70 protein-coding genes and 2 other annotated features are annotated in these 55434 nt (G+C 39.2%); all 70 genes read left to right on the plus strand.

The window, feature by feature from the left end; translation table 11 throughout:
- The first annotated feature begins 229 nt into the window (after nucleotides 1-229).
- On the plus strand, nucleotides 230-691 hold the full coding sequence (gene ctsR / locus AB3X49_RS00005) for a transcriptional regulator CtsR (RefSeq protein WP_098778571.1): 462 nt from the start codon (nucleotides 230-232) through the stop codon (nucleotides 689-691).
- Between the two features lie 168 nt (nucleotides 692-859).
- Nucleotides 860-1408, plus strand: a complete 549-nt coding sequence (mcsA, locus tag AB3X49_RS00010; RefSeq protein WP_367960089.1) for a protein-arginine kinase activator protein McsA — start codon at nucleotides 860-862, stop codon at nucleotides 1406-1408.
- A 4-nt stretch (nucleotides 1409-1412) separates the two neighbouring features.
- Nucleotides 1413-2477 (plus strand): protein-arginine kinase McsB, encoded by a 1065-nt coding sequence (gene mcsB / locus AB3X49_RS00015; protein WP_002169332.1) that lies wholly within the window; start codon nucleotides 1413-1415, stop codon nucleotides 2475-2477.
- A gap of 22 nt (nucleotides 2478-2499) precedes the next feature.
- Nucleotides 2500-4935, plus strand: coding sequence for an ATP-dependent protease ATP-binding subunit ClpC (gene clpC, locus AB3X49_RS00020; protein WP_002063405.1), 2436 nt, complete (start codon nucleotides 2500-2502; stop codon nucleotides 4933-4935).
- Between the two features lie 94 nt (nucleotides 4936-5029).
- Nucleotides 5030-6406, plus strand: coding sequence for a DNA repair protein RadA (gene radA / locus AB3X49_RS00025; protein ID WP_002169331.1), 1377 nt, complete (start codon nucleotides 5030-5032; stop codon nucleotides 6404-6406).
- A 3-nt stretch (nucleotides 6407-6409) separates the two neighbouring features.
- A complete protein-coding gene (disA, locus tag AB3X49_RS00030) occupies nucleotides 6410-7483 on the plus strand; it encodes a DNA integrity scanning diadenylate cyclase DisA (protein WP_000392162.1) in 1074 nt (357 codons plus the stop codon).
- A 160-nt stretch (nucleotides 7484-7643) separates the two neighbouring features.
- Nucleotides 7644-8747, plus strand: coding sequence for a PIN/TRAM domain-containing protein (locus AB3X49_RS00035; RefSeq protein ID WP_002063406.1), 1104 nt, complete (start codon nucleotides 7644-7646; stop codon nucleotides 8745-8747).
- Nucleotides 8748-8763: 16 nt separating this feature from the next.
- Nucleotides 8764-9444, plus strand: a complete 681-nt coding sequence (gene ispD, locus AB3X49_RS00040) for a 2-C-methyl-D-erythritol 4-phosphate cytidylyltransferase (RefSeq protein ID WP_002009811.1) — start codon at nucleotides 8764-8766, stop codon at nucleotides 9442-9444.
- A gap of 113 nt (nucleotides 9445-9557) precedes the next feature.
- The gene (ispF, locus tag AB3X49_RS00045) at nucleotides 9558-10034 is read left to right on the plus strand and encodes a 2-C-methyl-D-erythritol 2,4-cyclodiphosphate synthase (protein ID WP_000488386.1); all 477 of its coding nucleotides are present in this window, start codon (nucleotides 9558-9560) and stop codon (nucleotides 10032-10034) included.
- 89 nt (nucleotides 10035-10123) lie between these two features.
- A complete protein-coding gene (gene gltX, locus AB3X49_RS00050) occupies nucleotides 10124-11581 on the plus strand; it encodes a glutamate--tRNA ligase (protein ID WP_262449843.1) in 1458 nt (485 codons plus the stop codon).
- 47 nt (nucleotides 11582-11628) lie between these two features.
- Nucleotides 11629-11874, plus strand: a binding site (T-box leader).
- Nucleotides 11875-12011: 137 nt separating this feature from the next.
- Nucleotides 12012-12677 (plus strand): serine O-acetyltransferase, encoded by a 666-nt coding sequence (gene cysE, locus AB3X49_RS00055; protein WP_002169329.1) that lies wholly within the window; start codon nucleotides 12012-12014, stop codon nucleotides 12675-12677.
- On the plus strand, nucleotides 12658-14055 hold the full coding sequence (gene cysS, locus AB3X49_RS00060) for a cysteine--tRNA ligase (RefSeq protein ID WP_002091500.1): 1398 nt from the start codon (nucleotides 12658-12660) through the stop codon (nucleotides 14053-14055). Before cysE ends, cysS begins: the two co-directional genes overlap by 20 nt.
- A gap of 2 nt (nucleotides 14056-14057) precedes the next feature.
- Entirely contained in the window at nucleotides 14058-14465 is a 408-nt protein-coding gene (locus AB3X49_RS00065; RefSeq protein ID WP_002063411.1) for a Mini-ribonuclease 3, read from the plus strand.
- Nucleotides 14462-15205: a 23S rRNA (guanosine(2251)-2'-O)-methyltransferase RlmB gene (rlmB, locus tag AB3X49_RS00070; protein WP_002091503.1), complete on the plus strand. Its 744-nt coding sequence runs from the start codon at nucleotides 14462-14464 to the stop codon at nucleotides 15203-15205. Before AB3X49_RS00065 ends, rlmB begins: the two co-directional genes overlap by 4 nt.
- Nucleotides 15206-15208: 3 nt before the next feature.
- Nucleotides 15209-15721 (plus strand): NYN domain-containing protein, encoded by a 513-nt coding sequence (locus AB3X49_RS00075; protein WP_002009801.1) that lies wholly within the window; start codon nucleotides 15209-15211, stop codon nucleotides 15719-15721.
- Between the two features lie 67 nt (nucleotides 15722-15788).
- A complete protein-coding gene (locus AB3X49_RS00080) occupies nucleotides 15789-16448 on the plus strand; it encodes an RNA polymerase factor sigma-70 (protein WP_002009799.1) in 660 nt (219 codons plus the stop codon).
- 128 nt (nucleotides 16449-16576) lie between these two features.
- A complete protein-coding gene (rpmG, locus tag AB3X49_RS00085) occupies nucleotides 16577-16723 on the plus strand; it encodes a 50S ribosomal protein L33 (protein WP_012260172.1) in 147 nt (48 codons plus the stop codon).
- Nucleotides 16724-16755: 32 nt separating this feature from the next.
- A complete protein-coding gene (gene secE / locus AB3X49_RS00090) occupies nucleotides 16756-16935 on the plus strand; it encodes a preprotein translocase subunit SecE (RefSeq protein WP_002009797.1) in 180 nt (59 codons plus the stop codon).
- 131 nt (nucleotides 16936-17066) lie between these two features.
- Nucleotides 17067-17600: a transcription termination/antitermination protein NusG gene (gene nusG, locus AB3X49_RS00095; protein ID WP_002009795.1), complete on the plus strand. Its 534-nt coding sequence runs from the start codon at nucleotides 17067-17069 to the stop codon at nucleotides 17598-17600.
- 168 nt (nucleotides 17601-17768) lie between these two features.
- On the plus strand, nucleotides 17769-18194 hold the full coding sequence (gene rplK / locus AB3X49_RS00100) for a 50S ribosomal protein L11 (protein WP_001085872.1): 426 nt from the start codon (nucleotides 17769-17771) through the stop codon (nucleotides 18192-18194).
- Nucleotides 18195-18374: 180 nt separating this feature from the next.
- Complete coding sequence (rplA, locus tag AB3X49_RS00105) at nucleotides 18375-19067, plus strand: 50S ribosomal protein L1 (protein WP_002009792.1); 693 nt, start codon at nucleotides 18375-18377, stop codon at nucleotides 19065-19067.
- A 49-nt stretch (nucleotides 19068-19116) separates the two neighbouring features.
- Nucleotides 19117-19262: a sequence feature (ribosomal protein L10 leader region), on the plus strand.
- A gap of 39 nt (nucleotides 19263-19301) precedes the next feature.
- Complete coding sequence (gene rplJ / locus AB3X49_RS00110) at nucleotides 19302-19802, plus strand: 50S ribosomal protein L10 (protein ID WP_002009790.1); 501 nt, start codon at nucleotides 19302-19304, stop codon at nucleotides 19800-19802.
- A gap of 67 nt (nucleotides 19803-19869) precedes the next feature.
- Nucleotides 19870-20229 (plus strand): 50S ribosomal protein L7/L12, encoded by a 360-nt coding sequence (gene rplL, locus AB3X49_RS00115; protein ID WP_002009788.1) that lies wholly within the window; start codon nucleotides 19870-19872, stop codon nucleotides 20227-20229.
- A 76-nt stretch (nucleotides 20230-20305) separates the two neighbouring features.
- Nucleotides 20306-20905: a class I SAM-dependent methyltransferase gene (locus AB3X49_RS00120; protein ID WP_367960092.1), complete on the plus strand. Its 600-nt coding sequence runs from the start codon at nucleotides 20306-20308 to the stop codon at nucleotides 20903-20905.
- A gap of 291 nt (nucleotides 20906-21196) precedes the next feature.
- Entirely contained in the window at nucleotides 21197-24730 is a 3534-nt protein-coding gene (rpoB, locus tag AB3X49_RS00125; protein ID WP_002113316.1) for a DNA-directed RNA polymerase subunit beta, read from the plus strand.
- Nucleotides 24731-24767: 37 nt separating this feature from the next.
- On the plus strand, nucleotides 24768-28379 hold the full coding sequence (gene rpoC, locus AB3X49_RS00130; protein WP_002009783.1) for a DNA-directed RNA polymerase subunit beta': 3612 nt from the start codon (nucleotides 24768-24770) through the stop codon (nucleotides 28377-28379).
- Between the two features lie 113 nt (nucleotides 28380-28492).
- Nucleotides 28493-28741: a 50S ribosomal protein L7ae-like protein gene (locus tag AB3X49_RS00135; protein ID WP_000121833.1), complete on the plus strand. Its 249-nt coding sequence runs from the start codon at nucleotides 28493-28495 to the stop codon at nucleotides 28739-28741.
- A 114-nt stretch (nucleotides 28742-28855) separates the two neighbouring features.
- Nucleotides 28856-29278 carry a 30S ribosomal protein S12 gene (gene rpsL, locus AB3X49_RS00140; RefSeq protein WP_001142341.1) on the plus strand — a complete coding sequence of 141 codons (423 nt, stop codon included), beginning with the start codon at nucleotides 28856-28858 and terminating at the stop codon, nucleotides 29276-29278.
- A gap of 29 nt (nucleotides 29279-29307) precedes the next feature.
- Nucleotides 29308-29778 carry a 30S ribosomal protein S7 gene (rpsG, locus tag AB3X49_RS00145; RefSeq protein WP_001137492.1) on the plus strand — a complete coding sequence of 157 codons (471 nt, stop codon included), beginning with the start codon at nucleotides 29308-29310 and terminating at the stop codon, nucleotides 29776-29778.
- Nucleotides 29779-29984: 206 nt separating this feature from the next.
- A complete protein-coding gene (gene fusA / locus AB3X49_RS00150; RefSeq protein WP_002113318.1) occupies nucleotides 29985-32063 on the plus strand; it encodes an elongation factor G in 2079 nt (692 codons plus the stop codon).
- A gap of 117 nt (nucleotides 32064-32180) precedes the next feature.
- Nucleotides 32181-33371, plus strand: coding sequence for an elongation factor Tu (tuf, locus tag AB3X49_RS00155; RefSeq protein ID WP_002009778.1), 1191 nt, complete (start codon nucleotides 32181-32183; stop codon nucleotides 33369-33371).
- A gap of 400 nt (nucleotides 33372-33771) precedes the next feature.
- On the plus strand, nucleotides 33772-34080 hold the full coding sequence (gene rpsJ / locus AB3X49_RS00160) for a 30S ribosomal protein S10 (RefSeq protein WP_001040595.1): 309 nt from the start codon (nucleotides 33772-33774) through the stop codon (nucleotides 34078-34080).
- Between the two features lie 34 nt (nucleotides 34081-34114).
- Nucleotides 34115-34747 carry a 50S ribosomal protein L3 gene (gene rplC, locus AB3X49_RS00165; protein ID WP_000160209.1) on the plus strand — a complete coding sequence of 211 codons (633 nt, stop codon included), beginning with the start codon at nucleotides 34115-34117 and terminating at the stop codon, nucleotides 34745-34747.
- Between the two features lie 25 nt (nucleotides 34748-34772).
- On the plus strand, nucleotides 34773-35396 hold the full coding sequence (gene rplD, locus AB3X49_RS00170) for a 50S ribosomal protein L4 (protein ID WP_001127261.1): 624 nt from the start codon (nucleotides 34773-34775) through the stop codon (nucleotides 35394-35396).
- On the plus strand, nucleotides 35396-35686 hold the full coding sequence (gene rplW / locus AB3X49_RS00175; protein WP_001205557.1) for a 50S ribosomal protein L23: 291 nt from the start codon (nucleotides 35396-35398) through the stop codon (nucleotides 35684-35686). The genes rplD and rplW overlap by 1 nt, the downstream gene beginning before the upstream one ends.
- 28 nt (nucleotides 35687-35714) lie before the next feature.
- Nucleotides 35715-36545: a 50S ribosomal protein L2 gene (gene rplB, locus AB3X49_RS00180; protein WP_000511584.1), complete on the plus strand. Its 831-nt coding sequence runs from the start codon at nucleotides 35715-35717 to the stop codon at nucleotides 36543-36545.
- A 60-nt stretch (nucleotides 36546-36605) separates the two neighbouring features.
- On the plus strand, nucleotides 36606-36884 hold the full coding sequence (gene rpsS / locus AB3X49_RS00185) for a 30S ribosomal protein S19 (protein WP_000124452.1): 279 nt from the start codon (nucleotides 36606-36608) through the stop codon (nucleotides 36882-36884).
- 17 nt (nucleotides 36885-36901) lie between these two features.
- A complete protein-coding gene (rplV, locus tag AB3X49_RS00190; protein ID WP_002009773.1) occupies nucleotides 36902-37243 on the plus strand; it encodes a 50S ribosomal protein L22 in 342 nt (113 codons plus the stop codon).
- Between the two features lie 3 nt (nucleotides 37244-37246).
- A complete protein-coding gene (gene rpsC / locus AB3X49_RS00195) occupies nucleotides 37247-37906 on the plus strand; it encodes a 30S ribosomal protein S3 (RefSeq protein ID WP_002009771.1) in 660 nt (219 codons plus the stop codon).
- A gap of 1 nt (nucleotide 37907) precedes the next feature.
- A complete protein-coding gene (gene rplP, locus AB3X49_RS00200) occupies nucleotides 37908-38342 on the plus strand; it encodes a 50S ribosomal protein L16 (protein WP_000928969.1) in 435 nt (144 codons plus the stop codon).
- Complete coding sequence (gene rpmC, locus AB3X49_RS00205; RefSeq protein WP_002091523.1) at nucleotides 38332-38532, plus strand: 50S ribosomal protein L29; 201 nt, start codon at nucleotides 38332-38334, stop codon at nucleotides 38530-38532. Before rplP ends, rpmC begins: the two co-directional genes overlap by 11 nt.
- Before the next feature lie 20 nt (nucleotides 38533-38552).
- Nucleotides 38553-38816, plus strand: a complete 264-nt coding sequence (gene rpsQ, locus AB3X49_RS00210) for a 30S ribosomal protein S17 (RefSeq protein ID WP_002091526.1) — start codon at nucleotides 38553-38555, stop codon at nucleotides 38814-38816.
- Nucleotides 38817-38859: 43 nt separating this feature from the next.
- Nucleotides 38860-39228 (plus strand): 50S ribosomal protein L14, encoded by a 369-nt coding sequence (rplN, locus tag AB3X49_RS00215; RefSeq protein ID WP_000615912.1) that lies wholly within the window; start codon nucleotides 38860-38862, stop codon nucleotides 39226-39228.
- A 38-nt stretch (nucleotides 39229-39266) separates the two neighbouring features.
- Nucleotides 39267-39578, plus strand: a complete 312-nt coding sequence (rplX, locus tag AB3X49_RS00220; RefSeq protein WP_000558201.1) for a 50S ribosomal protein L24 — start codon at nucleotides 39267-39269, stop codon at nucleotides 39576-39578.
- A 26-nt stretch (nucleotides 39579-39604) separates the two neighbouring features.
- Nucleotides 39605-40144: a 50S ribosomal protein L5 gene (gene rplE / locus AB3X49_RS00225; protein WP_002091528.1), complete on the plus strand. Its 540-nt coding sequence runs from the start codon at nucleotides 39605-39607 to the stop codon at nucleotides 40142-40144.
- Between the two features lie 33 nt (nucleotides 40145-40177).
- On the plus strand, nucleotides 40178-40363 hold the full coding sequence (gene rpsN / locus AB3X49_RS00230; RefSeq protein WP_001085700.1) for a 30S ribosomal protein S14: 186 nt from the start codon (nucleotides 40178-40180) through the stop codon (nucleotides 40361-40363).
- A gap of 29 nt (nucleotides 40364-40392) precedes the next feature.
- A complete protein-coding gene (rpsH, locus tag AB3X49_RS00235) occupies nucleotides 40393-40791 on the plus strand; it encodes a 30S ribosomal protein S8 (protein ID WP_002009764.1) in 399 nt (132 codons plus the stop codon).
- A gap of 32 nt (nucleotides 40792-40823) precedes the next feature.
- Entirely contained in the window at nucleotides 40824-41363 is a 540-nt protein-coding gene (gene rplF / locus AB3X49_RS00240) for a 50S ribosomal protein L6 (RefSeq protein WP_002009762.1), read from the plus strand.
- A gap of 31 nt (nucleotides 41364-41394) precedes the next feature.
- The gene (rplR, locus tag AB3X49_RS00245) at nucleotides 41395-41757 is read left to right on the plus strand and encodes a 50S ribosomal protein L18 (protein ID WP_002009761.1); all 363 of its coding nucleotides are present in this window, start codon (nucleotides 41395-41397) and stop codon (nucleotides 41755-41757) included.
- Nucleotides 41758-41778: 21 nt separating this feature from the next.
- The gene (rpsE, locus tag AB3X49_RS00250; protein ID WP_002009759.1) at nucleotides 41779-42279 is read left to right on the plus strand and encodes a 30S ribosomal protein S5; all 501 of its coding nucleotides are present in this window, start codon (nucleotides 41779-41781) and stop codon (nucleotides 42277-42279) included.
- Between the two features lie 13 nt (nucleotides 42280-42292).
- Nucleotides 42293-42475: a 50S ribosomal protein L30 gene (rpmD, locus tag AB3X49_RS00255; RefSeq protein WP_001085231.1), complete on the plus strand. Its 183-nt coding sequence runs from the start codon at nucleotides 42293-42295 to the stop codon at nucleotides 42473-42475.
- A 33-nt stretch (nucleotides 42476-42508) separates the two neighbouring features.
- On the plus strand, nucleotides 42509-42949 hold the full coding sequence (gene rplO / locus AB3X49_RS00260) for a 50S ribosomal protein L15 (RefSeq protein WP_002009754.1): 441 nt from the start codon (nucleotides 42509-42511) through the stop codon (nucleotides 42947-42949).
- Entirely contained in the window at nucleotides 42949-44250 is a 1302-nt protein-coding gene (secY, locus tag AB3X49_RS00265; RefSeq protein ID WP_002124688.1) for a preprotein translocase subunit SecY, read from the plus strand. The genes rplO and secY overlap by 1 nt, the downstream gene beginning before the upstream one ends.
- A gap of 54 nt (nucleotides 44251-44304) precedes the next feature.
- Nucleotides 44305-44955: an adenylate kinase gene (locus tag AB3X49_RS00270; protein ID WP_002124689.1), complete on the plus strand. Its 651-nt coding sequence runs from the start codon at nucleotides 44305-44307 to the stop codon at nucleotides 44953-44955.
- Complete coding sequence (map, locus tag AB3X49_RS00275; protein ID WP_000582542.1) at nucleotides 44955-45701, plus strand: type I methionyl aminopeptidase; 747 nt, start codon at nucleotides 44955-44957, stop codon at nucleotides 45699-45701. Before AB3X49_RS00270 ends, map begins: the two co-directional genes overlap by 1 nt.
- Nucleotides 45702-45769: 68 nt before the next feature.
- Complete coding sequence (gene infA, locus AB3X49_RS00280; protein ID WP_001029884.1) at nucleotides 45770-45988, plus strand: translation initiation factor IF-1; 219 nt, start codon at nucleotides 45770-45772, stop codon at nucleotides 45986-45988.
- Nucleotides 45989-46023: 35 nt separating this feature from the next.
- Nucleotides 46024-46137, plus strand: a complete 114-nt coding sequence (rpmJ, locus tag AB3X49_RS00285) for a 50S ribosomal protein L36 (RefSeq protein WP_000868344.1) — start codon at nucleotides 46024-46026, stop codon at nucleotides 46135-46137.
- A gap of 21 nt (nucleotides 46138-46158) precedes the next feature.
- Nucleotides 46159-46524: a 30S ribosomal protein S13 gene (gene rpsM / locus AB3X49_RS00290; protein ID WP_002009746.1), complete on the plus strand. Its 366-nt coding sequence runs from the start codon at nucleotides 46159-46161 to the stop codon at nucleotides 46522-46524.
- Between the two features lie 24 nt (nucleotides 46525-46548).
- Nucleotides 46549-46938 (plus strand): 30S ribosomal protein S11, encoded by a 390-nt coding sequence (gene rpsK / locus AB3X49_RS00295; protein ID WP_002009745.1) that lies wholly within the window; start codon nucleotides 46549-46551, stop codon nucleotides 46936-46938.
- A gap of 180 nt (nucleotides 46939-47118) precedes the next feature.
- Nucleotides 47119-48063: a DNA-directed RNA polymerase subunit alpha gene (locus AB3X49_RS00300; protein ID WP_002009743.1), complete on the plus strand. Its 945-nt coding sequence runs from the start codon at nucleotides 47119-47121 to the stop codon at nucleotides 48061-48063.
- Between the two features lie 35 nt (nucleotides 48064-48098).
- Nucleotides 48099-48461, plus strand: coding sequence for a 50S ribosomal protein L17 (rplQ, locus tag AB3X49_RS00305; RefSeq protein ID WP_000331490.1), 363 nt, complete (start codon nucleotides 48099-48101; stop codon nucleotides 48459-48461).
- A gap of 104 nt (nucleotides 48462-48565) precedes the next feature.
- On the plus strand, nucleotides 48566-49408 hold the full coding sequence (locus AB3X49_RS00310) for an energy-coupling factor ABC transporter ATP-binding protein (protein WP_002009740.1): 843 nt from the start codon (nucleotides 48566-48568) through the stop codon (nucleotides 49406-49408).
- A complete protein-coding gene (locus tag AB3X49_RS00315) occupies nucleotides 49384-50265 on the plus strand; it encodes an energy-coupling factor ABC transporter ATP-binding protein (RefSeq protein WP_367960099.1) in 882 nt (293 codons plus the stop codon). Before AB3X49_RS00310 ends, AB3X49_RS00315 begins: the two co-directional genes overlap by 25 nt.
- Nucleotides 50253-51047, plus strand: a complete 795-nt coding sequence (locus AB3X49_RS00320; protein WP_002124692.1) for an energy-coupling factor transporter transmembrane component T family protein — start codon at nucleotides 50253-50255, stop codon at nucleotides 51045-51047. Before AB3X49_RS00315 ends, AB3X49_RS00320 begins: the two co-directional genes overlap by 13 nt.
- A gap of 14 nt (nucleotides 51048-51061) precedes the next feature.
- Nucleotides 51062-51805: a tRNA pseudouridine(38-40) synthase TruA gene (truA, locus tag AB3X49_RS00325; protein WP_367960100.1), complete on the plus strand. Its 744-nt coding sequence runs from the start codon at nucleotides 51062-51064 to the stop codon at nucleotides 51803-51805.
- Nucleotides 51806-51957: 152 nt separating this feature from the next.
- Nucleotides 51958-52395 carry a 50S ribosomal protein L13 gene (rplM, locus tag AB3X49_RS00330; protein WP_002029337.1) on the plus strand — a complete coding sequence of 146 codons (438 nt, stop codon included), beginning with the start codon at nucleotides 51958-51960 and terminating at the stop codon, nucleotides 52393-52395.
- A 21-nt stretch (nucleotides 52396-52416) separates the two neighbouring features.
- Nucleotides 52417-52809 carry a 30S ribosomal protein S9 gene (gene rpsI / locus AB3X49_RS00335; RefSeq protein ID WP_002009728.1) on the plus strand — a complete coding sequence of 131 codons (393 nt, stop codon included), beginning with the start codon at nucleotides 52417-52419 and terminating at the stop codon, nucleotides 52807-52809.
- A 162-nt stretch (nucleotides 52810-52971) separates the two neighbouring features.
- Nucleotides 52972-53400 carry a DUF2521 family protein gene (locus AB3X49_RS00340; protein WP_002029335.1) on the plus strand — a complete coding sequence of 143 codons (429 nt, stop codon included), beginning with the start codon at nucleotides 52972-52974 and terminating at the stop codon, nucleotides 53398-53400.
- Nucleotides 53401-53466: 66 nt separating this feature from the next.
- On the plus strand, nucleotides 53467-54180 hold the full coding sequence (gene cwlD / locus AB3X49_RS00345) for an N-acetylmuramoyl-L-alanine amidase CwlD (RefSeq protein WP_002009721.1): 714 nt from the start codon (nucleotides 53467-53469) through the stop codon (nucleotides 54178-54180).
- Between the two features lie 144 nt (nucleotides 54181-54324).
- Nucleotides 54325-55392, plus strand: coding sequence for an iron-sulfur carrier protein/transcriptional regulator SalA (gene salA, locus AB3X49_RS00350; protein WP_002204569.1), 1068 nt, complete (start codon nucleotides 54325-54327; stop codon nucleotides 55390-55392).
- Nucleotides 55393-55434: the final 42 nt, after the last annotated feature.

Raw genomic sequence — 55434 nt, forward strand, 5'->3', positions numbered from 1 at the left:
TAGGACGTCGCCAAGCAAGATAAAAACACAAGTCTTTTGACTTGTGTTTTTTTGTGTTTCTTTTTACAATTCATAGTAATTTAAAAAATCTTTACTTAAAGAATCGTCCTTTTGATTAAAGACAGGGAAATGTGGCTAGGATAGTGAATAAGCAAAAGAGTTGCAAATTTTTTTAATACGTATATAATTATAGTCAAAGATAGTCAAAGTCAATAAAGGTGGCGGATAAATGAGAAATATATCTGATATCATTGAGAAATATCTAAAGCAAGTTATTGACTTAAGCAATAATAATGTGATTGAAATCAAGAGGAATGAGGTCGCTGATCGATTCGATTGTGTGCCGTCTCAAATCAACTATGTAATCAATACCCGTTTTACGTTAGAAAGAGGATTTGTAGTAGAAAGTAAACGAGGTGGAGGAGGTTACATTCGCATTATAAAAGTCAAACTGCATGATGATATAGACATTATTGATCAAATGCTTCATATGATTGATCATAGCGTTGCACAAGGAAATGCTGAAAGTATGATTATACGTTTAATAGAAGAGGGGATTATAACAAATCGTGAAGCTAAACTTATGTTAAGCGTACTAGATCGTTCTGTATTATTAATGGATGTTCCTTCTCGAGATGAACTTAGGGCTCGAATATTATGCGCAATGTTAAGAACACTGAAATATAAATAAATATAACTTTTGTTAAGAATGATAGCTAAGATAATGCAGTTTAATATTGTAGGGATTTTGAAAGATGACATGTGCTTTACTAAATGGATTAAGGAAAGAGAACAATCTAGTAATGTATGAAAAGTATCATGAGATAGATCGTTCCTGTTGTAAAGGTGGGGGATAGCGATGACTTGTCAAAACTGTAATATAAGACCGGCAGCTTTACATTATACAAAAGTAATCAACGGAAAAAAGGCGGAAGTTCATCTTTGCGAGCAATGTGCAGAACAAAGTGGCTATACGTCTTTCTTTCAATCACCGCAGTCTAATTTTTCATTCCATGACCTATTAACCGGATTATTGCATAGTGAACCAGCAATGTTTGAAGAAGGGCAAGATGCATTTTCAAATACAAATATATCAAGATGTCCGAATTGTAAGATGACATATGAACAATTTACAAAAGTGGGACGCTTTGGATGTGCTTCTTGTTACGATACATTTAAGGGGCATTTAAAACCATTGTTAAAACGTCTTCACGGTGGGCATACGGATCATTGTGGAAAAATTCCTGAACGTATAGAAGGAAATATCTACTTAAAGAAAGAATTAGATGAACTAAAACTCAATCTGAAACAATATGTACAGAAAGAGGAATTTGAGAAAGCGGCTGAAGTACGAGATAAAATTCGAGGTCTTGTAAATCAGCTTAGTGAGCATAGAGAGGGGGAATAGTTCTATGTCACTGGACAGAATCATGAATGAAGCGATTAGTCCATGGATGAAGGGAGATGGCCCTGATTCTGATATTGTTTTAAGTAGTCGAATTCGTTTGGCTCGTAATTTTAAAAAATATCAATTCTCTACTATGCAAAACGAGGAAGAAGCTAAGCAGATTCATGAGTTATTTAAGAAGAAGTTTATAAAAAAACCTGTTGAACCTTTTGGGGAGTTTGAACTATTAAAAATGAATGAATTAAATCCTCTTCAAAGGAGAGTTTTAGTTGAGAAGCATTTAATTAGTCCAAATCTTGCAGGAACAGAATACGGAGCATGCCTACTATCAGAAAGTGAACATATAAGTATCATGCTTAATGAAGAGGATCATGTTAGGATTCAGTGCCTATTTTCAGGTTTACAGTTATCAGAGGCGCTTCAAAGTGCCAATCAAATAGATAATTGGATCGAGGAGCAGGTTGAATATGCTTTTGATGAATCGCTTGGATATATTACGAGTTGCCCCACTAACGTCGGTACAGGATTAAGGGCTTCGGTAATGATTCATTTGCCGGGACTGGTTTTAACGAAAAGAATTAACCGTATTATACAAGTAATTCAAAAATTAGGGTTAGTAGTAAGAGGAATATACGGTGAAGGTAGCGAAGCGTTAGGTAATATATTTCAAGTGTCAAATCAAATGACACTAGGGAAATCAGAAGAAGATATTATTGCAGATTTAAAGAGTGTCATTCAACAAATCATTCATCAAGAAAAAACGGCTAGAGAATTAATTGTACAAAATTCAAGCATTGAGCTTGAAGATAAAGTATATCGTTCTTACGGAATACTAGCTAACAGTCGTTTAATTCAATCTGCAGAAGCAGCCACTTGCTTATCAGATGTACGGCTTGGTATTGACTTAGGATATATACAAGGTATATCGAGAAATATTTTAACTGAGTTAATGGTTCTTACTCAGCCAGGCATTTTGCAACAATATGCAGGAGGACCTTTAGGACCAGAAGAAAGAGATTATCGAAGAGCAACTTTAATCCGTGAGCGATTACGAATTGAACAAAATTAAGCGCAAGTAGGAGGCGATTTCTATGATGTTTGGAAGATTTACAGAACGAGCACAGAAAGTATTAGCTTTATCTCAAGAGGAAGCAATTCGCATTGGGCATAATAATATTGGAACAGAACATATTTTACTTGGGCTTGTACGCGAAGGTGAAGGAATTGCAGCAAAAGCGTTAATTGCTCTTGGATTAAGTCCAGAGAAAGTTCAAAAAGAGGTAGAAGCATTAATTGGACGTGGAACGGAAGCTTCTCAAACAGTACATTACACACCTCGTGCTAAAAAAGTTATTGAGTTGTCTATGGACGAAGCTCGTAAGCTAGGCCATTCCTACGTTGGAACAGAACATATTTTACTTGGTTTAATCCGTGAAGGTGAAGGTGTAGCAGCACGCGTTTTAAATAATTTAGGTGTAAGCCTAAATAAAGCAAGACAACAAGTGTTACAACTCCTTGGAAGTAATGAAGCTAGTTCAGGTCACCAGGGTGGTTCATCAACAAATGCGAATACACCTACACTTGACAGTCTAGCACGTGATTTAACAGTTGTTGCACGTGAAAATCGTTTAGATCCTGTTATTGGACGTAGTAAAGAAATTCAACGTGTAATTGAAGTGTTAAGCCGTAGAACAAAAAACAATCCAGTATTAATTGGAGAACCTGGTGTAGGTAAGACAGCAATTGCGGAAGGATTAGCACAGCAAATTGTAAATAATGAAGTTCCTGAAACTTTAAGAGATAAGCGTGTTATGACATTAGATATGGGTACAGTTGTTGCTGGAACAAAATATCGTGGTGAATTTGAGGATCGTTTAAAGAAAGTGATGGATGAGATTCGCCAAGCTGGTAACATCATTCTATTTATTGATGAGCTTCATACGTTAATTGGTGCAGGAGGGGCGGAAGGTGCAATTGATGCATCGAATATTTTAAAACCATCTTTAGCACGTGGTGAATTACAATGTATTGGTGCAACAACTTTAGACGAATATCGTAAATATATTGAAAAGGATGCGGCATTAGAAAGACGTTTCCAACCAATTCATGTTGATGAACCAAACTTAGAAGAATCAGTTCAGATTTTAAAAGGTTTACGTGACCGTTATGAGGCGCATCACCGCGTATCAATTACAGATGATGCAATCGATGCGGCTGTAAAACTTTCAGATCGTTACATTACAGACCGTTTTTTACCTGATAAAGCAATCGATTTAATTGATGAGGCTGCATCAAAAGTGCGCTTACGTTCTTATACAACACCGCCAAACTTAAAAGAGCTTGAAGTGAAGCTTGAGGAAATTAGAAAAGAAAAAGATGCAGCTGTACAAAGCCAAGAATTTGAAAAAGCTGCTTCCTTACGTGATATGGAACAACGTTTGCGTGAAAAGTTAGAAGATACAAAGCGTCAGTGGAAAGAGAAACAAGGACAAGAAAACTCAGAAGTAACAGTAGAAGATATTGCAAATGTCGTTTCCACATGGACGCGTATTCCAGTTTCTAAACTTGCACAAACAGAGACAGATAAATTATTAAACTTGGAATCAATTTTACATGATCGTTTAATTGGGCAGGATGAAGCAGTTGTAGCTGTGGCAAAAGCTGTTCGTCGTGCGAGAGCGGGATTAAAAGATCCGAAACGTCCAATTGGCTCATTTATTTTCCTAGGACCTACTGGTGTAGGTAAAACAGAACTAGCAAGGGCATTAGCGGAATCTATGTTCGGTGATGAGGATGCAATGATCCGCATCGATATGTCTGAGTACATGGAAAAGCATTCTACTTCTCGTTTAGTTGGATCTCCTCCAGGATATGTTGGATATGAAGAAGGTGGACAATTAACAGAGAAAGTTCGTCGTAAGCCATATTCAGTTGTCTTATTAGATGAAGTAGAGAAAGCTCATCCTGATGTGTTTAATATTTTACTACAAGTATTAGAAGATGGCCGTTTAACAGATTCTAAAGGACGTACAGTTGATTTCCGTAATACAATTGTTATTATGACGTCTAATGTTGGTGCAGACGCATTAAAACGTAATAAACATCTTGGATTTAACGTACAAGATGAGAGCCGCGATTATTCAGATATGAAAGGTAAAGTAATGGATGAATTGAAAAAAGCATTTCGTCCAGAATTCTTAAACCGTATTGATGAAATTATCGTGTTCCATATGCTTGAGAAAAAACATATTCAAGAAATTGTAACTCTTATGGTGAATCAGTTAGTGAATCGCTTAAAAGAACAAGAGATTGAATTGCATTTAACAGAAGGAGCAATTTCAGCAATTGCTGATAAAGGATTTGATCGAGAGTACGGTGCTCGTCCGCTTCGTAGAGCGATTCAAAAACATGTAGAAGATAGACTATCAGAAGAACTGTTAAAAGGTGCTATTGAGAAAGGACAAAAAGTTATCTTTGATATAGAAGGAGAATCATTTGTCATTCATAGTGCGGAAAAGGTAAAATAAGTATAGACAAACAAAGAGGGCTACGCGATAGCCCTCTTTCTTGTACGAGAAGGATAAACGTTTGTAGATGAAAGTGAAGTGAACTATAAAAAATATGGCTAAAAAGAAAACAAAATTTACATGTCAAGAATGTGGTTATCAGTCGCCAAAATATATGGGGAAATGTCCTGGATGTGGTCAATGGAATACGCTTGTTGAAGAGATGGAACCAGTTGTATCATCAAGACGCCTTAATTATGCCAATGCAATTCAATCAGAAGTAACAAAACCAAGACGCTTAACAGAGGTAGAAACAAAGTCTGAGGCGCGTATTGAAACGAAATTTCAAGAGTTTAACCGTGTACTTGGTGGCGGGATTGTAGATGGATCTTTAGTACTTATTGGTGGAGACCCTGGGATTGGGAAATCAACATTGTTATTACAAATTTCATCGCAATTAGCAGATTCTTTATATGATGTACTATACATATCAGGTGAGGAGTCAGCAAAGCAGATCAAACTTCGTGCAGATCGTTTGCATGTAAAGGGTAGTAATCTATTTGTTGTAGCAGAGACTGATTTACAGAGAATTGCAGCGCACATTGAAGAGATGAATCCAGCTTTTGTTGTTATTGACTCCATCCAGACGATACATTTACCTGAAGTGACGTCAGCCCCAGGGAGTGTAACGCAAGTACGTGAATGTACAGCGGAATTAATGAAACTTGCAAAGACGAAAGGGATTCCTATTTTTATCGTCGGACATGTGACAAAAGAAGGGGCAATTGCAGGACCACGTATGCTAGAACATATGGTTGATGCAGTTCTTTACTTTGAAGGAGATCGTCACCATACATATCGTATTTTGCGAGCTGTGAAGAACCGTTTTGGTTCCACAAATGAAATGGGGATCTTTGAAATGAAGGAACTAGGTCTTGCAGAAGTACTAAATCCTTCTGAAATTTTCCTTGAGGAACGTCCAGTTGGAGTTGCAGGATCCACAGTGGTTGCTTCAATGGAAGGAACAAGACCGGTTTTAGTAGAAATACAAGCATTAATCTCCCCTACTAGTTTTGGAAATCCTCGAAGAATGGCGACGGGAATTGATCATAACCGCGTTTCACTTATTATGGCAGTGCTAGAAAAAAGAACAGGTTTATTGTTGCAAAATCAAGACGCATATTTAAAAGTTGCGGGTGGCTTGAAATTAGATGAACCAGCAATCGATTTAGCTGTCGCCTTAAGTATTGCTTCAAGTTTCAGAGATAAAGCTACTGCACCAGCCGATGCGGTAATAGGAGAAGTAGGCCTAACTGGAGAAATAAGAAGAGTATCAAGAATTGAACAACGTGTACAAGAAGCAGCGAAATTAGGATTTCAACGTGCTATTATTCCTAGAAAAAATTTGGGAGGATGGACAATTCCAGATGGGATTGAGGTAGTAGGTGTTTCTAATTTAGGAGAAGCGCTTCGTTTGACATTAGGAGGCTAGGCTATGGAGGAAAACAAGCAACGTGTCAAAAGTATGATTAATATTCTACAGCTTGTTGCCCCAGGAACACCACTACGCGAAGGGATAGATAACGTACTTCGTGCGCAAACTGGAGGGCTAATTGTTCTTGGGTATAATGAGCAGATTAAAAGTATTGTTGATGGAGGATTTCACATTAATTGTGCATTCTCGCCGGCTAGTTTATATGAATTAGCAAAAATGGATGGGGCACTTATTTTAAATGAAACTGGGAGCAAAATTTTAATTGCAAATGCACAATTAGTTCCAGATCCATCCATTGATTCTATTGAAACAGGTATGCGTCACCGAACGGCAGAGCGTGTAGCAAAGCAGACGGCTAGCCTTGTTGTGGCTATTTCACAAAGACGTAACGTAATTACACTATATCAAGGGAACTTACGTTATACACTAAAAGATATAGGTGTAATTTTAACAAAGGCAAACCAAGCTATTCAAACGTTAGAAAAATATAAAGCTGTATGGAATGATGGGATTACGAATTTGGGCATTCTAGAATTTGAAGAGGTCGTTACAATGTCCGAGGTAGTTCACGTTTTACATAGTGTTGAAATGGTACTGCGTATTAAAAATGAAATAGTGAGCTACATTCATGAGTTAGGAACGGAAGGAAGGTTAATTCGTTTACAACTTACAGAATTACTAGCCGACTTAGAAGCAGAGGCAGCGTTATTAATTAAGGATTATTATCAAGAAAAAACGCAGGATCACCATCAAATTTTGAAAAAGTTACAAGATCTTGCAAATACACAGCTTTTAGAGGATAGCGATTTAGTTAAATTGCTCGGCTATCCAGGGCAAATGAGCTTAGAAGAAAGCGTGACACCGAGGGGATACCGAATCGCAAGCAAAATTTCTCGTGTTCCACCACTTATCATTGAAAATTTAATTAATCGATTTAAAACATTGCAAGGTGTTTGTCGTGCAACTATTAATGAATTGGATGATGTGGAAGGAATTGGGGAAGTTAGGGCGAAGAAAATACGAGAGGGCCTAAAAAGAATTCAAGAGCATCTCTATATGAGTAGACACAATTAAGAATATTACATTGATTCCATAATATAACGACACTAGAACATTTTTGTTATATGATATGGTATATTGGTAAATAAAACTATTTACAAAAAAACACGTCCGCTTTTGCATTCGGCGTTTTGATTAGCAAAACAATGGTTAATAATGAGTAGGAGGTGGTTGGATGTTAAAAAGGATCGTACAGCTCTTCTTTTTAGTGATCGGGGGAGCGTTAGGGATTTTTCTAATCCCAAAAGTTATTAATGTATTGGACGTTGGTGCTGTTCCTTTGCTTGAGGGATCGTACGTTCGTGCAATTATTGGTGCAATTATTTTATTTTTAACAACATTTTGGCTTGTGGATTATATTGTTCAACTTATTAAACATATCGAAGAAGCCCTTGTAAAGGCACCGGTAGCGGATGTTTTATTTGGTACATTAGGGTTGATCTCTGGTCTTATTGTTGCATATTTAATTTTGATACCAATTCGTGAATTCACGATTCCAGTCATTAGTACAGTATTACAAGTGTTCTTTACTCTTTTACTTGGTTATTTAGGATTCCAAGTAGGATTTAAAAAGAGAAATGAATTGCTAGGATTATTTACATTACCCCAGCGTGGAGGTAAGAAGAAAAACAATAGCGAGAACGAAGAGGTAGAGGTAGAAAAATCTACAACTCATTGGAAAATTCTCGATACAAGCGTAATTATTGATGGACGTATTGCGGATATTTGCCAAACGAAGTTTTTAGAAGGAACAATTGTGATTCCACAATTCGTATTAGAAGAGCTTCAGCATATTGCCGATTCTTCTGATGCTTTAAAGCGTAATCGTGGTCGCAGAGGATTAGACATTTTAAATCGTATTCAAAAAGAGCTACCAATTCCGGTGGAAATTTATGAAGGCGATTTTGAGGATATCCAAGAGGTGGATAGCAAGCTTGTAAAGTTAGCTAAAATCACTGGTGGAACTGTTGTAACAAATGATTTCAACTTAAACAAAGTTTCTGAATTACAAGGAGTAACAGTATTAAACATTAACGATTTAGCAAATGCAATTAAACCAGTCGTACTCCCTGGCGAAGAATTAAGTGTTTATGTTGTGAAAGATGGTAAAGAACAAAATCAAGGTGTGGCATATTTAGATGATGGCACGATGATTGTAGTAGAAGACGGTAGAGAATATGTCGGTTCGCAACTTAATGTACTAGTTACAAGTGTGTTGCAAACATCGGCTGGTCGTATGATTTTCGCAAAACGTAAATTATTAGAAAAAGCATTATAAGTAGAGGATTATTAATATGTATACGTTAATTATTCCAGCAGCGGGTCAAGGGAAACGGATGGGTGCTGGCAAAAACAAGTTGTTCTTACTTATAAATGGAGTACCTATCATTGTGCATACATTACGTGCTTTTGAAAAAGATAAAGCATGTAAACGTATTATCATGGCAATTAACGAAGAGGAACGCCCTTATTTTGAGGAGTTAATGCAGAAGTACCCGGTTGAAAAGCAGGTGCAATTTATTCAAGGCGGGGCCGAAAGACAAGATAGTGTGTATAATGCGCTTCAGTATGTGAGTGGTGTTGAATATGTTCTCGTACACGATGGTGCGCGCCCGTTCGTAACGAATAAGATGATGCAAGATGTATTAACTGCAGCAGAGAAATATGGTGCTTCCATTTGTGCGGTGCCAGTGAAGGATACCATTAAGAAAGTAGAACAGGGTGTTGTTGTTGAAACGGTAGAACGTTCTCAGCTTAAAGCGGTTCAAACACCGCAAGGATTTTCTGTTCCTCTTTTATTAGAAGCTCATAGAAGTGCAAAGCAAAGTTGTTTTCTTGGTACAGATGACGCAAGTCTCGTAGAACGTGTAGGGAAGAAAGTAGGCGTAGTAGAGGGGAGTTACTATAATATTAAAGTGACGACTCCAGAGGATTTACTAATTGCTGAAAGTTTCCTTCATGTTCAGAAGAAATAGAAGTGATGTTATTATAGTAAAGAAAAGCTCGGCAGTTGCCGGGCTTTTCTTTATAGAGATAGCAATATAATATAGAATTCATAAAGTAGTTTAGATTGAGGAGGATGTAAAGAATGTTTCGAATTGGACAAGGTTTTGATGTACATGAATTTGCGGAAGGTAGACCGTTAATTATCGGTGGAATTACAATTCCTCATGAAAAAGGATTAATCGGTCACTCGGATGCAGATGTATTGTTACATACGATTGCTGACGCATGTCTAGGAGCAATTGCAGCAGGAGATATTGGAAAACATTTTCCCGATACAGATCCTGCCTTTAAAGATGCGGATTCAGCTGTATTGTTACAAAAGGTTTGGGAATTTGTGCGTGAACAAGGTTATGAGCTAGGGAACCTAGATTGTACAATTATTGCCCAAAAGCCAAAAATGGCACCGCATATTGAAAGCATGCGTAAACGCATTAGTGAACTATTAGAAACGTCTATTGATAATATTAATGTAAAGGCAACAACAACAGAAAAATTAGGATTTACAGGTAGAGAAGAAGGGATTGCTTCTCAAGCGGTTGTTTTATTACAGAAAAAATAGTGGTTTTTAATTCGTAAGATGGATAATCACGTTTTTTTGGTGTACAATTATAGAATGTGTTGACATTAAGATTGGAAGGTGTACCAACTATGGAAAAGCAAGTGAGAGTGCGCTATGCGCCAAGTCCAACAGGACACTTACATATCGGAAATGCGCGTACGGCATTATTTAATTATTTATTTGCTCGTCATCAAGATGGTAAGTTTATTATTCGTATTGAAGATACTGATGTGAAACGTAATGTTGCTGGTGGAGAAGAAAGCCAATTAAAATACTTGAAATGGCTCGGTATGGACTGGGATGAAGGTGTTGATGTTGGTGGTGAATTTGGACCATATCGTCAAACAGAGCGTTTAGATATTTATAAAAAATTATATAAAGATTTATTAGAGCGTGATTTAGCTTACAAATGTTATATGACAGAAGAAGAGCTAGAAGCAGAGCGTGAAGGTCAAATCGCTCGTGGTGAAACACCGCGTTATGCAGGAAACCACCGTGATTTAACTGAGGAGCAAATTAAAGGATTTGAGGCTGAAGGCCGTATTCCAAGTATTCGCTTCCGTGTGCCGGCTGATAGCGACTACACGTTTAAAGATCTCGTAAAAGATGAAGTTGCATTCCATTCAAATGATTTTGGTGATTTCGTTATCGTGAAAAAAGATGGAATTCCAACTTATAACTTTGCGGTAGCGGTAGATGATCACTTAATGGAGATTACACACGTACTTCGTGGTGATGATCATATTTCAAACACGCCAAAACAAATGATGATTTATGAAGCTTTCGGTTGGGATATCCCGAAGTTCGGTCATATGACTTTAATTGTAAACGAAAGCCGTAAAAAGCTAAGTAAGCGTGACGAATCTATTATTCAATTTATTGAGCAATATAAAGAGCTTGGATATCTTCCAGAAGCAATCTTTAACTTTATTGCATTACTAGGTTGGTCACCAGTAGGTGAAGAAGAAGTCTTCTCTCAAGATGAGTTTATCAAAATGTTTGATGCAGCTCGTTTATCAAAATCACCTGCATTATTTGATTCCCAAAAACTAAAATGGATGAACAACCAATATATGAAAAAACAAGATTTAGATACGGTTGTTGAACTAAGCTTACCGCATTTAGTGAAAGCGGGTCGCGTAGGTGAAAACTTAAGCGAACAAGAACAAGCGTGGGTTCGTGATGTAATTGCTTTATATCATGACCAAATGAGCTTTGGAGCTGAAATTGTAGAGCTTTCTGAAATGTTCTTTAAAGATCATGTTGATCATGAAGAAGAGGGACAAGAAGTATTGAAAGGTGAACAAGTACCTGAAGTACTTCGTGCATTTGCCGATCAATTAGAAGCTTTAGAAGCAATGGAGCCAGCGGCAGTTAAGGCGGCAGTTAAAGCAGTTCAAAAAGAAACAGGACATAAAGGTAAAAACCTATTTATGCCAATCCGTGTTGCTACTACTGGACAAACACATGGTCCAGAGCTTCCTAACGCTATTGCTCTTCTTGGAAAAGAAAAAGTTTTAAATCGTATTCAAAAAGTAATTGGTTAACATTTTCTAGGTTTAGCAATATAATAAGTATATCTAAAATCTAATAAGGAAAAGCGACGAGAAGGAGAAGTAGAAAATCAGGCTTTTTACAGAGAGAACCACCCTTAGGCTGGAAGTGGTTTATAAGCGGATTTTTGAAATGCCCCTTCGAGTCTTCTGTTGAACAGCGAAGTATTTCGCGGAACGTCTTAGGGCGCAAAGTAAACAGAAGCGGTGTAAACCGTTATCATGGATGAGTTTGAGGCTTCTTTAGCCTAAACAGAGTGGAACCGCGCTTAAAAGGCGTCTCTGTCTATATGACAGAGGCGTCTTTTTTTTATACCATGTAAATGGTGTGAGTATAAGTTTTATCCCCTTGTATAAAGATTTAGGGGGAAGTGGGGAGTTAGTTCACTCGAAAAAAGCAGCCCATAAAGGGGAGGGAACATCGATGTTTAAGAGGCTTCGGGAAGATATTGAAGTCGTTTTTGAACAGGATCCAGCGGCAAGAAGTTATTTCGAAGTCATTTTAACTTACTCTGGATTACATGCAGTTTGGGCCCATCGAATTGCACATGCTTTTTATAAAAGGGATTTTTTCTTTATGGCACGTTGGATTTCGCAAGTTAGTCGTTTTTTTACTGGCATTGAGATTCATCCAGGAGCAACTATTGGTCGTCGTTTTTTCATTGATCATGGAATGGGGGTTGTAATTGGAGAAACGTGTGAAATTGGCGAAAACGTAACAATTTATCAAGGTGTCACATTAGGTGGTACAGGTAAAGAAAAAGGAAAGAGGCACCCTACAATTCAGGATAATGTATTAATTGCAACAGGTGCTAAAGTACTAGGTTCTATTACTATTGGAGAGAATTCTAAAATTGGAGCAGGATCTGTCGTGTTAAAGGAAGTTCCTGCGCATTCTACAGTTGTAGGTATACCTGGCCGAGTCGTTATTCAAAATGGAGTAAAGATTGGTCAAGAATTAAATCATTCTGATCTTCCGGATCCGATTTTTGATAAATTAAAGGTTATGGAAGTAGAACTTGATAAATTGAGAAAGCAACTCGAAGTAAAGGTAGGAAGGAAGGATAAAAATGACTATTCACATTTATAATACGTTAACGCGTCAAAAAGAAGAGTTTATGCCATTAGAAGAAAATAAGGTAAAGATGTATGTGTGCGGACCTACAGTGTATAACTACATTCACATTGGGAATGCAAGACCACCTATGGTGTTTGATACAGTACGCCGTTACTTAGAATATAAAGGATATGATGTGCAGTATGTATCTAACTTTACTGACGTGGATGATAAATTAATTAAGGCGGCAAACGAATTAGGTGAAGATGTGCCAACAATTGCAGATCGTTTTGTTGAAGCTTACTTTGAAGATGTAACGGCACTAGGTTGCAAACATGCAACGGTTCATCCACGTGTAACGGAAAATATGGATATCATTATTGAATTTATTCAAGAACTTGTGAATAAAGGGTATGCATATGAATCAGAAGGTGATGTGTACTTTAAAACGAAAGAATTCGAAGGTTACGGTAAATTATCACATCAACCGATTGCAGACTTACGTCACGGTGCACGTATTGAAGTAGGAGAAAAGAAACAAGACCCTCTTGATTTTGCTTTATGGAAAGCTGCGAAAGAAGGAGAAATCTTCTGGGAAAGCCCTTGGGGGAAAGGACGCCCAGGGTGGCATATTGAATGCTCAGCAATGGCGCGTAAATATTTAGGGGATACAATTGATATTCATGCTGGTGGTCAAGATTTAGCGTTTCCTCATCATGAAAATGAAATTGCGCAGTCTGAGGCGTTGACAGGAAAAACATTTGCACGTTATTGGATGCATAACGGATATATTAATATTAATAACGAGAAGATGTCTAAGTCGCTTGGAAACTTCATTTTAGTTCACGATATCATTAAACAATATGATCCACAGTTAATCAGGTTCTTTATGCTATCGGTACATTACCGTCACCCAATTAACTTTAGCGAGGATTTATTGCAAAGTACTAATAATGGACTAGAAAGAATTAAAACAGCTTACGGTAACTTAAAGCATCGTATGGAAAGTAGTACGGATTTAACGGACCATAATGAAAAATGGTTAGCTGAAATGGAAAAGTTCCAGGTTGCATTCGAAGAAGCGATGGATGATGATTTCAATACGGCTAATGCGATTACTGAATTATATAACGTAGCAAATCACGCAAATCAATATTTGTTAGAAGAACATACTTCTAAAGTTGTAATTGAAGCGTATGTAAAACAACTTGAAACATTATTTAGTATTTTAGGATTAGAATTAGCGCAAGAAGAGTTGCTTGATGAAGAAATTGAAGCACTAATCCAAAAGCGTATTGAAGCTCGTCAAAATCGTGACTTCGCACTATCTGATCAAATTCGCGATGATTTAAAAGGACGTAATATTATTTTAGAAGATACCGCTCAAGGTACAAGATGGAAAAGAGGATAAGAATGATTGATGCAAAGCAATTAAACAGCTTAGCTTTAGCATATATGGGTGATGCGGTATATGAGCAATATATCCGCTATCACCTCCTTCAAAAGGGGAAAGTTCGCCCTAATCAATTACATCGCTTAGGGACGAGCTTTGTTTCGGCAAAAGCACAGGCGAAAGTTGTTTATCATTTATTAGAAACGGCATTTTTGACAGAAGAGGAAGAGGCGGTATTAAGAAGAGGGCGTAATGCGAATTCGGGTACTGTTCCAAAAAATACAGATGTACAAACATATCGACACAGTACAGCCTTTGAAGCGCTAATCGGTTATCATCACTTGTTGAATAATCGTGAAAGATTGGACGAGATTGTATATAAGGCGATTGACGTTTTGGAAGAAAAGGAAGGGAGCACATCATCATGAGTAGTGAATATATTATCGGACGTAACCCTGTAATTGAAGCTTTAAGAGCGGGGCGAGATATTAATAAAATTTTGGTAGCGGAAGGTGCTGCCAAAGGACAAGTGCAAATTGTACTAGCATTAGCAAAAGAGAATAAGGTTATCTTGCAACACGCACCAAAGAAGAAATTAGATCAATTGGTTGAGGGTAATCATCAAGGTGTAATTGCTCAAGTAGCTGCATATCAATATGCTGAGTTAGAGGATTTGTTTAAATTAGCAGAAAAACGCAATGAAGATCCGTTCTTCTTAATTTTAGATGAAATTGAAGACCCACATAACTTAGGCTCTATTATGCGTACTGCGGATGCAACAGGGGCTCATGGGGTTATTATTCCAAAAAGAAGAGCGGTGGGGCTTACAGCGTCAGTTGCGAAAGCGTCGACTGGGGCAATTGAATATATTCCTGTTGCACGTGTAACAAACTTATCGCGTACAATTGATGAATTAAAAGAACGTGGACTTTGGATTGCTGGTACAGATGCCAAAGGGAAAACAGATTACCGTAATTTAGATGGTAATATGCCAATCGGACTAGTAATTGGTAGTGAAGGAAAAGGTATGAGTCGTATTATTGGTGAAAAGTGTGATTTCCTAATTACTTTACCGATGGTCGGTAAAGTTACATCCTTAAATGCTTCAGTAGCCGCAAGTTTGTTAATGTATGAGGTATATCGTAAACGTCACGAAATTGGTAAATAAAAAATGAACGATATTTTAATCGTTGACGGTTACAACATTATCGGGGCTTGGGGAGACTTGAAGAAACTACGGGATGTAGATTTACAGTCATCAAGAGACGCACTTATTGATAAGATGGCGGATTATCAAGGCTATACAGGCACAAAGGTAATGATTGTCTTTGATGCCTATACAGTCTATGGTATTGAAAAAAAGATGAAACAATCACGGGTGGAAGTAATATTCACGAGAAAAAATCAAACTGCAGATGAAAAGATAGAACAACTTGCGATTGAGCTTAGAAATATAAATACACAAATATACGTTGCAACTTCGGATTATACGGAGCAATGGATTATATTTGCGCAAGGTGCACTTCGAAAATCTGCGCGTGAATTAGAGTTAGAAGTGCAAGCGATGGAACAACAAGTAAGAAGGTGTACAAAAGACACGAAAGAAAAGCAACCCGCCATGCGAAAGATATTTAGTGAAGATATTACAGAAAAATTAGAAAAATTAAGAAGAGGAGAGCGTTGAAGCATTGACGCTCTTTATCTTTTTACTGTATAATATTGCTAAATATATAGCGGTCGGAGGGATCAGGGTGGAAGCAGGCTTCGTAAGTGTAGGCGACGTTACATTTCGTGATTTAGAGGATGAGGCAATCGTTGAGTTAGTTCGAAAAGGTAATACTGACGCTCTAGAATATTTAATTCACAAATATAAGAACTTTGTTCGCGCGAAATCAAGATCTTATTTCTTAGTGGGTGCCGATCGAGAAGATATTGTTCAAGAAGGCATGATTGGATTGTTTAAAGCTATTCGTGATTATAAAGGGGACAAGCTGTCTTCGTTCAAAGCATTTGCTGAACTGTGTATCACTCGACAAATTATTACCGCTATTAAAACAGCAACAAGGCAAAAACATATTCCGTTAAATTCGTATGTGTCTTTAGACAAGCCAATTTACGATGAGGAATCTGATCGAACATTATTAGATGTTATTTCGGAATCGAAAGTAACTGATCCAGAAGAGATGATTATAAGTCAGGAAGAATATACAGACATAGAATCTAAAATATCTGAATTATTAAGCGATTTAGAAAGAAAAGTGCTCTCTTTATACTTAGATGGTCGTTCCTATCAAGAAATTTCAGAACAGTTAAACAGGCACGTGAAATCTATTGATAACGCATTGCAGCGTGTAAAAAGGAAATTAGAAAGATATATGGAGATGAGAGAGAGCACAACTTTAAATTCATAGCAAGTGCCGCAGGTGTAAAATAATTCACCTGTTTTCTTTTTGTTAAGAGAGTGAAAGTCATGACATTGACATTGTCTTTTGTTGTATGATACATTTTTAGGGACAATGTTACAAGGTTGGTGTAACTAATGAGGAAAAAAGTTGTACTCTCATGTGAAGAGTGTAAAAATCGAAACTACTCTACGATGAAAGATACGAGCTCAGTAGAGCGACTTGAGATAAAGAAGTTTTGTAAAACATGCAATAAGCATACAGTTCACAAAGAAACAAAATAAATAATTGAAATAATAAACTGGAGGTCCCGTAGATGCGTTTAACGAACTTTTTCGGCGATGTAGGTCGCGAAATGAAAAAAGTAAGTTGGCCTAAAAAAGATGAATTACTCCGATCAACAACGACTGTTATCGCGACAGTTGTGTTCTTTGCGATTTTCTTCGCAGTGGTTGATATGGGCATTTCTTCTTTAATTCGGTTAATTCTTGGTTAATTCTTGAATAAGAAGCACTTATCCATGATATAATGTTATTTATAAGAACTGTGTAAAAGCCCGGTGAACGGGTTTTTTCATTTGCGCAAAAAAATGTACGTCAGGGAGGGAAGGACGCTCGTCCTAAATGAATGGAAAAAAGTTGGTATGTTGTCCATACTTATTCTGGATATGAAAATAAAGTAAAAGCAAACCTAGAGAAACGTGTAGAATCAATGGGTATGCAAGATAAAATTTTCCGTGTTGTTGTCCCGGAAGAAGTAGAAGTAGAAATGAAAAATGGTAAAGAAAAAATAACGAAAAGAAAAGTGTTCCCAGGTTACGTATTAGTAGAACTAATCATGACTGACGATTCTTGGTATGTTGTTCGTAATACGCCAGGTGTAACAGGCTTTGTCGGTTCTTCTGGTTCAGGATCTAAACCATCGCCTCTATTAGAAGAGGAAGTTGTTACCATCATGAAGCATATGGGAATGGACAATGAAGTGGTTGATTTCGAATTTGAACTTCATGAAACAGTGCGTGTAAATGAGGGGCCATTCGCGGATTATACAGGTGCGATTGAAGAAATTGATGTGGAAAAGAAAAAAGTTAGCGTGCTTGTAGACATGTTCGGTCGCGAGACTCCGGTTGAACTTGATTTCCATCAAATTGAAAAATTATAAAATGAAACTTGAAATGAATTGTAAAAAGTGATAATATCTTTTAAGTCAGTACGTCTTCGGTAACGGAGACGTTTTTTGAAAAAGATTTTATCATTATGATAAAATATGAAGTGGGAGGGCAAATCACTGCCCAATTGACCACATCACGGACTTAAGGAGGTGTGTCTCGTGGCTAAAAAGGTAATTAAAATGGTAAAACTTCAGATTCCTGCAGGTAAAGCTAATCCAGCTCCGCCGGTTGGTCCAGCATTAGGACAAGCAGGTGTTAACATCATGGGCTTCTGTAAAGAGTTTAACGCTCGTACAGCTGATCAAGCTGGTCTTATCATCCCTGTTGAAATTACGGTATTTGAAGACCGTTCATTCACTTTCATTACTAAAACTCCTCCTGCTGCTGTTCTTCTTAAGAAAGTAGCTGGTATTGAGTCTGGTTCTGGTGAACCAAACCGTAATAAAGTGGCAACTGTTAAGCGTGATAAAGTACGCGAAATCGCTGAAACTAAAATGCCTGACCTAAACGCTGCTAGCGTAGAAGCTGCAATGCGTATGGTTGAAGGTACTGCGCGCAGTATGGGCATCGTTATCGAAGACTAATTCGATTTGTTTTTTGTAAAAAAGGTTGCGGGTCTGGAATTCCAATTCGCAACCTTTATTATCGTAAATGATCATCATTTTTAAATAAATGGATGGGCGCACATCCTCGGGGGTTCCCGGAATGAAGGCGTAAACGTGGGAGGTTATTCCGCTAAAACCACATTCAAGGAGGAAACAAACATGGCTAAAAGAGGTAAAAAGTACGTTGAAGCTGCGAAGCTTGTTGATCGTGCATCTGCTTACTCTGCAACAGAAGCAGTAGAATTAGTAAAGAAAACAAATACAGCTAAATTTGATGCAACTGTAGAAGCTGCATTCCGTTTAGGTGTTGACCCTAAGAAAGCTGACCAACAAATTCGTGGTGCAGTTGTTCTTCCACACGGTACTGGTAAAGTACAACGTGTATTAGTATTCGCTAAAGGCGAAAAAGCAAAAGAAGCTGAAGCTGCTGGCGCTGAATTCGTAGGCGATGCTGATTACATCGGTAAAATCCAAAAAGGTTGGTTCGATTTCGATGTAGTAGTAGCAACTCCTGACATGATGGGTGAAGTTGGTAAACTTGGTCGTGTATTAGGACCTAAAGGTTTAATGCCAAACCCTAAAACTGGAACAGTTACTTTCGATGTAACTAAAGCTGTTAACGAAATCAAAGCTGGTAAAGTTGAATACCGCGTTGATAAAGCTGGTAACATCCACGTTCCAATCGGTAAAGTATCTTTCGAAGATGCTAAATTAGTAGAAAACTTCAAAACAATTGCTGACACGCTACAAAAAGCTAAGCCGGCTGCTGCAAAAGGTACTTACATGAAGAACGCAACTGTTGCTTCTACAATGGGACCTGGCGTACGCGTAGACGTTTCTACACTTGCGTAAAAATTGGAAGTTGACTTCATAAAGAAGTTTTAATATAATCATTTATGTTGTGAATTTTAATAGTGTACCGTAGACAGTAGGAGTCGATTCGACTTAATTTCCTACCTAGGTGTTAATATACGAAGCGGAATCTTTTTTCTGTGACTATATGCCTCCATGTCTACAAGTTGGGCATGGAGGTTTTTAGTGCACTTTCGGTACATCTTCTATATAATCTACAGGAGGTGTAATAACATGAGCAAAGTAATCGAAACTAAACAACAAGTTGTAACTGAAATCGCTGAAAAACTTCGCGCGAGTAAATCTACAATTGTTGTTGACTACCGTGGTTTAACAGTTTCTGAAGCAACAGAATTACGTAAAAACTTACGTGAAGCTGGCGTTGAGTTCAAAGTTTACAAAAACTCTTTAACTCGTCGTGCTGCAGAGTCTGCTGAAATGGCTGAGTTAAACGAATTCTTAACAGGACCAAACGCAATCGCGTTCAGTAACGAGGATGTAGTTGCTCCTGCGAAAGTATTAAACGACTTCGCTAAAAATCATGAAGCTTTAGAAATTAAAGCTGGCGTAATCGAAGGTAAACTTGTAACACTTGATGAGGTTAAAGCTATCGCTACTCTTCCATCACGTGAAGGCTTACTTTCTATGCTTCTTAGCGTTCTTCAAGCTCCAATCCGTAACCTTGCACTTGCTACTAAAGCAGTTGCAGATCAAAAGGAAGAGCAAGGCGCTTAATTTTTTAAAAGATAATTACTTGTTATCTATAAAACAATACAAACCTATTTAAGGGAGGATATTTACAATGACTAAAGAACAAATCATTGAAGCAGTTAAATCTATGACTGTATTAGAACTTAACGACTTAGTAAAAGCTATCGAGGAAGAATTCGGCGTAACTGCTGCTGCTCCTGTAGCTGTAGCTGGTGGCGCTGGTGAAGCTGCTGCTGAGCAAACTGAATTTGACGTAGTACTTGCAAGTGCTGGCGCTCAAAAAATCAAAGTTATCAAAGCTGTACGTGAAATCACTGGTCTTGGCTTAAAAGAAGCTAAAGAATTAGTTGACAACACTCCAAAAGCAATCAAAGAAGGCGTTACTAAAGAGGAAGCTGAAGAAATGAAAGCTAAACTTGAAGAAGTTGGCGCTGCTGTAGAAGTTAAGTAATTAACTTTTGGTGCTTTAAAAAAAGCTCGCTCTTATGCGAGCTTTTTTTTTAACTGTAAAGAAAAGAGGTGGCCATATGGCAGACCATTATTTTTCTAACGACCCTTCTAGTAAAAGTGATCGTAAACGATGGGAAGTTACACTTCGTGAATCTCGATTTACTTTTTTATCTGACCATGGGGTGTTCTCGAAAAACGAAGTGGACTTTGGTTCTCGTCTTTTAATTGAAGCGTTTCAAATGCCAGATGTTAAAGGTAATGTGTTAGACGTAGGATGTGGGTACGGTCCAATCGGTTTGTCGTTAGCGAAAGGGTTTCAAAATCGTGAAATTCACATGGTGGATGTGAATGAAAGGGCCTTGGGACTTGCAAAAGAAAATGCCGCTAATAACAGAATTGAAAATATACGTATTTTGCAAAGTAGTGTCTATGAAAATGTAGATGGCAAGTATGCTGTTATTCTATCTAATCCTCCAATTCGTGCTGGTAAAGATATCGTGCATGAGATTTTAGAAAAGGCTGTGGAGTATTTAGTTTCAGGTGGAGAATTGTGGATTGTTATTCAAAAGAAACAAGGTGCGCCATCTGCGATGAAAAAACTAGAAGAAGTATTTTCTGAAGTTGAAGTTGTAGAAAAGAAAAAAGGATATTATATCATAAAATCAAAAAAGCGTTGACGGTTATTTTTGGCTATGTTAACATTATACAATGCCAATATATGATTTTCTGCGTTGAGAAAGATGTATATTTTTGCTTCTCTTGGAAAAGATAGTAAAATCAGCAGATTATGAAACAGAATGATGGTTTTCTTATAGAAGCCATTTTTCTTTTTTGAGCAGGTAGAAAGACTCAACGTATCTATCTTTAAGAGAAAAAAACTACGCTAATAGCAGTAGTTGTATTTATTTGTGATTTTGCACAAATTTTTTTGTGCATTTATAATACTCATGATTTGAGGGGTGAAGCAGTTGACAGGTCAACTAGTTCAATACGGACGCCACCGCCAACGAAGAAGTTATGCCCGTATTAGTGAAGTATTAGAGTTACCAAATCTTATCGAAATTCAAACCTCTTCTTATCAGTGGTTTCTTGATGAGGGTTTGCGAGAAATGTTCCAAGACATTTCTCCGATCGAAGACTTTACGGGAAATCTATCGCTTGAATTTATCGACTACAGCTTGGGTGAACCTAAATACTCTGTAGAAGAATGCAAAGAGCGTGATGTGACGTATGCAGCACCACTTCGTGTAAAAGTGCGTCTAATCAACAAGGAAACTGGTGAAGTAAAAGAACAAGATGTGTTCATGGGAGATTTCCCACTCATGACAGAGACTGGAACATTCGTAATTAACGGTGCAGAACGTGTTATCGTTTCCCAGTTAGTTCGCTCTCCAAGCGTATACTATAGTGGCAAAGTGGATAAAAACGGAAAACGTGGTTTTACTGCTACTGTAATTCCAAACCGCGGAGCTTGGTTAGAGTATGAAACAGATGCTAAGGATGTTGTATATGTGCGTATTGACCGTACGCGTAAACTTCCTGTAACTGTTTTGTTACGCGCATTAGGGTTTGGCTCTGATCAAGAAATCACCGAGCTTTTAGGTGATAACGAATACTTAAGCAATACGTTAGAAAAAGACAACACAGATAGCACAGAGAAAGCATTGCTTGAAATTTATGAGCGTCTACGCCCTGGTGAACCACCAACAGTAGAAAATGCAAAGAGCTTACTTGTGTCTCGTTTCTTTGATCCGAAGCGCTACGATTTAGCAAATGTAGGTCGCTATAAGATCAACAAAAAGCTACACATTAAAAACAGATTGTTTAACCAACGTTTAGCTGAAACACTGGTGGATCCAGAAACTGGTGAAATTTTAGCGGCAGAAGGAACAGTCTTAGATCGTCGTACACTGGATCGCATTCTACCTTACTTAGAGAAAAACATTGGATTCAAAACAGCGAAACCAATGGGTGGAGTGGTAGCAGGCGATGTTGAGCTGCAATCTATTAAGATCTATGCTCCAGAATCAGAAGGCGAACGATCTATAAACGTAATTGGGAATGCAAATATTACTCGTGATATAAAACACATCACACCAGGTGATATTCTTGCTTCTATTAGCTACTTCTTTAACTTGCTATATAAAGTAGGAGATACAGATGATATTGACCACTTAGGAAATCGTCGTCTGCGTTCTGTAGGAGAGTTACTACAAAACCAATTCCGTATCGGTCTTTCTCGTATGGAACGTGTTGTTCGTGAGAGAATGTCGATTCAAGATACAAATGCAATTACACCACAAGCGTTAATTAACATTCGCCCGGTTATTGCATCTATTAAAGAGTTCTTCGGAAGTTCTCAGTTATCTCAGTTCATGGATCAAACAAACCCATTAGCAGAGTTAACTCACAAACGAAGACTATCTGCATTAGGACCCGGTGGTTTAACGCGTGAGCGCGCAGGCTTTGAAGTACGTGACGTTCACTACTCTCACTATGGTCGTATGTGTCCAATTGAAACGCCAGAGGGACCAAACATCGGTTTGATTAACTCATTATCTTCGTTTGCGAAAGTAAATGAGTTTGGTTTCATTGAAACGCCATACCGTCGTGTTGACCCAGAAACTGGTCTTGTAACAGGGCAGGTTGATTATTTAACAGCAGATGAAGAAGATAACTATGTTGTAGCCCAAGCGAATATGAAATTATCTGAAGTAGGGGAATTCCTTGATGAAGATATCGTAGCTCGTTTCCGTGGTGAAAACATTGTCACAAATAAAGAACGCATCGACTACATGGATGTATCTCCAAAACAAGTAGTGTCGGCAGCGACAGCTTGTATTCCGTTCTTAGAAAACGATGACTCTAACCGCGCACTTATGGGAGCGAACATGCAACGTCAGGCGGTTCCGTTAATAAATCCGGAATCTCCGATTGTAGGTACAGGTATGGAGTACGTATCAGCAAAAGACTCAGGTGCTGCAGTAATCTGTAAACAGCCTGGTGTTGTTGAGCGCGTAGAAGCACGTGAAGTTTGGGTACGTCGCTATGTAGACGTTGACGGTCAAACAGTAAAAGGCGACTTAGATCGCTACAAAATGCAAAAATTCATTCGTTCTAACCAAGGAACTTGCTACAACCAACGTCCAATCGTAAGTGTTGGAGACCAAGTTGTAAAAGGTGAAATCCTTGCGGATGGTCCTTCTATGGAACTAGGTGAACTGGCGCTTGGACGTAACGTGCTTGTTGGCTTTATGACATGGGACGGTTATAACTATGAGGATGCGATCATCATGAGTGAGCGCCTTGTAAAAGATGATGTGTACACTTCTATCCATATTGAAGAATATGAATCAGAAGCTCGTGATACGAAGCTTGGACCAGAAGAAATTACACGTGATATCCCGAATGTTGGAGAAGATGCACTTCGTAATCTTGACGAGCGCGGTATTATTCGCGTCGGTGCTGAAGTAAAAGATGGAGATCTACTTGTTGGTAAAGTAACGCCAAAAGGTGTAACAGAATTAACGGCAGAAGAACGTCTATTACATGCAATCTTCGGTGAAAAAGCACGTGAAGTACGTGATACATCACTACGTGTACCACACGGTGGTGGCGGTATTATCTTAGACGTAAAAGTGTTTAACCGTGAAGATGGCGATGAATTGCCACCAGGCGTGAATCAACTTGTACGTGCATATATCGTTCAAAAGCGTAAAATTTCTGAAGGTGACAAAATGGCCGGTCGTCATGGTAACAAAGGTGTTATCTCCCGTATTTTACCGGAAGAAGATATGCCTTACTTACCAGATGGTACGCCAATCGATATCATGTTAAACCCATTAGGGGTACCATCTCGTATGAATATCGGTCAGGTATTAGAGCTTCATCTTGGTATGGCAGCAAGATACCTTGGTATTCACATTGCAACACCGGTATTCGATGGTGCTCGTGAGGAAGATGTATGGGGCACAATTGAAGAAGCTGGTATGGCAAATGACGCGAAAACAATCCTGTATGACGGACGTACTGGTGAGCCATTCGATAACCGTGTATCTGTTGGTGTCATGTATATGATCAAACTTGCGCACATGGTTGACGATAAACTTCATGCTCGTTCTACTGGACCATACTCACTTGTAACGCAGCAACCTCTTGGAGGTAAAGCTCAGTTCGGTGGACAGCGTTTCGGTGAGATGGAGGTTTGGGCACTTGAAGCTTATGGTGCTGCTTATACTCTTCAAGAAATCTTAACAGTGAAGTCTGATGATGTTATTGGACGTGTTAAGACGTATGAAGCAATTGTTAAAGGTGAAAATGTTCCAGAACCAGGCGTTCCTGAATCATTCAAAGTATTGATTAAAGAACTGCAAAGTTTAGGTATGGACGTTAAAATGATGTCTATCAACGATACAGAAATTGAAATGCGTGATACGGAAGATGACGATGATCATCAATCAGCAGATAAATTGAATGTTGAAGTTGAGACAACTAAGGAATAATTGGGATAACCTGTAGACTAAAAGGGAGGTAGGCCCCTTGATAGATGTAAATAACTTTGAATATATGAAGATTGGACTTGCTTCACCTGACAAGATTCGTTCTTGGTCATACGGTGAAGTTAAGAAACCAGAAACAATTAACTATCGTACGTTAAAGCCTGAAAAAGATGGCTTGTTCTGTGAGCGTATTTTCGGACCACAAAAGGACTGGGAATGTCATTGCGGGAAATATAAACGTGTACGTTATAAAGGTGTAGTTTGTGATCGATGTGGCGTTGAAGTAACGCGTGCAAAAGTTCGTCGTGAACGTATGGGTCATATCGAATTAGCTGCTCCTGTATCTCATATTTGGTATTTCAAAGGTATCCCGAGCCGCATGGGACTTGTCTTAGACATGTCCCCTCGCGCGCTTGAAGAAGTAATTTATTTCGCTTCTTATGTTGTAACAGAAAGTGGAGATACACCACTTGATAAGAAGCAATTACTTTCTGAAAAAGAATACCGTGCATATCGTGATCGATATGGCAGTACATTCCATGCTGCTATGGGTGCAGAAGCGATTAAAAAATTACTGCAAGACATCGATTTAGATAAAGAAGTAGACTTCTTAAAAGAAGAATTAAAAACAGCACAAGGACAACGCCGTACTCGTGCTATTAAACGTCTAGAAGTATTAGAAGCATTCCGTAACTCTGGAAATCACCCATCTTGGATGATCTTAGAGGTTCTTCCAGTTATCCCACCAGAACTACGCCCGATGGTACAGTTAGATGGTGGACGTTTTGCTACTTCTGACTTAAACGACTTATATCGTCGTGTAATTAACCGTAACAACCGTTTAAAACGTCTATTGGACTTAGGTGCACCAAGCATTATCGTTCAAAACGAAAAACGTATGTTACAAGAAGCTGTAGACGCATTAATCGATAATGGTCGCCGTGGCCGTCCAGTTACTGGACCAGGTAACCGTCCATTAAAATCACTATCTCACATGCTTAAAGGTAAACAAGGACGTTTCCGTCAAAACTTATTAGGTAAACGTGTTGACTACTCTGGCCGTTCTGTAATCGTCGTAGGACCGAACTTAAAGATGTACCAATGTGGATTGCCGAAAGAAATGGCACTTGAATTGTTTAAGCCTTTCGTTATGAAAGAGTTAGTTGGAAAAGGATTAGCACACAACATTAAGAGTGCTAAACGTAAAATCGAGCGTGTACACCCTGAAGTTTGGGACGTTTTAGAATCTGTGATTAAAGAGCATCCAGTACTTCTAAACCGCGCACCAACACTTCACCGTCTTGGTATCCAGGCGTTTGAACCTACACTAGTAGAAGGTCGTGCAATCCGTCTTCACCCACTTGTATGTACTGCATACAACGCGGACTTTGACGGTGACCAAATGGCGGTTCACGTTCCGTTATCATCAGAGGCACAAGCAGAAGCTCGTATCCTTATGTTAGCGGCACAAAACATCTTGAATCCAAAAGACGGAAAACCAGTTGTTACTCCATCTCAGGATATGGTATTAGGTAACTATTACTTAACACTTGAGCGCGAGGGTGCAATCGGTGAAGGTATGGTCTTCAAAGATGCAAACGAAGCAATACTTGCATACCAAAATGGATATGTACATCTGCACACACGTGTTGCAGTTGCTGCGAGTTCGGTAAATAATGTAACGTTTACTGAAGAGCAAAAGAGTAAGCTTCTATTAACAACAGTTGGTAAATTAATATTTAACGAAATCTTACCAGAGTCGTTCCCTTATATTAATGAACCAACAAACTCAAACCTTGAAAAAGAAACACCAGCGGAATATTTCGTTGAAAAAGGTGCGAACATTAAAGAAATTATTGCTAGTCGCGAAGAAGTGGCACCATTTAGCAAGAAAATCCTTGGTAATATTATTGCGGAAGTATTCAAACGTTTCCAAATTACAGAAACGTCTCGCATGCTTGACCGTATGAAAAACTTAGGATTTAAATACTCTACAAAAGCTGGTATTACAGTTGGGGTATCAGATATTCTTGTATTAGGTGAAAAAGATGAAATTCTCCATGAAGCACAAGCAAAAGTAGATAATGTAATTAAACAATTCCGTCGCGGTTTAATCACGGAAGAAGAACGTTACGATCGTGTTATCTCTATTTGGAGTAATGCAAAAGATGTTATCCAAGGAAAGCTGATGAAATCCTTGAATAAACGCAACCCAATCTTCATGATGAGTGATTCCGGTGCCCGTGGTAACGCATCGAACTTTACTCAGCTTGCTGGTATGCGTGGTCTGATGGCCAATCCATCTGGTCGTATCATTGAGCTTCCGATCAAATCGAGTTTCCGTGAAGGTTTAACAGTACTTGAGTACTTCATCTCTACGCATGGTGCGCGTAAAGGTCTTGCCGATACAGCACTTAAAACTGCCGATTCTGGTTACTTAACACGTCGTCTTGTAGACGTTGCACAAGATGTAATTGTTCGTCAAGATGATTGTGGAACAGATCGCGGTTTACTAATTGGTGCGATTAAAGAGGGTAATGAAGTTATTGAGTCACTATATGATCGTCTTGTTGGACGTTTTGCAAGAAAAACTGTAAAACATCCTGAAACAGGTGAAGTATTAGTTGTTGAAAATCAATTAATTACTGAAGATATTGCTCATATCGTTGAAAAGTCGGGTGTTGAAACTGTAAACATTCGTTCAGCGTTTACGTGTAATACTCGCCATGGTGTATGTAAGAAGTGTTACGGTCGTAACTTAGCAACTGGTACAGACGTAGAAGTAGGAGAAGCGGTAGGTATTATCGCAGCTCAATCTATCGGTGAGCCAGGTACACAGTTAACGATGCGTACGTTCCATACAGGTGGGGTTGCCGGGGATGATATCACACAAGGTTTACCTCGTATCCAAGAGATCTTCGAAGCTCGTAATCCGAAGGGTCAGGCAGTTATCAGTGAAATTGACGGTGTTATCGCAGCGATCAACGATGTTAAAGATCGCCAAGAAGTAGTTGTACAGGGTGAAGTTGAAGCTCGTACGTATGCTATTCCTTACGGTGCTCGTCTGAAAGTAACTCTAGGACAGCCAATTAGCCACGGTAAAGAGTTAACAGAAGGTTCTATTGATCCGAAGGAATTACTAAAAGTAACGGACATTACAGCAGTTCAAGAATACTTATTACGTGAAGTTCAAAAAGTATACCGTATGCAAGGGGTAGAAATTGGTGACAAACACGTAGAAGTAATGGTACGTCAAATGCTACGTAAAGTTCGTGTAAGTGATGCGGGTGAAACAGATGTATTACCAGGAACATTACTAGATATCCATCAGTTTACTGATGCGAATGCGAAGGTGTTACTGAAAGGTAAACAACCAGCAACGGCTAGACCGGTTCTACTTGGTATTACAAAAGCTTCACTTGAGACAGATTCGTTCTTATCTGCGGCGTCATTCCAAGAAACAACTCGTGTTCTAACAGATGCAGCAATTAAGGGTAAACGCGATGAGCTTCTAGGATTGAAAGAGAATGTTATTATCGGTAAGCTTGTTCCTGCTGGAACAGGTATGAATCGTTATCGCAAAGTGGATCTTGTAAAAACAACACAAGATAACATGAATGTAGAAAACGATGAAGTTTATGTGGAACAGTAAAATTTTCCGCCGTAAATTTTGTATAAAAACAGCTGATCCTAGTTGACATTGTATGAGACAAAATGTTACTATAATCAAGGTTGCTCCTGAACGATGCTTTGGAGGATATTTAAATGTCTTATCAAAAAGTGTCAAATGCTGAAAATGTAGTCGTTGGTCATAAACGAACATTGGAAGCAATCAAAAATGGTATAGTTAAAGAAGTTGTTATTGCGGAAGATGCCGATGTGCGGTTAACCCATGTTATCATTCGTACTGCCTTGCAACATAACATACCCATAACCAAAGTTGAATCAGTTCGTAAGCTTGGGAAAGTTTCGGGGATTCAAGTGGGAGCTTCAGCAATAGGAATAATAAGTTAAAACTGTTTTTGTGAGGAGAGAGCATTTGCTCTTCCTTGCAAAAACTTTGTTTTCAACTAATAATGAACCACCTGGATATGTGGTCATACAAACATGCGAAGGGAGGATAATCAAATGCCTACTATTAACCAATTAGTGAGAAATGGTCGTACTGATAAAGTATGGAAGTCTAAATCACCTGCGTTAAACAAAGGTTTTAATTCTTTAAAGAAAAAATCAACTGATATCTCTGCACCTCAAAAACGTGGTGTGTGTACTCGTGTTGGTACAATGACTCCGAAGAAACCTAACTCAGCGTTACGTAAATACGCTCGTGTACGTTTAACAAACGGTATTGAAGTTACAGCTTACATCCCAGGTATCGGTCATAACCTACAAGAGCATAGCGTAGTATTAATTCGCGGTGGTCGAGTAAAGGATTTACCAGGGGTACGTTACCACATCGTTCGTGGTGCGCTTGATACAGCTGGTGTTGACAAACGTATGCAAGGACGTTCTAAATATGGTACTAAGCGACCAAAACCTGCTAAAAAATAATAAACTTATAATGAAAGGAGGAACTCAATATGCCTCGTAAAGGACCTGTTGCGAAACGTGACGTGTTACCAGATCCAATGTACAATTCTAAACTTGTAACACGCCTAATCAACAAAATGATGGTTGACGGTAAAAAAGGTAAATCTCAAACAATTCTTTATAACGCTTTCGATATCGTTCGTGAACGTTCAGATAAAGAACCAATGGAAGTATTCGAGCAAGCTCTTAAGAACATCATGCCTGTTCTTGAAGTACGCGCTCGTCGTGTTGGTGGTGCTAACTACCAAGTTCCAGTTGAGGTTCGTCCAGAACGCCGTACAACTTTAGGTCTTCGCTGGTTAGTAAACTATGCTCGTCTTCGTGGTGAAAAAACTATGGAAGAGCGTCTAGCTTACGAAATCTTAGATGCAGCTAACAACGCTGGTGCATCTGTTAAGAAACGTGAAGACACTCATAAAATGGCAGAAGCTAACAAAGCATTTGCTCATTACCGTTGGTAGGATTCAACGTAAAATAAATGTAAGCATAAACCGCTTTATTTGTCGCTTATGGAAGTGTGGAGAGGGAGAATGCCTCTCCCTTTCGTTGGGCGCTCGTTTTACATAATGAGGGTACTGGACACTGGCATATGTAACAATATAAAGTGGCTTTTTTGCTACTTAAAATAAAATAATCCAATCCATATATGGAAGGAGCAAGACACCAAATGACTAGAGAGTTCTCTTTAGAAAACACTCGTAATATTGGTATCATGGCTCACATCGATGCTGGTAAAACAACAGCAACTGAGCGTATTCTGTATTACACAGGACGTATTCATAAAATCGGTGAAACTCATGAAGGTGCATCTCAGATGGACTGGATGGAGCAAGAGCAAGAACGTGGTATCACAATTACTTCTGCTGCAACTACAGCACAATGGAAAGGTCACCGTGTAAATATCATTGACACTCCAGGACACGTAGATTTCACAGTAGAAGTAGAACGTTCTTTACGCGTGCTTGATGGCGCAGTAGCAGTACTTGATGCACAATCTGGTGTAGAACCACAAACAGAAACTGTTTGGCGTCAGGCTACTACTTATGGTGTACCTCGTATCGTATTCGTTAACAAAATGGATAAGATTGGTGCAGATTTCTTATACTCTGTAGGAACAATCCACGATCGTTTACAAGCAAACGCACATCCAATTCAGTTACCAATCGGTGCTGAAGATGAGTTCAATGGTATCATTGACCTTGTTGAAGAATGTGCTTACATGTACGCTAACGATTTAGGAACAGACATCGAGCGTGTCGAAATTCCTGAAGAGCATAAAGAATTAGCTGAAGAATACCGTGGAAAACTTATTGAAGCGGTAGCTGAGCTTGATGAAGAAATGATGATGAAGTACCTAGAAGGTGAAGAAATCACTGTAGAAGAGCTTAAAGCTGGTATCCGTAAGGCTACAACTTCTGTAGAATTCTTCCCAGTAATCTGTGGTTCTGCATTCAAAAATAAAGGTGTTCAAATTCTGTTAGACGCAGTTATCGACTACCTACCATCTCCATTAGATGTACCTGCTATTAAAGGTACTCTTCCGGATACAGATGAAGCTATCGAGCGTAAGTCTAGCGATGAAGAACCATTCGCAGCTTTAGCATTCAAAATCATGACTGATCCTTATGTTGGTAAGTTAACGTTCTTCCGTGTGTACTCTGGTGTGTTAAACTCTGGATCATACGTGAAAAACTCAACTAAAGGTAAGCGTGAGCGTGTAGGTCGTATCCTACAAATGCACGCTAACAGCCGTGAAGAGATTTCAACAGTTTACGCTGGTGATATCGCTGCTGCTGTAGGTTTAAAAGATACTACTACTGGTGATACTCTTTGTGACGAGAAGAGCCTTGTTATCCTTGAGTCTATGGAATTCCCAGAACCAGTTATCTCTGTAGCTATCGAACCAAAATCTAAAGCTGACCAAGATAAAATGGGTACAGCATTATCTAAGCTTTCTGAAGAAGATCCAACATTCCGTGCTCACACTGACCAAGAAACTGGCCAAACAATCATCGCTGGTATGGGTGAACTTCACCTTGATATCATCGTTGACCGTATGCGCCGTGAATTCAAAGTGGAAGCAAACGTTGGTGCTCCTCAGGTAGCATACCGTGAGACTTTCCGCGCTGCTGCGAAAGTTGAAGGTAAGTTCGCTCGTCAATCTGGTGGTCGTGGACAATTCGGTCACGTTTGGATTGAGTTTGAACCTAATGAAGAAGGTAAAGGTTTTGAATTCCAAAACAAAATCGTCGGCGGTGTAGTTCCACGTGAATACATCCCAGCTGTTGGAGCGGGTCTTGAAGACTCACTTAAAAATGGTGTACTAGCTGGTTATCCACTAGTTGACATCAAAGCTGCGTTAGTTGACGGATCTTACCATGATGTCGATTCATCTGAGATGGCGTTCAAAATCGCTGCATCTATGGCGCTTAAAGCTGCGGTTTCTAAATGTAGCCCAGTAATTCTTGAGCCAATGATGAAAGTTGAAGTTGTAATTCCTGAAGAGTACATGGGTGACATTATGGGCGACGTAACATCTCGTCGTGGACGTGTAGAAGGTATGGAAGCTCGCGGTAACGCTCAAGTTGTTCGCGCTATGGTTCCACTTTCTGAAATGTTCGGTTATGCAACGGCATTACGTTCTAACACTCAAGGACGCGGAACATTCTCAATGACATTTGATCATTATGAAGAAGTACCGAAGTCTGTTTCTGAAGAAATTATTAAAAAAAATAAAGGTGAATAATTGATTTTTATCGATTGTTCAAGTATAACTACTTATGTAAGCTTAGAAAGTGAGACGCAAGTTTCACTTTCTAGTCTAAATATAAAATAACCCATATAAACTAAGGAGGAATTTAGAATGGCTAAAGCTAAATTCGAACGTTCTAAACCCCATGTTAACATCGGTACAATCGGCCACGTTGACCATGGTAAAACTACATTAACTGCTGCGATCACTACAGTTCTTGCAAAAGCTGGTGGTGCTGAAGCACGCGGATACGATCAAATCGACGCTGCTCCAGAAGAAAGAGAGCGCGGAATCACAATCTCAACTGCACACGTTGAGTACGAAACTGAAACTCGTCACTATGCACACGTTGACTGCCCAGGTCATGCTGACTATGTTAAAAACATGATCACTGGTGCTGCTCAAATGGACGGCGGTATCTTAGTAGTATCTGCTGCTGATGGTCCAATGCCTCAAACACGTGAGCACATCCTTCTTTCTCGTCAAGTAGGTGTTCCTTACATCGTTGTATTCTTAAACAAATGCGACATGGTAGATGACGAAGAATTATTAGAATTAGTAGAAATGGAAGTTCGCGACCTATTATCTGAATACGGATTCCCAGGCGACGATATTCCTGTAATTAAAGGTTCTGCTCTTAAAGCTCTTCAAGGAGAAGCTGAGTGGGAAGAAAAAATCATCGAATTAATGACTGAAGTTGATGCTTACATCCCAACTCCAGAACGTGAAACTGACAAACCATTCTTAATGCCTATCGAGGATGTATTCTCTATCACAGGTCGTGGTACAGTTGCAACTGGTCGTGTTGAGCGTGGAATCGTTAAAGTTGGTGACGTAGTAGAAATCATCGGTCTTGCTGAAGAGAATGCTACTACAACTGTAACTGGTGTAGAAATGTTCCGTAAGCTTCTTGACCAAGCTCAAGCTGGAGACAACATCGGTGCTCTACTTCGTGGGGTTGCTCGTGAAGACATCCAACGTGGACAAGTTCTTGCTAAAACTGGCTCTGTAAAAGCACACGCTAAATTCAAAGCTGAGGTTTTCGTATTATCTAAAGAAGAAGGTGGACGTCATACTCCATTCTTCGCTAACTACCGTCCACAGTTCTACTTCCGTACAACTGACGTAACTGGTATCATCCAATTACCAGAAGGTACTGAAATGGTAATGCCTGGTGACAACATCGAAATGACTATCGAACTTATCGCTCCAATCGCTATCGAAGAGGGAACTAAATTCTCTATTCGTGAAGGTGGACGTACAGTAGGTTACGGTGTAGTTGCTACAATCGTTGCTGAGTAGTCTTTAATTAGATTATTAAAAACTCAAGGGATTCTCCCTTGAGTTTTTTTATTGCTTATTACTATAGAAGAAAGAGATGTATTTTCTATTTTTGGATGAGTTTCTTCTATAGTATATAAAACGAAAACAACACCCAAAAACTGTAAGGTGAATAAGAGTAGATGAAAACTTGATATTCTTTAAAGTGCCATGTATAATAGCAAAAGTAGAGAAAAGCAGATGCGAACAAAAAGATGCTTGCATCTAGACGAATAACATTGTATAATAGACAATGTTGGTCTTTGACTGCGATGAAGTGGAAGGTTGCTGACACACCCGGCCGCTTTGCCATGGCATGGTGTGGGGAAATTTCCATGGAGAAGGTCTATTTTAGAAATAGGCGAACAAAGGAGGGAAAATAATGGCAAAAGAAAAAATTCGTATCCGTTTAAAAGCTTATGATCACCGTATTCTTGATCAATCAGCTGAGAAAATTGTAGAAACAGCTAAGCGTTCTGGGGCAACAGTTTCTGGTCCGATCCCATTACCAACTGAGAAGACTATTTACACAATTCTTCGTGCTGTTCATAAGTACAAAGATTCTCGTGAACAATTCGAAATGCGCACACACAAACGTCTAATCGACATCGTGAGTCCTACTCCGCAAACAGTAGATTCATTAATGCGTTTAGATTTACCATCTGGTGTAGATATCGAAATCAAACTATAATTCATATAACTTAAAAATGTAGGAGGTGTAACTCATGACCAAAGGAATCTTAGGAAGAAAGATCGGTATGACTCAAGTATTTGCTGAGAACGGTGAGTTAATCCCAGTAACGGTAATCGCTGCTAATCCAAACGTTGTTCTTCAAAAGAAAACAACTGAAACTGATGGCTACAACGCAATTCAGTTAGGATTTGAAGATAAACGTGAAAAGTTAACTAACAAACCTGAACAAGGCCACACTGCTAAAGCATCTACAACTCCTAAGCGCTTCATTCGCGAAATCCGCGATGCAGACGTGGACGGATTAGAGGTTGGTCAAGAGGTAAAAGTTGAAGTTTTCGCTGCAGGTGAAATCGTTGACGTAACAGGAATTTCTAAAGGTAAAGGTTTCCAAGGTGTTATTAAACGCCACGGACAATCTCGCGGACCTATGTCTCATGGTTCTCGCTATCACCGTCGTCCAGGTTCAATGGGGCCAGTTGCTCCGAACCGTGTATTCAAAGGCAAAAAACTTGCTGGACGTATGGGTGGAGACCAAGTTACTATCCAAAACTTAGAAATCGTTCAAGTTGACACTGAGCGCAACTTATTACTAGTAAAAGGTAACGTTCCAGGTGCTAAGAAATCTCTTGTAGTTGTTCAAGGCGCTGTGAAGGTTAGCAAATAATTCACAATAGGAAGGAGGAATTCCAATGCCAAAAGTTACTGTATATAACCAAACTGGTTCACAGGTTGGTGAAATCGAATTAGCTGAAGCTATTTTCGGTATCGAACCAAATGAAGCTGTACTATTTGAAGCTGTAATGATGCAACGTGCATCTTTACGTCAAGGTACACACAAAGTAAAAACTCGCTCTGAAGTTCGTGGTGGTGGTCGTAAACCATGGCGTCAAAAAGGAACTGGACGTGCTCGTCAAGGTTCTATCCGCTCTCCTCAATGGCGTGGTGGTGGTACGGTATTCGGACCTACACCAAGAAGCTATGCGTACAAACTTCCTAAGAAAGTTCGTCGTTTAGCAATCAAATCTGCATTAGCTACTAAAGTAGTTGAGAACAACATTGTAGTTCTTGAGGACCTAGTGTTAAATGCACCAAAAACAAAAGACATGGTAGCAGTACTTAAAGGATTAACTGTTGAGAAGAAAGCTCTTATCGTAACTGCTGATGCAAACGAATCTGTAGAGTTATCTGCTCGCAATATCCCTGGAGTAACAGTAATCACTGCTGATGGCGTAAACGTGCTAGATGTGCTTCATCATGATAAGCTAATCATGACAAAAGCGGCAGTGGAAAAAGTAGAGGAGGTGCTTGCATAATGAGAGATCCTCGTGATATCATTAAGCGCCCAGTTATCACTGAACGTTCTATGGAAATGATGGCTGAAAAAAAATACACGTTCGACGTGGACGTTAAATCTAATAAAACAGAGGTTAAAGACGCTATAGAAGCGATCTTTGGTGTTAATGTAGACAAAGTAAATATCATGAACTACAAGCCGAAAGCAAAACGTGTTGGTCGTCACGCTGGTTTTACTAGCCGTCGTCGTAAAGCAATCGTTAAGCTAACTGCTGACAGCAAAGAAATCGAAATCTTCCAAGGCGTTTAATTCTTACTAAAGAAGGAGGGAAATTGAGATGGGAATTAAAAAGTATAATCCAACTACTAACGGTCGTCGTAACATGACTACGAATGATTTCGCTGAAATCACGACCGACAGACCAGAAAAGTCTTTACTTGCTCCTTTAAGCAAAAAGGCTGGTCGTAATAACCAAGGTAAAATTACTGTACGTCATCAAGGTGGCGGACATAAGCGTCAATACCGTATCATCGACTTTAAGCGTAACAAAGATGGAATTCCAGGACGCGTTGCTACGATCGAATACGATCCAAACCGCTCTGCGAATATCGCATTAATTAACTACGTTGACGGTGAAAAACGTTACATTCTTGCTCCTAAAACTTTAGAAGTAGGTATGGAAGTTATGTCTGGCCCTGAAGCTGACATTAAAATCGGTAACGCATTACCATTAATCAACATTCCAGTAGGTACTGTTGTTCATAATATCGAGCTTAAGCCTGGTCGTGGAGGACAATTAGTCCGTTCTGCTGGTACATCTGCTCAAGTACTTGGTAAAGAAGGAAAATACGTACTTGTACGTTTAACTTCTGGTGAAGTACGTTTAGTATTATCTGCTTGTCGCGCTTCAATCGGTCAAGTTGGTAACGAACAACACGAACTTATCAAAATCGGTAAAGCAGGTCGCTCTCGCTGGTTAGGTAAGCGCCCAACAGTTCGTGGTTCTGTAATGAACCCGGTTGATCACCCACACGGTGGTGGTGAAGGACGCTCTCCAATCGGACGTAAGTCTCCAATGTCTCCATGGGGTAAACCAACTCTTGGATTCAAGACTCGTAAGAAAAACAAAGCGTCTGATAAATTTATCGTTCGTCGTCGTAAAAAATAATGGGATTGTAGTACGGTTCATTTCAAGAACCGTACGCCAATCACGAAGGGAGGCACCAAAATGGCTCGTAGCTTAAAAAAAGGACCATTTGTCGATGATCACTTAATGAACAAAATGGAAAAATTAGTTGCATCTGAGCAAAAACAAGTTGTTAAAACTTGGTCTCGCCGTTCAACAATCTTCCCTCAGTTCATCGGGCATACAATTGCTGTATATGATGGTCGTAAACACGTACCTGTGTACATCACTGAGGATATGGTTGGCCATAAGTTAGGTGAATTCGCACCAACTCGTACGTATAAAGGTCACCTTGCTGACGATAAGAAAACTAGAAGATAATGAGAGGAGGCACTTCAATGCAAGCTAAAGCAGTAGTGAGAACAGTTCGTATTGCTCCTCGTAAGGTTCGTTTAGTAGTAGACTTAATCCGAGGTAAGCAAGTGGGTGAAGCGATTGCTATCCTTAACCACACACCAAAAACTGCTTCTCCAGTTGTAGAAAAAGTTTTAAAATCTGCAATCGCAAATGCAGAGCACAATTATGAGATGGATATTAACAACCTAGTTGTTGAAAAAGTCTTCGTTGACGAAGGTCCAACGTTGAAACGTTTCCGTCCACGTGCAATGGGTCGTGCAAGCCAAATTAACAAACGCACAAGCCACATCACAGTTGTGGTATCAGAAAAGAAGGAGGGATAATCGATGGGTCAGAAGGTTAATCCAATTGGTCTTCGTGTCGGTATTATCCGCGACTGGGAATCTCGTTGGTTCGCTGAGAAAGATTATGCTACGTTATTACATGAAGACATCAAAATCCGTGAGTACATTACTGTACGCTTAAAAGATTCTGCTGTTGCTAAAGTAGAAATCGAACGTGCAGCAAATCGTGTAAATGTTACAATTCACACTGCAAAACCTGGTATGGTAATTGGTAAAGGTGGTACTGAAGTTGAAGCACTTCGTAAAGCTCTGAACCAATTAACAGGCAAGCGTGTACACATTAACATTTTAGAAGTTAAGAGAGCTGATCTTAACGCTAAATTAGTGGGCGAAAACATCGCTCGTCAATTAGAAAACCGTGTATCATTCCGTCGTGCACAAAAGCAAGTTATTCAACGTGCTATGCGTGCAGGAGCAAAAGGTATTAAAACACAGGTTTCTGGTCGTCTTGGCGGGGCTGATATCGCTCGTGCAGAATCTTACAGTGAAGGAACTGTTCCACTTCATACACTTCGCGCTGATATTGACTATGCAGCAGTTGAAGCTGATACAACATACGGTAAATTAGGCGTAAAAGTATGGATCTACCGTGGAGAAGTCCTTCCTACAAAAAAGAAAGCTTCTGAGGAAGGAGGAAAATAATATGTTAATGCCAAAACGCGTAAAATATCGTAGAGAGCATCGTGGTAAAATGCGTGGTCGTGCAAAAGGTGGAACTGAAATTGCTTTCGGTGAATTCGGTTTACAAGCACAAGCTGCTTCATGGATTACAAACCGTCAAATCGAAGCTGCTCGTCGTGCAATGACTCGTTACATGAAACGTGGCGGTAAAGTATGGATTAAAATTTTCCCTTCTAAACCTTACACTGCAAAACCTCTAGAAGTACGTATGGGTTCCGGTAAAGGGGCACCAGAAGGCTGGGTAGCAGTAGTAAAACCTGGGAAAATTATGTTTGAAATCGCGGGTGTATCTGAAGAGGTAGCACGCGAAGCATTACGTCTTGCAGCTCACAAACTACCTGTGAAATGTAAATTCGTAAAACGTGAAGAAAATGGTGGTGAATCTAATGAAAACTAATGATATTCGTGAATTAACCACTGCCGAAATCGAAACAAAAGTTAAAGCTTTAAAGGAAGAATTGTTCAATCTTCGCTTCCAACTTGCTACAGGACAATTAGAGAATCCAACTCGCATCCGTGAAGTGCGTAAAGCGATTGCTCGTATGAAAACTGTAGTTTGTGAAAGAGAGATCGGAATTAATCGATAAATTGAGGGGAGGTTTGCATAGTGAGCGAACGTAACCAACGCAAAGTTTATACTGGTCGTGTTGTGTCTGATAAAATGGACAAAACGATTACAGTTTTAGTTGAAACTTACAAAACTCATTCCTTGTACGGAAAACGTGTTAAGTATTCTAAAAAGTACAAAGCCCATGATGAGCAAAACCAAGCAAAACTTGGCGATATCGTTAAAATCATGGAAACTCGCCCGCTTTCTGCTACTAAGCGTTTCCGTTTAGTTGAAATCGTTGAAGAAGCGGTTGTTATCTAAATAGACGAATCGGAATTTTTAGTCCGAAGGGAGGTTTCATAACATGATCCAACAAGAATCTCGTTTGAAAGTTGCTGACAACTCTGGTGCACGTGAACTTTTAACAATTAAAGTATTAGGCGGCTCTGGTCGTAAATATGCTAATATTGGTGATATTATCGTTGCTACGGTAAAACAAGCAACACCAGGTGGCGTTGTTAAAAAAGGTGACGTTGTTAAGGCAGTAGTGGTACGTACGAAGAGCGGAGCTCGTCGTCCGGACGGTTCTTATATTAAATTTGATGAAAACGCAGCGGTTATCATCAAAGACGATAAGAGCCCACGTGGTACTCGTATCTTCGGACCAGTAGCTCGTGAATTACGTGATAGCAACTTCATGAAGATCGTTTCTTTAGCTCCAGAAGTTCTATAATTTAAGGTATTGCCTTGCTAAGGAGGTGCAGAATTAAGATGCATGTAAAAAAAGGTGATAAAGTTCAGGTAATCACTGGTAAAGACAAAGGAAAACAAGGCGTTATCCTTGTGGCTTTCCCAAAGCAAAACCGTGTTATCGTTGAGGGTGTTAACATCGTTAAAAAACACTCTAAGCCATCTCAATTAAATCCACAAGGTGGAATTATTACGAAAGAAGCACCTATTCACGTTTCTAATGTTATGGTATTAGATCCGAAAACAGGCGAACCTACTCGCGTAGGCTTCAAAGTAGAAGATGGTAAAAAAGTTCGTATTGCAAAAAAATCTGGTGAATTATTAGATAAATAATTTTCTTAAGAAAGGAGGTCACTTCATTGAATCGCCTTAAAGAGAAGTTCCAAAAGGAAATTACTCCTGCTCTAATGAGCAAGTTTAACTATAAATCTGTGATGGAAGTACCGAAAATCGAAAAGATCGTAATCAACACTGGTGTTGGTGACGCGGTATCTAACTCAAAAGCTTTAGACAATGCAGTAGAAGAATTAACGCAAATCGCAGGTCAAAAACCTGTTGTAACTCGCGCTAAAAAATCAATCGCTGGTTTCCGTCTTCGTGAAGGTATGCCAATCGGTGCGAAAGTAACTTTACGCGGACAACAAATGTATGAGTTCTTCGACAAATTAGTATCAGTTTCTTTACCACGTGTACGTGATTTCCGTGGTGTTTCTAAGAAATCATTCGATGGTCGTGGGAACTACACATTAGGTGTTAAAGAGCAACTAATTTTCCCTGAGATTGATTATGATAAAGTAAGTAAAGTCCGCGGTATGGACATCGTAATCGTTACTACAGCGAAAACTGATGAAGAAGCTCGTGAACTTTTAACACAATTCGGTATGCCATTCCAAAAATAATGGAAGCCAACGCTAAGTAGAGGAGGCGAAAACGTGGCTAAAAAATCTATGATCGCGAAACAAAAGCGTACTCCTAAGTTTAAAGTACAAGAGTATACACGTTGCGAACGCTGCGGTCGTCCGCATTCTGTATACCGCAAATTTAAGCTTTGCCGTATTTGTTTCCGTGAACTTGCATATAAAGGTCAAATTCCTGGTGTTAAAAAAGCTAGTTGGTAAAACCCACAAATGGGAAGGAGGTAAAACACATGGTGATGACAGATCCAATTGCAGACATGCTTACTCGCATCCGTAATGCGAACATGGTACGTCATGAGAAATTAGAGGTTCCTGCTTCTAAAATCAAAAAAGAGATCGCTGAACTTTTAAAACGTGAAGGTTTCATTCGTGATGTAGAATACATTGGGGATAACAAACAAGGTATCCTTCGTATTTTCCTGAAATATGGTGCAAACAATGAACGTGTAATCACTGGATTAAAACGTATCAGTAAACCTGGCTTACGCGTTTACGCAAAAGCTGATGAAGTACCACGTGTACTTAACGGATTAGGTATCGCTCTTGTTTCTACATCTAAGGGAGTAATGACAGACAAAGACGCTCGTCAATTACAAACTGGTGGAGAAGTAGTAGCATACGTTTGGTAATATATATTTAAAACGAACGGAGGTGTGACCACATGTCTCGTATTGGTAAAAAGATTCTTGAAATCCCTGCAGGTGTTACTATTACAGTTGCAGAAGACAATACTGTAACAGTAAAAGGCCCTAAAGGTGAATTAACTCGTACTTTCAAAACTGATATGTCTATCAAAATTGAAGAAAATACACTAACAGTTGAGCGTCCATCTGAACAGAAGGAACACCGTGCATTACACGGTACAACTCGTGCTTTAATCGGAAACATGGTTGAAGGTGTAACTACAGGTTTCGTACGCGGACTTGAATTAGTCGGTGTTGGTTACCGTGCTCAAAAACAAGGAGATAAACTTGTTTTAAGCGTAGGTTATTCTCATCCAGTAGAAATGACTCCAGAAGCAGGACTTGAAGTTGAAGTACCTGTACCAACTAAAATCGTAATTAAAGGTATCGACAAGCAACGTGTTGGCGAATTTGCTGCTAACATCCGTGCTGTACGTGCTCCTGAACCATATAAAGGTAAAGGTATTCGTTACGAAGGCGAAGTTGTTCGTCGTAAAGAAGGTAAAACTGCTAAGTAAACCCGTTAGGTGAAAGAAAGGAGTGACAAGAATGATCACTAAAGCTGCTAAAAATGCGACTCGTAAGAAAAGACATGCACGTGTACGTGCTAAACTTACTGGTACTGCAGAACGTCCACGTTTAAACGTGTACCGTTCTAACCAACATATTTACGCTCAAGTTATTGATGATGTAAATGGTGTAACATTAGTAAGTGCATCTACTCTTGATAAAGACCTTGCTCTTAACGGTACTAGCAATACTGAAGCTGCTACGAAAGTTGGAGAATCAGTTGCTAAGCGTGCTGTAGAGAAAGGCGTTAAAGAAGTAGTATTTGATCGCGGTGGTTACTTATACCATGGCCGTGTTAAAGCTCTAGCTGAAGCTGCTCGTGAGGCTGGATTACAATTTTAATGGTCAAAGGAGGGAAAATTGATGCAACGCATTGACCCAAGTAAATTAGAACTTGAAGAACGTGTAGTTACGATAAATCGTGTCGCGAAAGTTGTTAAGGGTGGTCGTCGTTTCCGCTTTGCTGCACTAGTTGTAGTTGGCGATAAAAACGGTCATGTTGGATTCGGTACTGGTAAAGCACAAGAGGTACCAGACGCAATCCGTAAAGCTATCGAAGACGCTAAGAAAAACCTAATCGCTGTACCATTAGTTGGTACAACAATTCCACACACAATCAACGGTCATTTTGGAGCTGGTGAAGTATTCTTAAAACCTGCTGCTGAGGGTACTGGTGTTATTGCTGGTGGACCTGTTCGTGCGGTACTAGAATTAGCTGGTGTACAAGATATTCTTTCGAAATCTCTTGGTTCTAACACACCAATCAACATGATTCGCGCTACTGTGAACGGATTAAGCGAACTTAAGCGCGCTGAAGATGTTGCAAAATTACGCGGTAAATCTGTAGAAGAGCTACTAGGTTAAGGAGGGAAAACAAATGGCGAAAAAGTTAGAAATTACCCTCACTCGTAGTGTAATTGGTCGTCCACAAGATCAACGTGCGACGGTAGAAGCTTTAGGTCTTAAAAAGTTGAATTCAACTGTAGTTAAGGAAGAAACTCCTGCTATTCTTGGTATGATCAACAAAGTTTCTCACCTTATAACTGTAAAAGAAGCTTAAGGATAACTCATTAATATAAGGAGGTGCCTGGGAATGAAACTTCATGAATTAAAACCTGCAGAAGGTTCTCGTAAAGTACGTAACCGTGTCGGTCGTGGTATCGGTTCTGGTAACGGTAAAACTGCTGGTAGAGGTCATAAAGGACAAAACGCACGTTCTGGCGGCGGTGTTCGTCTTGGCTTCGAAGGTGGTCAAACTCCACTATTCCGTCGTTTACCAAAACGCGGCTTCACAAACATTAACCGTAAAGAGTTTACTATTGTAAACTTATCAACGTTAAATCGTTTTGAAGATGGTACAGAAGTAACACCTGAATTATTGCTGGAAACTGGCGTTATCAGCAAATTAAACGACGGTGTTAAAATTCTTGCAAGCGGAGCAGTAGAGAAAAAATTAACTGTTAAAGCGCACAAGTTCTCTTCAAGTGCTAAAGAAGCAATTGAAGCAGCTGGCGGATCAGTTGAGGTGATCTAATGTTTCGTACAATCTCCAACTTTATGCGCGTTGCTGAGATAAGACGTAAAATATTATTCACTTTAGCGATGTTAGTCGTATTCAGGATTGGCACGTTTATCCCAGTGCCATTTACAAATGGAGACGTACTGAAAGCACAAGATCAATTAAATGCCTTAGGTATCCTAAATACATTTGGCGGTGGCGCCTTGAAAAACTTCTCCATCTTCGCGATGGGAATCATGCCGTATATTACAGCATCCATCATCGTGCAATTATTGCAGATGGATGTTGTTCCTAAATTTTCGGAATGGTCGAAGCAAGGCGAAATGGGCCGTCGTAAACTAACGCAATTCACGCGTTACTTTACAATTGTTCTTGCGTTTATTCAGGGGTTTGGTATGTCAATCGGTTTTAACGGTATGGTAGGTGGGCAATTAATTTTGAATCCAGGTTGGAGCACTTATTTATACATTGCTACGGTACTGACTGCTGGTACTGCATTTTTAATGTGGTTAGGTGAACAGATTACAGCTAAAGGTGTAGGTAATGGTATTTCCATTCTTATCTTTGGCGGTATTGCCGCAGCGATCCCAAGTGTTATATCTCAAGTGTATCAACAACAGTTTCAAAATATCGGAGATCAATTGTTCATGAGTATCGTTAAAGTTGCATTGATTTTACTAGCTGTGCTAGCGGTTATTGTTGGTGTTATTTTCATTCAACAGGCTGTTAGAAAGATCCCAATTCAATACGCGAAGCGTGTAACAGGAGGGAATGGGAATCATGCTGGAGCACAAAACACTCATTTACCACTTAAGGTAAATAGTGCGGGTGTTATTCCAGTCATTTTTGCTGTTTCATTCTTAATTACGCCTCCAACTATTGCACAGTTCTTCCCGAAACATGATGTGTCGCAGTGGATTATTGCAAACTTTAACTATTCTCACCCAGTGGGAATGATCATATATGTTGCGCTCATTGTAGCCTTCACATATTTCTATGCATTTGTTCAGGTTAATCCAGAGCAAATGTCAGAGAATCTAAACAAGCAAGGTGGATATGTTCCAGGTATTCGTCCGGGTAAGAATACAGAACAATATCTAACAAAAATCTTGTATCGTTTGACCTTTGTGGGATCAATTTTCCTAGCAGCGATTGCAATCTTACCAGTTATCTTTACGAAATTGGGAAATCTTCCTCCATCTGCACAGATTGGTGGAACGAGTATGTTAATCGTTGTCGGCGTTGCTTTAGAAACAATGAAGCAGCTAGAAAGCCAATTGGTAAAACGCCATTACAAAGGGTTTATCAAGCAGTGAGTAAGTGGGAAGAACTGTCTTCCCTACATGCTCATGTACTGAGGGGGAACAAGGATGAACTTGATTTTAATGGGGCTTCCTGGTGCTGGTAAAGGTACACAAGCCGAACAGATTATTGCCAAGTATAACATCCCTCACATCTCAACAGGAGATATGTTCCGTGCAGCTATGAAGGCTGAAACTGAACTTGGTTTACAAGCAAAATCTTTTATTGATAAAGGTGCGCTTGTTCCAGATGAAGTTACAATTGGAATTGTTCGTGAACGTTTAAGCCAAGAAGACTGTATTAAAGGCTTCTTATTAGATGGTTTCCCACGAACTGTTGCACAAGCATCAGCTCTTGAAGAGATTATGAAAGATCTTGGCAAAAAAATCGACTATGTTTTAAACATTAATGTGGATTCAGGGTTGTTATTAACACGCCTTACAGGCCGTCGCATTTGTAAAGAATGCGGTGCGACTTACCACTTAGAATTCAATCCGCCAGCAAAAGCTGATGTGTGCGATAAATGTGGTGGCGAATTATATCAACGCTCTGATGACAATGAAGAAACTGTAGCAAATCGTTTAGATGTAAATATTAAGCAAACAAAACCTTTGCTTGATTTCTACGAGGAGCTTGGCTACTTACAAAGCATTAATGGTGAGCAAGATATCAATAAAGTATTTGCTGATATCGATGTTCTCATCGGAGACTTAGCGTAATGATCATCTGCAAAACTCCTCGCGAGATAGAAATCATGCGAGAAGCTGGCAGGATCGTTGCTTTAACTCATCAAGAGTTGAAACAACATATTACTCCAGGAATTACAACGAAAGAGCTCGATCAAATAGCGGAAAAGACGATTCGAAAATATGGTGCTACGCCATCTTTTAAAGGATACAACGGATTTCCGGGGAGCATTTGTGCTTCTGTAAATGAAGAGCTTGTACACGGGATTCCAGGGAAGCGTAAGCTCGAAGAGGGCGATATCATCAGTATCGATATTGGTGCGAAATACAATGGGTACCATGGTGATTCTGCATGGACGTATCCAGTTGGAAACATTTCTGAATCTGTTCAAAAGCTACTTGATGTCACAGAAAAATCGTTGTATCTTGGTCTAGAACAAGTAAAACCAGGCGAAAGATTATCAAATATCTCGCATGCGGTTCAAACACATGCTGAAGAGAATGGGTTCTCGATCGTTAGGGAGTATGTTGGTCACGGAATCGGGCAAGACTTACATGAGGACCCTCAAATCCCGCACTATGGTCCACCAAATAGAGGCCCTAGATTAAAGCCGGGAATGGTCATCTGTGTTGAGCCGATGGTGAATCAAGGAAGACGATATGTAAAAACACTATCTGATGACTGGACAGTGGTAACGGTAGATGGTAAATGGTGTGCCCATTTTGAGCACACGATTGCTCTTACAGAAGCAGGATACGAAATCCTTACCACTTTATAAGTAGCTGGCTCTCCGGGATTTCAGAGCAGTGTAAAATGTTACTGATTTGAAGAAGGGAGAACTATTGAATGGCTAAAGATGATGTAATTGAAGTCGAAGGTACCGTTCTTGAAACGTTGCCAAATGCTATGTTCAAAGTAGAATTAGAGAATGGGCATGTCGTATTGGCTCACGTTTCTGGTAAAATCCGTATGAATTTCATTCGTATTTTACCAGGAGACAAAGTTACGGTAGAATTATCTCCGTACGATTTAAATCGTGGTCGTATTACGTACCGTTTTAAATAATATAGCACTCCGTAATCTTTAAGGAGGTTCGAGACATGAAAGTAAGACCGTCAGTTAAACCAATCTGCGAAAAATGTAAAGTTATTCGTAGACGTGGAAAAGTAATGGTTATTTGTGAAAACCCTAAACATAAACAAAAACAAGGTTAATCAGAAGGAGGTGCATTCAAAATGGCACGTATCGCAGGTGTAGATATTCCTCGTGACAAGCGCGTTGTTATTTCTTTAACTTACGTATTCGGCATTGGTCGCACAACTGCTGAAAAAATTCTTACAGAAGCTGGTATTTCTTCGGAAACACGAGTTCGTGATTTATCGGAAGATGAATTAGGACGTATCCGTGATATCATCGATCGTATTAAAGTTGAGGGAGACCTTCGTCGTGAAGTATCTCTTAACATTAAACGTCTAATGGAGATCGGTTCTTACCGTGGTCTTCGTCACCGTCGTGGTTTACCAGTTCGTGGTCAAAACTCTAAAAACAATGCTCGTACACGTAAAGGTCCACGTCGTACAGTAGCAAATAAAAAGAAATAATAAGTAAAGGAGGTTGAACTAACAATGGCACGTAAAACAAACACTCGTAAAAAACGTGTGAAAAAGAATATTGAAGCTGGTATAGCTCATATTCGTTCTACTTTCAACAACACAATCGTAACACTTACAGATACTCATGGTAACGCACTTTCTTGGTCTAGTGCTGGTGCACTTGGTTTCCGTGGATCTCGTAAATCTACTCCATTCGCTGCGCAAATGGCTGCTGAAGCTGCTTCTAAAGTTGCAATGGAGCATGGTTTAAAAACTTTAGAGGTTACTGTTAAAGGTCCTGGTGCTGGTCGTGAAGCTGCAATTCGTGCTCTTCAAGCGGCAGGTCTAGAAGTAACAGCAATTAGAGATGTTACTCCAGTTCCTCATAATGGATGTCGTCCACCAAAACGTCGTCGTGTGTAATTTTTCTGTATAGAATTTTCCCTTTTGTCTATAATGGATATGATGCATTATCGAGAAATTTCGTACAGAAACATCGCTTGTTGTGCACAATCGGGAACTGCCTAAGGGGGACTTTCGGTTAAACAGAGGTTCTTCCTTTGTTTAACCGGGGTTTCGACGTTTTGAAGGAGGGTTTAGTTAATGATTGAAATCGAAAAACCGAAAATCGAAACGGTTGAACTTAACGAAGATGCTAAGTATGGCAAATTCGTGATTGAACCGCTTGAGCGTGGATATGGTACTACTTTGGGTAACTCCTTACGTCGTATTCTTTTATCCTCACTCCCTGGTGCCGCTGTAACTGCTATCCAAATCGATGGCGTTTTACACGAATTTTCAACAGTTGAGGGCGTAGTAGAAGACGTTACGACGATGATCTTAAACTTGAAAAAGTTAGCTCTTAAAATCTACTCTGAAGAAGAGAAGACGTTGGAAATCGATGTACAGGGCGAAGGTATTGTCACAGCTGCTGATATTACTCACGATAGTGATGTTGAAATCTTAAATCCAGATTTACACATTGCGACGTTAGCAAAAAATGCGCATTTCCGCATGCGTTTAACTGCAAAGCGTGGCCGTGGGTATACGCCAGCTGATGCAAATAAAAGCGAAGATCAACCAATAGGAGTAATTCCTATTGATTCTATTTATACTCCAGTATCACGTGTGACTTACCAAGTGGAAAAGACACGTGTCGGACAAGTGGCTAATTATGATAAGCTTACGCTTGATGTATGGACGGATGGAAGCATCGGGCCAAAAGAAGCTATCTCTTTAGGTGCCAAAATCTTAACTGAGCATTTAAATATCTTTGTTGGTTTAACTGACGAAGCACAAAATGCTGAGATTATGGTCGAGAAGGAAGAAGATCAAAAAGAAAAAGTTCTTGAGATGACTATCGAAGAACTAGATCTTTCTGTTCGTTCTTATAATTGCCTAAAACGTGCAGGAATTAATACTGTACAAGAGCTTGCGAACAAAACAGAAGAAGATATGATGAAAGTTCGTAACTTAGGACGTAAATCCTTAGAAGAAGTTAAACATAAACTTGAGGAATTAGGTTTAGGTTTACGTAAAGACGACTGAGGATTTAAACCCATCAACAAAGGAGGGAACTACGAATGGCATACAGAAAATTAGGCCGTACAAGTGCGCAACGTAAAGCTATGTTACGTGATTTAGCTACTGATTTAATTATCAACGAGCGCATCCAAACGACAGAAACTCGTGCAAAAGAACTTCGTTCTGTAGTGGAAAAAATGATCACTTTAGGTAAACGCGGAGATCTTCATGCTCGTCGTCAAGCAGCAGCTTTCATCCGTAATGAGGTTGCTAACGCTGAGACTGGTCAAGATGCACTTCAAAAATTATTCGCTGATGTAGCTCCACGCTATGCTGAGCGCCAAGGCGGATACACTCGTATTGCAAAAATTGGTCCACGTCGCGGAGACGCAGCACCAATGGTAATTATCGAGTTAGTATAATGATGATTAAAAGGGCAGGACAGTTCTTTTCAAGTAACTGGTCATGGCCCTTTTTTTTTAAGTATAAAAATAGGCTAACTTGACGAAAGAAAGGGTGCCTTGTATTGAAAAAAGAGAAACTTCGGACAGAAAATATATCATTTCAATATCCTGGGGCAGCCTCTTATGCATTAAAAGATGTTTCGTTTTCCTTATATGAAGGAGAATGGGTATCTGTTATTGGACAAAATGGTTCAGGGAAGTCTACACTTGCAAAATTATTGAATGGCTTATTTTTACCGGAATCAGGGAAAATTACTTTAAATGATACAATGATTTTATCAGAGGAAACAGTATGGGATGTTCGAAAGCAAATTGGCATGGTATTTCAAAATCCAGATAATCAATTTGTTGGAACGACAGTACAAGATGACGTTGTATTCGGCCTAGAGAACATCGGAATGCCAAGGGAGCAGATGATAGAAAGACTAGAACAAGCTCTGCAACTTGTCCGTATGGAAGATTTTTTAAATGAAGAACCCCATTCGTTATCTGGTGGACAAAAGCAGCGAGTCGCAATAGCAGGTGTTCTAGCACTTCAACCATCTATTTTAATACTAGATGAAGCAACTTCAATGTTAGACCCTCAGGGGAGACGTGAAGTAGTAGAAACGGTCAGACAACTTGTTGATCAAAAGGGTATTACGGTATTATCGATTACGCACGATTTAGAAGAAGCGGCACAGTCAGACCGTATTATTATTTTGAACAAGGGAGAAATATTAGAGGAAGGTACTCCAGAGCAAATTTTCAAATCCTCTCATATGCTCCAAGAGATTGGATTAGATGTACCTTTTTCGGTGAAAATAGCAGAATTATTAAAAAGAAATGAAATTCACTTGCAAAATACGCATCTTACAATGGAAAGCTTGGTGAACGAACTTTGGAGATTACATTCCAAAAAGTAGAACATCGTTATCAATATAAAACTCCATTTGAAAGACGCGCACTTTATGATGTAGGCGTGTCGTTTCCAAGTGGGGGCTATTATGCCATTATCGGTCATACTGGTTCAGGTAAGTCGACGATGATTCAACATTTAAATGGTTTATTGCAGCCGACAAATGGTACGGTTCAAATTGGTGAACATTTAATTTCAGCAGGGAAGAAAGAGAAAAAGCTTAAGCCGCTACGAAAAAAAGTAGGGGTTGTCTTTCAGTTTCCAGAACATCAACTATTTGAAGAAACAGTTGAAAAGGACATTTGTTTTGGACCGACTAATTTTGGTGTATCTGAAGAAGAGGCAAAACAAAAGGCGAAAGATGCAATCCAGCTTGTTGGATTGGACATAGAGTTATTAGCACGTTCTCCGTTTGAATTAAGCGGTGGGCAAATGAGGCGTGTTGCAATAGCAGGCGTACTTGCGATGGAACCCGAAGTGCTTGTATTAGATGAACCTACAGCAGGGCTTGATCCAAAAGGACAGCACGAGCTCATGGAGATGTTTTACAATTTGCATAAGGAACAGGGGCTTACAGTCATTCTTGTTACCCATAATATGGAGGATGCCGCTAAGTATGCAGATCAAATAGTGGTCATGCATAAAGGAACGGTCTTTTTGCAAGGAAGAGCAGAGGAAGTATTTTCATATGCTGATGAATTAGAACAAATCGGTGTGGATCTTCCAATGTCTTTAAAGTATAAACGTGCAATTGAAGAGAAGTTTGGTATTTCAATTTCGAAGGCTACCTTATCTTTAGAGGATCTTACTCATGAAGTTGTACAGGTGTTACGAAAAGGTGGTCATGAATCATGCAGCAGTTGATTATTGGGAGATATATTCCAGGTCAGTCACTCATTCATCAACTTGATCCTCGTACGAAGCTGTTGATTGTCTTTTTATATGTATTTGTTGTTTTCTTAGCAAATAATGCGATTTCATATGGATTTTTATTTTTATATGCACTCATTGCTTTATTTTTTGCAAAAGTGCCGATTCGTTATGTACTTTCGGGCTTAAAACCAATTCTGTGGATTTTTCTTTTTACATTTTTCCTGCATATTTTTACAAATAAAGAAGGGGAAGTACTATTCCAGCTTGGTTGGTTTTCGATACATGAAAAAGGATTAGAGCAAGGAATATACATTTCTATACGATTCTTCGTTATTATTTTAATGACGACATTATTAACGTTAACGACGACACCTATTGAAATTACAGATGGGTTGGAGACGTTATTAAAGCCGTTCAAGCGTATAAAAGTTCCTGTTCATGAAATCGCATTAATGATGTCAATTTCACTACGTTTTATCCCGACATTAATGGATGAAACGAGTAAAATTATGAAAGCACAAGCGTCACGTGGCATTGATTTCGCCGGGGGACCGATAAAAGATAGGATGAAAGCTATTATCTCACTACTCGTTCCATTATTTATCAGTGCTTTTAAGCGTGCAGAGGACTTAGCGATTGCGATGGAATCTCGTGGATATAAAAGTGGCGAAGGACGTACTAAATTTAGGCAACTACGCTGGAAAATAAGTGATACAGTAACAATTGTAAGCTTACTTTGTTTAGCTTGTATTTTGGCATGGGTGCGGTCGTAATGGAGAATAGAGAAATGGAAAGAATAAAATGTACAGTTGCATATGATGGCATTCATTTTTGTGGTTACCAAATTCAACCACAGCATCGGACTGTTCAACAAGAAATAGAGAAAGCATTGCGGAAGTTGCATAAAGGAGAACTTGTTCGTGTGCAGGCATCAGGCAGAACGGATTCTACCGTTCACGCCAAAGGACAAGTGATACACTTTGATACACCTTTGTCTCTTGAAGAGTGGCAATGGAGTAATGCTTTAAATACAATGTTGCCGGATGATATTATTATCAGGCAGGTAGAGAAGAAAACAGAAGAATTTCATGCACGTTACGGTGTCGAGAAAAAAGAATATCGCTATCGTGTATTATTATCAAAGACTGCGGATGTATTCCGTAGAAATTATGTATATCAATATCCATATCCACTCGAAATAAACTCTATAAGAAAAGCGATTCCTTATTTTATTGGAACGCATGACTTTACTTCTTTTTGTTCGGCAAAAACTGACAAAAAAGATAAAGTACGAACAATTTATGAAATCGAATTAATTGAGCAAGACGATGAATTAATTTTTCGCTTTGTAGGTAATGGATTTTTATATAATATGGTCAGAATTATTGTTGGTACGTTACTTAGCGTAGGTCAAGGAAAGCTTGATCCGGATAGTATTCCAGAGATTTTAGCGAAACAAAATCGCCAGTTTGCTGGAAAGATGGCTCCAGGTCATGGACTTTACTTATGGCGGGTAAACTATAACAACTAATCCTGGTGTAACATTTGCTTGACATTAGAAACTCAAAAGTATATCATAACATATGGTATTGTTTCTAAAACCACGATTAGCCCCGGAAGGAAATCGTGTTTAAGATAAACAATAGATTTTTTCTATGGAAAAGATAACGAGGAGGGAAACACATGCGTACGACTTTTATGGCAAAAGCTAACGAAGTTGAGCGTAAATGGTATGTGGTTGATGCTGAAGGTCAAACTTTAGGTCGCCTATCTACTGAAGTAGCATCCATTTTACGTGGTAAACACAAACCAACATTTACACCACACGTTGACACGGGTGATCATGTAATTATTATTAACGCTGAGAAAATTCATTTAACAGGTAATAAATTAAACGATAAAATTTACTACCGTCACACTAACCACCCAGGTGGACTTAAGCAAAGAACAGCTCTAGAAATGCGTACAAACTACCCTGTACAAATGTTAGAGCTTGCAATTAAAGGCATGCTTCCAAAAGGACGTTTAGGACGTCAAGTGTCTAAGAAATTAAACGTGTATGCTGGAGCAGAGCATCCACACCAAGCACAACAACCAGAAGTTTACGAACTTCGCGGATAATTAATTAAAGGAGGGCTTACTTTGGCACAGGTTCAATACTATGGCACTGGACGTCGTAAGAGTTCAGTAGCGCGCGTACGCCTAGTTCCAGGCGAAGGACGCGTTATTATTAACGGTCGTGATTTTGAAAACTATATCCCATTTGCTGCATTACGTGAAGTAGTGAAACAACCTCTAGTTGCAACAGAAACTTTAGGTAACTACAATGTACTTGTAAACGTAAATGGTGGTGGATACACTGGTCAAGCTGGTGCTATTCGTCACGGTATTTCTCGCGCTTTATTAAAAGCTGATCCAGAATACCGTCTAACATTAAAACGTGCGGGTCTATTAACTCGTGACGCACGTATGAAAGAGCGTAAAAAATACGGTCTTAAAGGCGCACGTCGTGCACCTCAGTTCTCAAAACGTTAATTTTTGCGAACTACAAACCCCAACCATTTTGGTTGGGGTTTTTTTATGTTTAATTCTTCTTTTGTAATTTTTTTAGCTTGGAATATTTTAGTGCTACCGTCCTACGTATGCTTCTTCTTTAGAAGTTTAGACTAATACGTATTAGGGAGGTTTATAAGTACTATGAATGTCATTGTCAGCTTACAAGAAAAACAAAAAGAAAAGCAGTTAAAATACGAGCGGAAGATGCTGCGAGAATTATCATTAAAAACATTGCGTTTAAATATTCGTGATGCCTTTCAGATGCAAGAACTTCATCGTCAGTATGAAGATTATTGCATTGAACTAGGGATAGAATCTTATTTATTAGGAGCGAGATACAGTAAATTTGGTTATCATGGCGAATCATTCTTTGATGTGAAATATAGGGCTTTAGAAGAAGAACAACAATTAACTGAAACGTTATTTCAATTTTTAACGAGTATGACTATACGTGAAATTAAGTTGCAAGACGAGGAATTGCTTTTTGAATCTTGCCAGCAGTTTATCGGCTTGTGGTGGCAGGAAGGCTATGAAAAAGGCGAAAGAAGATATCGATTAAAGCTACACTAAGACAAGCATAAACTTTCCTCTTGTCCCATATAAGTAATTAGAGGGACTAGCTGGAGGAGGAAAGGTATGAAGAGAATTCGAATTATCTCTTTTGCGCTCGCTGCGGTTGTTTTGTTTTTTTTAGTTAAACAAGAATTTCAAATTACAAAATCGTGGCGAGCTTGGAATTTACCCTTATCAGGGAAAGTGATTGTACTAGATGCTGGGCATGGTGGGCCAGACGGAGGGGCTGTTGGTGGAAAGGATATTGTAGAAAAAGACATTACACTTGAGATTACAAAAAAGGTACAAGATTATTTACAAGAACAAGGTGCTTTAGTTATTTTAACGCGTGAAGGAGATTATGATTTAGCTAATAAAGATACAAAGTCATATAGTAGACGTAAAGCAGAGGATTTAAAAAAGCGTGTTGAGATCATTAATAAGCCTGATGTAGACTTTTTTGCGAGTATTCATTTAAATGCCCTAACTAGTAGTGGATCTAAAGGCGCACAAACGTTCTACTATCGTTCTTCGATTGAAAATGAACGGGCTGCGAAATTTATACAAGCTGAATTGAGAACAAGCTTAGAAAATACGAATCGTTCTGCTAAAACAATTCCTCACGTGTATTTATTGAAGTATGCCAAAACACCAGGTGCTTTAATTGAGGCTGGCTTTTTATCGAATGTGAATGAAAGATATATGTTAAATTCGGAGAAATACCAACAAAAAGTAGCTGCTGCAATATATCGTGGTATATTACGTTATTTTACGGAAAAAGGAAATCCTCCAGAATAAGGAGGATTTTTTCGAGTTTCTCTCGTTAACGAAGTTTTCCGAAAATATGTTATACTGGAAATGTAAACGCATTTATTTTAAAAATAAAGAGAGATAAATTTAATTAACAATACGTTATTTTTCATACAGGGGGCTGGGCTAATTATGGTAACAAAAGAGCAGGTAGTGGAAGCATTGGAAGGGATTGTAGATCCGTTTATACATAAAACGTTAAAAGAAACAAATGCAATTAAAGAGGTGACAGTCAAGCCTGAGAAGGAACATGTAAGTGTTAAAATTGCAATTGTAAAGACGGGTACAGCGGAACAAATGCAGTTGCAGTCTGGGATTGTAAAGTTAGTAAAAGAACTTGGAGCAACAACAGTGGGACTTCGTTTTGCAGAATTTACAGAAGAGGAATTAGCTCAGTTTGCACCACCGCAAGAGGAAGAGAAAAGTGAATCCTTATTATCACCGAACTCAAATACAACATTTTTAGCAGTGGCAAGTGGAAAAGGTGGAGTAGGGAAATCAACTGTTTCTGTTAACCTTGCAATTGCTTTAGCTCGTTTAGGCAAAAAGGTTGGTATCATCGACGCGGATATTTACGGTTTTAGTGTACCGGATATGATGGGTATAGAAAAACGTCCAATCGTAAGAGGTGATAAGATAATACCAGTGGAGCGTCTAGGCGTGAAAGTAATCTCAATGGGATTCTTTGTAGAAGATAACGCACCTGTTATTTGGAGAGGACCGATGCTTGGGAAAATGTTAAATCACTTTTTCACAGAAGTAGAGTGGGGTGATTTAGATTACTTAGTATTGGACCTACCACCAGGTACGGGTGATGTTGCTTTAGATGTACATTCGATGTTGCCAGCTTGTAAAGAGATTATTGTAACAACGCCGCATCCAACAGCGGCATTTGTAGCAGCGCGCGCTGGAGCCATGGCTTTACGTACAGAACATAGTATTCTTGGTGTTGTTGAAAATATGGCGTATTTTGAAAGTAAAGCAACTGGTGAAAAAGAGTATGTGTTTGGAAGAGGTGGAGGAGATAAATTGGCTACGGAACTCCAAACGGATGTACTTGGCCGAATTCCACTTCAACAACCTGATTGGAATAAAGAGGACTTTGCGCCGTCAGTATATGAAGATACACATACAACGGGTCTCATTTATCGTACGATAGCTGAGACAGTTATTGATAAAACAGCTGTTACACAAAAGTAAAGTAGTAATGAGTGGACAATATATACATTGTCCACTCATTGC

The sequence above is a fragment of the Bacillus sp. C30 genome (assembly GCF_040838255.1).
Classification (GTDB): Bacteria; Bacillota; Bacilli; order Bacillales; family Bacillaceae_G; genus Bacillus_A; species Bacillus_A mycoides.

What these genes read in the sequence shown, in the direction of transcription:
- ctsR (WP_098778571.1), top strand. Translation starts at nt 230, where the DNA reads ATGAGAAATATATCTGATATCATTGAGAAATATCTAAAGCAAGTTATT.
- mcsA (WP_367960089.1), top strand. Translation starts at nt 860, where the DNA reads ATGACTTGTCAAAACTGTAATATAAGACCGGCAGCTTTACATTATACA.
- mcsB (WP_002169332.1), top strand. Translation starts at nt 1,413, where the DNA reads ATGTCACTGGACAGAATCATGAATGAAGCGATTAGTCCATGGATGAAG.
- clpC (WP_002063405.1), top strand. Translation starts at nt 2,500, where the DNA reads ATGATGTTTGGAAGATTTACAGAACGAGCACAGAAAGTATTAGCTTTA.
- radA (WP_002169331.1), top strand. Translation starts at nt 5,030, where the DNA reads ATGGCTAAAAAGAAAACAAAATTTACATGTCAAGAATGTGGTTATCAG.
- disA (WP_000392162.1), top strand. Translation starts at nt 6,410, where the DNA reads ATGGAGGAAAACAAGCAACGTGTCAAAAGTATGATTAATATTCTACAG.
- AB3X49_RS00035 (WP_002063406.1), top strand. Translation starts at nt 7,644, where the DNA reads ATGTTAAAAAGGATCGTACAGCTCTTCTTTTTAGTGATCGGGGGAGCG.
- ispD (WP_002009811.1), top strand. Translation starts at nt 8,764, where the DNA reads ATGTATACGTTAATTATTCCAGCAGCGGGTCAAGGGAAACGGATGGGT.
- ispF (WP_000488386.1), top strand. Translation starts at nt 9,558, where the DNA reads ATGTTTCGAATTGGACAAGGTTTTGATGTACATGAATTTGCGGAAGGT.
- gltX (WP_262449843.1), top strand. Translation starts at nt 10,124, where the DNA reads ATGGAAAAGCAAGTGAGAGTGCGCTATGCGCCAAGTCCAACAGGACAC.
- cysE (WP_002169329.1), top strand. Translation starts at nt 12,012, where the DNA reads ATGTTTAAGAGGCTTCGGGAAGATATTGAAGTCGTTTTTGAACAGGAT.
- cysS (WP_002091500.1), top strand. Translation starts at nt 12,658, where the DNA reads ATGACTATTCACATTTATAATACGTTAACGCGTCAAAAAGAAGAGTTT.
- AB3X49_RS00065 (WP_002063411.1), top strand. Translation starts at nt 14,058, where the DNA reads ATGATTGATGCAAAGCAATTAAACAGCTTAGCTTTAGCATATATGGGT.
- rlmB (WP_002091503.1), top strand. Translation starts at nt 14,462, where the DNA reads ATGAGTAGTGAATATATTATCGGACGTAACCCTGTAATTGAAGCTTTA.
- AB3X49_RS00075 (WP_002009801.1), top strand. Translation starts at nt 15,209, where the DNA reads ATGAACGATATTTTAATCGTTGACGGTTACAACATTATCGGGGCTTGG.
- rpmG (WP_012260172.1), top strand. Translation starts at nt 16,577, where the DNA reads ATGAGGAAAAAAGTTGTACTCTCATGTGAAGAGTGTAAAAATCGAAAC.
- secE (WP_002009797.1), top strand. Translation starts at nt 16,756, where the DNA reads ATGCGTTTAACGAACTTTTTCGGCGATGTAGGTCGCGAAATGAAAAAA.
- nusG (WP_002009795.1), top strand. Translation starts at nt 17,067, where the DNA reads ATGGAAAAAAGTTGGTATGTTGTCCATACTTATTCTGGATATGAAAAT.
- rplA (WP_002009792.1), top strand. Translation starts at nt 18,375, where the DNA reads ATGGCTAAAAGAGGTAAAAAGTACGTTGAAGCTGCGAAGCTTGTTGAT.
- rplJ (WP_002009790.1), top strand. Translation starts at nt 19,302, where the DNA reads ATGAGCAAAGTAATCGAAACTAAACAACAAGTTGTAACTGAAATCGCT.
- rplL (WP_002009788.1), top strand. Translation starts at nt 19,870, where the DNA reads ATGACTAAAGAACAAATCATTGAAGCAGTTAAATCTATGACTGTATTA.
- AB3X49_RS00120 (WP_367960092.1), top strand. Translation starts at nt 20,306, where the DNA reads ATGGCAGACCATTATTTTTCTAACGACCCTTCTAGTAAAAGTGATCGT.
- AB3X49_RS00135 (WP_000121833.1), top strand. Translation starts at nt 28,493, where the DNA reads ATGTCTTATCAAAAAGTGTCAAATGCTGAAAATGTAGTCGTTGGTCAT.
- rpsL (WP_001142341.1), top strand. Translation starts at nt 28,856, where the DNA reads ATGCCTACTATTAACCAATTAGTGAGAAATGGTCGTACTGATAAAGTA.
- rpsG (WP_001137492.1), top strand. Translation starts at nt 29,308, where the DNA reads ATGCCTCGTAAAGGACCTGTTGCGAAACGTGACGTGTTACCAGATCCA.
- fusA (WP_002113318.1), top strand. Translation starts at nt 29,985, where the DNA reads ATGACTAGAGAGTTCTCTTTAGAAAACACTCGTAATATTGGTATCATG.
- tuf (WP_002009778.1), top strand. Translation starts at nt 32,181, where the DNA reads ATGGCTAAAGCTAAATTCGAACGTTCTAAACCCCATGTTAACATCGGT.
- rpsJ (WP_001040595.1), top strand. Translation starts at nt 33,772, where the DNA reads ATGGCAAAAGAAAAAATTCGTATCCGTTTAAAAGCTTATGATCACCGT.
- rplC (WP_000160209.1), top strand. Translation starts at nt 34,115, where the DNA reads ATGACCAAAGGAATCTTAGGAAGAAAGATCGGTATGACTCAAGTATTT.
- rplD (WP_001127261.1), top strand. Translation starts at nt 34,773, where the DNA reads ATGCCAAAAGTTACTGTATATAACCAAACTGGTTCACAGGTTGGTGAA.
- rplW (WP_001205557.1), top strand. Translation starts at nt 35,396, where the DNA reads ATGAGAGATCCTCGTGATATCATTAAGCGCCCAGTTATCACTGAACGT.
- rplB (WP_000511584.1), top strand. Translation starts at nt 35,715, where the DNA reads ATGGGAATTAAAAAGTATAATCCAACTACTAACGGTCGTCGTAACATG.
- rpsS (WP_000124452.1), top strand. Translation starts at nt 36,606, where the DNA reads ATGGCTCGTAGCTTAAAAAAAGGACCATTTGTCGATGATCACTTAATG.
- rplV (WP_002009773.1), top strand. Translation starts at nt 36,902, where the DNA reads ATGCAAGCTAAAGCAGTAGTGAGAACAGTTCGTATTGCTCCTCGTAAG.
- rpsC (WP_002009771.1), top strand. Translation starts at nt 37,247, where the DNA reads ATGGGTCAGAAGGTTAATCCAATTGGTCTTCGTGTCGGTATTATCCGC.
- rplP (WP_000928969.1), top strand. Translation starts at nt 37,908, where the DNA reads ATGTTAATGCCAAAACGCGTAAAATATCGTAGAGAGCATCGTGGTAAA.
- rpmC (WP_002091523.1), top strand. Translation starts at nt 38,332, where the DNA reads ATGAAAACTAATGATATTCGTGAATTAACCACTGCCGAAATCGAAACA.
- rplN (WP_000615912.1), top strand. Translation starts at nt 38,860, where the DNA reads ATGATCCAACAAGAATCTCGTTTGAAAGTTGCTGACAACTCTGGTGCA.
- rplX (WP_000558201.1), top strand. Translation starts at nt 39,267, where the DNA reads ATGCATGTAAAAAAAGGTGATAAAGTTCAGGTAATCACTGGTAAAGAC.
- rpsH (WP_002009764.1), top strand. Translation starts at nt 40,393, where the DNA reads ATGGTGATGACAGATCCAATTGCAGACATGCTTACTCGCATCCGTAAT.
- rplF (WP_002009762.1), top strand. Translation starts at nt 40,824, where the DNA reads ATGTCTCGTATTGGTAAAAAGATTCTTGAAATCCCTGCAGGTGTTACT.
- rplR (WP_002009761.1), top strand. Translation starts at nt 41,395, where the DNA reads ATGATCACTAAAGCTGCTAAAAATGCGACTCGTAAGAAAAGACATGCA.
- rpsE (WP_002009759.1), top strand. Translation starts at nt 41,779, where the DNA reads ATGCAACGCATTGACCCAAGTAAATTAGAACTTGAAGAACGTGTAGTT.
- rpmD (WP_001085231.1), top strand. Translation starts at nt 42,293, where the DNA reads ATGGCGAAAAAGTTAGAAATTACCCTCACTCGTAGTGTAATTGGTCGT.
- rplO (WP_002009754.1), top strand. Translation starts at nt 42,509, where the DNA reads ATGAAACTTCATGAATTAAAACCTGCAGAAGGTTCTCGTAAAGTACGT.
- secY (WP_002124688.1), top strand. Translation starts at nt 42,949, where the DNA reads ATGTTTCGTACAATCTCCAACTTTATGCGCGTTGCTGAGATAAGACGT.
- AB3X49_RS00270 (WP_002124689.1), top strand. Translation starts at nt 44,305, where the DNA reads ATGAACTTGATTTTAATGGGGCTTCCTGGTGCTGGTAAAGGTACACAA.
- map (WP_000582542.1), top strand. Translation starts at nt 44,955, where the DNA reads ATGATCATCTGCAAAACTCCTCGCGAGATAGAAATCATGCGAGAAGCT.
- infA (WP_001029884.1), top strand. Translation starts at nt 45,770, where the DNA reads ATGGCTAAAGATGATGTAATTGAAGTCGAAGGTACCGTTCTTGAAACG.
- rpmJ (WP_000868344.1), top strand. Translation starts at nt 46,024, where the DNA reads ATGAAAGTAAGACCGTCAGTTAAACCAATCTGCGAAAAATGTAAAGTT.
- rpsM (WP_002009746.1), top strand. Translation starts at nt 46,159, where the DNA reads ATGGCACGTATCGCAGGTGTAGATATTCCTCGTGACAAGCGCGTTGTT.
- rpsK (WP_002009745.1), top strand. Translation starts at nt 46,549, where the DNA reads ATGGCACGTAAAACAAACACTCGTAAAAAACGTGTGAAAAAGAATATT.
- AB3X49_RS00300 (WP_002009743.1), top strand. Translation starts at nt 47,119, where the DNA reads ATGATTGAAATCGAAAAACCGAAAATCGAAACGGTTGAACTTAACGAA.
- rplQ (WP_000331490.1), top strand. Translation starts at nt 48,099, where the DNA reads ATGGCATACAGAAAATTAGGCCGTACAAGTGCGCAACGTAAAGCTATG.
- AB3X49_RS00320 (WP_002124692.1), top strand. Translation starts at nt 50,253, where the DNA reads ATGCAGCAGTTGATTATTGGGAGATATATTCCAGGTCAGTCACTCATT.
- truA (WP_367960100.1), top strand. Translation starts at nt 51,062, where the DNA reads ATGGAAAGAATAAAATGTACAGTTGCATATGATGGCATTCATTTTTGT.
- rplM (WP_002029337.1), top strand. Translation starts at nt 51,958, where the DNA reads ATGCGTACGACTTTTATGGCAAAAGCTAACGAAGTTGAGCGTAAATGG.
- AB3X49_RS00340 (WP_002029335.1), top strand. Translation starts at nt 52,972, where the DNA reads ATGAATGTCATTGTCAGCTTACAAGAAAAACAAAAAGAAAAGCAGTTA.
- cwlD (WP_002009721.1), top strand. Translation starts at nt 53,467, where the DNA reads ATGAAGAGAATTCGAATTATCTCTTTTGCGCTCGCTGCGGTTGTTTTG.
- salA (WP_002204569.1), top strand. Translation starts at nt 54,325, where the DNA reads ATGGTAACAAAAGAGCAGGTAGTGGAAGCATTGGAAGGGATTGTAGAT.